This is a genomic window from Nodosilinea sp. FACHB-131 (assembly GCF_014695395.1).
Classification (GTDB): Bacteria; Cyanobacteriota; Cyanobacteriia; order Phormidesmidales; family Phormidesmidaceae; genus Nodosilinea.
The window spans coordinates 228336-286006 of the sequence record NZ_JACJOF010000016.1 but is presented as its reverse complement, the minus strand read 5'-3'; the positions used below and the strand labels follow the sequence as shown (position 1 = coordinate 286006).

Annotated in this window: 43 protein-coding genes (2 of these 43 cut by a window edge); 20 read left to right on the top strand and 23 right to left on the bottom strand. The window is 57.0% G+C overall.

Annotation, left to right across the window (positions count from 1 at the left end):
• A protein-coding gene (locus tag H6F75_RS11370) for an aspartate kinase (protein WP_190752216.1) crosses the window boundary here: on the bottom strand, positions 1 to 1174 show its 5' portion. 635 nt of this gene lie to the left of the window's left edge; 1174 of the gene's 1809 nt are visible here — the first part of the coding sequence; it begins with the start codon at positions 1172 to 1174; its stop codon lies beyond the left edge, outside the window.
• A 315-nt stretch (positions 1175 to 1489) separates the two neighbouring features.
• Between H6F75_RS11370 and H6F75_RS11365 the strand changes: the two genes are divergently transcribed.
• The 4 genes from H6F75_RS11365 to H6F75_RS11350 all read left to right on the top strand — a co-directional run bounded on the left by H6F75_RS11365 (position 1490) and on the right by H6F75_RS11350 (position 6682).
• A complete protein-coding gene (locus tag H6F75_RS11365; protein ID WP_190752215.1) occupies positions 1490 to 2890 on the top strand; it encodes an NAD(P)/FAD-dependent oxidoreductase in 1401 nt (466 codons plus the stop codon).
• A gap of 193 nt (positions 2891 to 3083) precedes the next feature.
• The gene (locus H6F75_RS11360) at positions 3084 to 3389 is read left to right on the top strand and encodes a hypothetical protein (protein ID WP_190752213.1); all 306 of its coding nucleotides are present in this window, start codon (positions 3084 to 3086) and stop codon (positions 3387 to 3389) included.
• Positions 3390 to 3548: 159 nt separating this feature from the next.
• Entirely contained in the window at positions 3549 to 4616 is a 1068-nt protein-coding gene (locus H6F75_RS11355; RefSeq protein WP_190752211.1) for a hypothetical protein, read from the top strand.
• A 113-nt stretch (positions 4617 to 4729) separates the two neighbouring features.
• On the top strand, positions 4730 to 6682 hold the full coding sequence (locus H6F75_RS11350; RefSeq protein ID WP_190752209.1) for an adenylate/guanylate cyclase domain-containing protein: 1953 nt from the start codon (positions 4730 to 4732) through the stop codon (positions 6680 to 6682).
• 308 nt (positions 6683 to 6990) lie between these two features.
• Here the strand turns inward: H6F75_RS11350 and rpe are convergent, their stop codons facing one another.
• Both rpe and H6F75_RS11340 read right to left on the bottom strand, forming a co-directional pair.
• The gene (gene rpe, locus H6F75_RS11345) at positions 6991 to 7698 is read right to left on the bottom strand and encodes a ribulose-phosphate 3-epimerase (protein WP_190752207.1); all 708 of its coding nucleotides are present in this window, start codon (positions 7696 to 7698) and stop codon (positions 6991 to 6993) included.
• A gap of 216 nt (positions 7699 to 7914) precedes the next feature.
• Entirely contained in the window at positions 7915 to 9096 is a 1182-nt protein-coding gene (locus H6F75_RS11340) for an aldo/keto reductase (RefSeq protein WP_190752302.1), read from the bottom strand.
• A 348-nt stretch (positions 9097 to 9444) separates the two neighbouring features.
• On the opposite strand from H6F75_RS11340, the gene H6F75_RS11335 reads away from it, so the two are divergent.
• The gene (locus H6F75_RS11335; RefSeq protein ID WP_190752300.1) at positions 9445 to 10317 is read left to right on the top strand and encodes a manganese catalase family protein; all 873 of its coding nucleotides are present in this window, start codon (positions 9445 to 9447) and stop codon (positions 10315 to 10317) included.
• 893 nt (positions 10318 to 11210) lie between these two features.
• Here the strand turns inward: H6F75_RS11335 and H6F75_RS11330 are convergent.
• The 3 genes from H6F75_RS11330 to rpiA form a co-directional block, all read right to left on the bottom strand.
• On the bottom strand, positions 11211 to 12842 hold the full coding sequence (locus tag H6F75_RS11330) for an MFS transporter (protein ID WP_190752205.1): 1632 nt from the start codon (positions 12840 to 12842) through the stop codon (positions 11211 to 11213).
• A 68-nt stretch (positions 12843 to 12910) separates the two neighbouring features.
• On the bottom strand, positions 12911 to 14728 hold the full coding sequence (locus H6F75_RS11325) for a mechanosensitive ion channel family protein (RefSeq protein ID WP_242019881.1): 1818 nt from the start codon (positions 14726 to 14728) through the stop codon (positions 12911 to 12913).
• A 235-nt stretch (positions 14729 to 14963) separates the two neighbouring features.
• Positions 14964 to 15671 carry a ribose-5-phosphate isomerase RpiA gene (rpiA, locus tag H6F75_RS11320; RefSeq protein WP_073606954.1) on the bottom strand — a complete coding sequence of 236 codons (708 nt, stop codon included), beginning with the start codon at positions 15669 to 15671 and terminating at the stop codon, positions 14964 to 14966.
• Positions 15672 to 15834: 163 nt separating this feature from the next.
• Here rpiA and H6F75_RS11315 point away from each other — a divergent pair, with 163 nt between their 5' ends.
• Positions 15835 to 16776, top strand: coding sequence for an alpha/beta fold hydrolase (locus tag H6F75_RS11315; RefSeq protein ID WP_347710638.1), 942 nt, complete (start codon positions 15835 to 15837; stop codon positions 16774 to 16776).
• A gap of 7 nt (positions 16777 to 16783) precedes the next feature.
• Here the strand turns inward: H6F75_RS11315 and H6F75_RS11310 are convergent, their stop codons facing one another.
• The 3 genes from H6F75_RS11310 to H6F75_RS11300 form a co-directional block, all read right to left on the bottom strand.
• A complete protein-coding gene (locus tag H6F75_RS11310) occupies positions 16784 to 17863 on the bottom strand; it encodes a serine/threonine-protein kinase (protein ID WP_190752203.1) in 1080 nt (359 codons plus the stop codon).
• 468 nt (positions 17864 to 18331) lie between these two features.
• Positions 18332 to 20053, bottom strand: coding sequence for a DUF87 domain-containing protein (locus tag H6F75_RS11305; RefSeq protein ID WP_190752201.1), 1722 nt, complete (start codon positions 20051 to 20053; stop codon positions 18332 to 18334).
• Positions 20054 to 20348: 295 nt separating this feature from the next.
• Entirely contained in the window at positions 20349 to 20891 is a 543-nt protein-coding gene (locus H6F75_RS11300; RefSeq protein WP_242019879.1) for a hypothetical protein, read from the bottom strand.
• 237 nt (positions 20892 to 21128) lie between these two features.
• Between H6F75_RS11300 and H6F75_RS11295 the strand changes: the two genes are divergently transcribed.
• From H6F75_RS11295 to H6F75_RS11285, 3 genes are all read left to right on the top strand, one after another.
• A complete protein-coding gene (locus H6F75_RS11295) occupies positions 21129 to 21464 on the top strand; it encodes a nucleotidyltransferase domain-containing protein (protein WP_190752292.1) in 336 nt (111 codons plus the stop codon).
• Between the two features lie 89 nt (positions 21465 to 21553).
• Positions 21554 to 22294 carry a hypothetical protein gene (locus H6F75_RS11290; RefSeq protein ID WP_190752192.1) on the top strand — a complete coding sequence of 247 codons (741 nt, stop codon included), beginning with the start codon at positions 21554 to 21556 and terminating at the stop codon, positions 22292 to 22294.
• Positions 22284 to 22853 carry a hypothetical protein gene (locus H6F75_RS11285; protein ID WP_190752190.1) on the top strand — a complete coding sequence of 190 codons (570 nt, stop codon included), beginning with the start codon at positions 22284 to 22286 and terminating at the stop codon, positions 22851 to 22853. Before H6F75_RS11290 ends, H6F75_RS11285 begins: the two co-directional genes overlap by 11 nt.
• Positions 22854 to 22866: 13 nt before the next feature.
• Here H6F75_RS11285 and ppc read toward each other — a convergent pair whose 3' ends face one another.
• Positions 22867 to 25980, bottom strand: a complete 3114-nt coding sequence (gene ppc, locus H6F75_RS11280; protein ID WP_190752188.1) for a phosphoenolpyruvate carboxylase — start codon at positions 25978 to 25980, stop codon at positions 22867 to 22869.
• Between the two features lie 179 nt (positions 25981 to 26159).
• On the bottom strand, positions 26160 to 26393 hold the full coding sequence (locus H6F75_RS11275) for a hypothetical protein (RefSeq protein ID WP_199303871.1): 234 nt from the start codon (positions 26391 to 26393) through the stop codon (positions 26160 to 26162).
• Between the two features lie 391 nt (positions 26394 to 26784).
• On the opposite strand from H6F75_RS11275, the gene H6F75_RS11270 reads away from it, so the two are divergent.
• The 3 genes from H6F75_RS11270 (at position 26785) to H6F75_RS11260 (ending at position 32121) form a co-directional block, all read left to right on the top strand.
• Entirely contained in the window at positions 26785 to 29970 is a 3186-nt protein-coding gene (locus H6F75_RS11270; RefSeq protein ID WP_190752186.1) for a DUF1574 domain-containing protein, read from the top strand.
• Positions 29967 to 31448, top strand: a complete 1482-nt coding sequence (locus H6F75_RS11265; protein WP_190752184.1) for an MBOAT family protein — start codon at positions 29967 to 29969, stop codon at positions 31446 to 31448. Before H6F75_RS11270 ends, H6F75_RS11265 begins: the two co-directional genes overlap by 4 nt.
• Before the next feature lie 85 nt (positions 31449 to 31533).
• The gene (locus tag H6F75_RS11260; protein ID WP_199303870.1) at positions 31534 to 32121 is read left to right on the top strand and encodes a GNAT family protein; all 588 of its coding nucleotides are present in this window, start codon (positions 31534 to 31536) and stop codon (positions 32119 to 32121) included.
• A gap of 109 nt (positions 32122 to 32230) precedes the next feature.
• Here H6F75_RS11260 and H6F75_RS11255 read toward each other — a convergent pair whose 3' ends face one another.
• The 4 genes from H6F75_RS11255 to H6F75_RS11240 form a co-directional block, all read right to left on the bottom strand.
• Positions 32231 to 32704 (bottom strand): hypothetical protein, encoded by a 474-nt coding sequence (locus H6F75_RS11255; RefSeq protein ID WP_190752182.1) that lies wholly within the window; start codon positions 32702 to 32704, stop codon positions 32231 to 32233.
• 361 nt (positions 32705 to 33065) lie between these two features.
• Positions 33066 to 36143 (bottom strand): tetratricopeptide repeat protein, encoded by a 3078-nt coding sequence (locus H6F75_RS11250; RefSeq protein WP_242019878.1) that lies wholly within the window; start codon positions 36141 to 36143, stop codon positions 33066 to 33068.
• Between the two features lie 56 nt (positions 36144 to 36199).
• Positions 36200 to 36652, bottom strand: coding sequence for a hypothetical protein (locus tag H6F75_RS11245; RefSeq protein WP_190752180.1), 453 nt, complete (start codon positions 36650 to 36652; stop codon positions 36200 to 36202).
• 268 nt (positions 36653 to 36920) lie between these two features.
• A complete protein-coding gene (locus tag H6F75_RS11240; RefSeq protein WP_190752179.1) occupies positions 36921 to 37163 on the bottom strand; it encodes a helix-turn-helix transcriptional regulator in 243 nt (80 codons plus the stop codon).
• Positions 37164 to 37446: 283 nt separating this feature from the next.
• Between H6F75_RS11240 and H6F75_RS11235 the strand changes: the two genes are divergently transcribed.
• Positions 37447 to 37728 carry a hypothetical protein gene (locus tag H6F75_RS11235; protein ID WP_190752177.1) on the top strand — a complete coding sequence of 94 codons (282 nt, stop codon included), beginning with the start codon at positions 37447 to 37449 and terminating at the stop codon, positions 37726 to 37728.
• Positions 37729 to 37907: 179 nt separating this feature from the next.
• Here the strand turns inward: H6F75_RS11235 and H6F75_RS11230 are convergent, their stop codons facing one another.
• Complete coding sequence (locus tag H6F75_RS11230; RefSeq protein WP_347710637.1) at positions 37908 to 39614, bottom strand: pseudouridine synthase; 1707 nt, start codon at positions 39612 to 39614, stop codon at positions 37908 to 37910.
• 185 nt (positions 39615 to 39799) lie between these two features.
• On the opposite strand from H6F75_RS11230, the gene treZ reads away from it, so the two are divergent.
• The 5 genes from treZ (at position 39800) to H6F75_RS11205 (ending at position 47906) form a co-directional block, all read left to right on the top strand.
• A complete protein-coding gene (gene treZ / locus H6F75_RS11225; RefSeq protein ID WP_190752172.1) occupies positions 39800 to 41635 on the top strand; it encodes a malto-oligosyltrehalose trehalohydrolase in 1836 nt (611 codons plus the stop codon).
• 119 nt (positions 41636 to 41754) lie between these two features.
• Complete coding sequence (gene treY / locus H6F75_RS11220; protein WP_190752170.1) at positions 41755 to 44532, top strand: malto-oligosyltrehalose synthase; 2778 nt, start codon at positions 41755 to 41757, stop codon at positions 44530 to 44532.
• Positions 44533 to 44633: 101 nt separating this feature from the next.
• Positions 44634 to 46157: a trehalase family glycosidase gene (locus tag H6F75_RS11215; protein WP_190752168.1), complete on the top strand. Its 1524-nt coding sequence runs from the start codon at positions 44634 to 44636 to the stop codon at positions 46155 to 46157.
• An 86-nt stretch (positions 46158 to 46243) separates the two neighbouring features.
• Positions 46244 to 47380, top strand: coding sequence for a nuclease-related domain-containing protein (locus H6F75_RS11210; protein WP_190752165.1), 1137 nt, complete (start codon positions 46244 to 46246; stop codon positions 47378 to 47380).
• A 142-nt stretch (positions 47381 to 47522) separates the two neighbouring features.
• Entirely contained in the window at positions 47523 to 47906 is a 384-nt protein-coding gene (locus tag H6F75_RS11205) for a hypothetical protein (RefSeq protein ID WP_190752163.1), read from the top strand.
• A gap of 47 nt (positions 47907 to 47953) precedes the next feature.
• Here the strand turns inward: H6F75_RS11205 and H6F75_RS11200 are convergent, their stop codons facing one another.
• A complete protein-coding gene (locus H6F75_RS11200; protein ID WP_190752161.1) occupies positions 47954 to 48868 on the bottom strand; it encodes a diacylglycerol kinase family protein in 915 nt (304 codons plus the stop codon).
• A gap of 115 nt (positions 48869 to 48983) precedes the next feature.
• Here H6F75_RS11200 and surE point away from each other — a divergent pair, with 115 nt between their 5' ends.
• Positions 48984 to 49718, top strand: a complete 735-nt coding sequence (gene surE, locus H6F75_RS11195; RefSeq protein ID WP_190752159.1) for a 5'/3'-nucleotidase SurE — start codon at positions 48984 to 48986, stop codon at positions 49716 to 49718.
• 179 nt (positions 49719 to 49897) lie between these two features.
• Here surE and hpsU read toward each other — a convergent pair whose 3' ends face one another.
• The 6 genes from hpsU to H6F75_RS11165 form a co-directional block, all read right to left on the bottom strand.
• Positions 49898 to 50509 carry a hormogonium polysaccharide biosynthesis acetyltransferase HpsU gene (hpsU, locus tag H6F75_RS11190; RefSeq protein ID WP_190752150.1) on the bottom strand — a complete coding sequence of 204 codons (612 nt, stop codon included), beginning with the start codon at positions 50507 to 50509 and terminating at the stop codon, positions 49898 to 49900.
• A 22-nt stretch (positions 50510 to 50531) separates the two neighbouring features.
• Positions 50532 to 51494, bottom strand: coding sequence for a glycosyltransferase family 2 protein (locus tag H6F75_RS11185; RefSeq protein ID WP_190752148.1), 963 nt, complete (start codon positions 51492 to 51494; stop codon positions 50532 to 50534).
• 49 nt (positions 51495 to 51543) lie between these two features.
• A complete protein-coding gene (locus H6F75_RS11180) occupies positions 51544 to 52482 on the bottom strand; it encodes a glycosyltransferase family 2 protein (protein WP_190752146.1) in 939 nt (312 codons plus the stop codon).
• A 158-nt stretch (positions 52483 to 52640) separates the two neighbouring features.
• Positions 52641 to 53723, bottom strand: a complete 1083-nt coding sequence (locus H6F75_RS11175; RefSeq protein WP_190752144.1) for a fatty acid desaturase — start codon at positions 53721 to 53723, stop codon at positions 52641 to 52643.
• A gap of 295 nt (positions 53724 to 54018) precedes the next feature.
• Positions 54019 to 55659: an alpha-amylase gene (locus tag H6F75_RS11170; protein ID WP_190752143.1), complete on the bottom strand. Its 1641-nt coding sequence runs from the start codon at positions 55657 to 55659 to the stop codon at positions 54019 to 54021.
• A 175-nt stretch (positions 55660 to 55834) separates the two neighbouring features.
• The gene (locus H6F75_RS11165) at positions 55835 to 56872 is read right to left on the bottom strand and encodes an AEC family transporter (protein WP_190752141.1); all 1038 of its coding nucleotides are present in this window, start codon (positions 56870 to 56872) and stop codon (positions 55835 to 55837) included.
• A gap of 647 nt (positions 56873 to 57519) precedes the next feature.
• Between H6F75_RS11165 and H6F75_RS11160 the strand changes: the two genes are divergently transcribed.
• Positions 57520 to 57671 carry the 5' portion of an Npun_R1517 family heterocyst differentiation transcriptional regulator gene (locus H6F75_RS11160; RefSeq protein ID WP_190752139.1) on the top strand. It continues 121 nt past the right edge of the window, so the window shows 152 of its 273 coding nt (coding positions 1–152); its start codon is at positions 57520 to 57522; the stop codon falls past the right edge of the window.

The window sequence follows — 57671 nt, the reverse complement described above, 5'->3', positions numbered from 1 at the left end:
AGGTTGAAATTAGCTGAATGTTGATCCCCGCTGCGGCTAGGGAGGAGAACATCTTAGCGGCCACCCCAGGGCGACCAATCATGCCCGCCCCGGCGATGCTAATTTTGGCCATACGCTGGTCAATCATCACCTCCGCCTGGGTGGTGTCGGTGGGGTTGCTACGCAGCGCTGGAGCAATAGCCTCGGCCACCGCCTCCGCCCGGTTCAAGTTCGCCCTGACCATGGTGAAGGCAATGTCGTTGGTATTGCCCTCGTGGATAGACTGAATGATCAAATCTACATTCAGCGACTGGGTGGCCAGTTCGCCAAACAGTCGAGCGGCAATGCCGGGGCGATCGGGAATGCGCAGCAGCGCCACCTTGGCCTGGTCGGTGTCAAACTCCACAGCATCCACCGGCTGGGCTAGCTCTAGCCCCTCTAGGGGTCGGGGTTGAGGTCGCGGAGAAATTACGCGGGTGCCTGGCTCATCGGTCCAGCTCGATCGCACCACCAGGGTGACGCCGTAGTTGCGGGCAATTTCTACCGCTCGGGGGTGCAGCACCTTGGCCCCCAGACTGGCCAGCTCCAGCATTTCATCGCTGGTAATCTCATCCATCAGCTGGGCCTCGGGCACCAGGCGCGGGTCGGTGGTGAGAATGCCCGGCACATCGGTATAGATTTCGCACTTTTCGGCCTGAAGCGCCGCCGCCAGGGCCACTGCCGAGGTGTCAGACCCGCCCCGTCCTAGGGTGGTGATCTCTAGATCTGAGGTTTGACTAATGCCCTGAAACCCAGCCACTACGACCACCTTGCCTTCGTCAATGTGGCGCTTGAGGCGATCGGTTTTGATTTTTAGAATGCGGGCACGGGTGTGCTCGGCCTCGGTGACAATGCCCACTTGGGCTCCGGTGAGGGAAATGGCCTCTTGACCCAGAGCGTGCAGAGCCATGGTCAGCAAGGCAATAGTCACCTGCTCACCAGTGGAGAGCAGCATATCCATTTCGCGGCGGCTGGGCTGATCGGTAATCTCGCTGGCGAGCTTCACCAGATCGTCGGTGGTTTTGCCCATGGCCGAGACCACCACCACCACTGAGTGTCCTGCCTCTACCGTGGCTCTGACCCGTTGGGCCACCGCCTGAATGCGCTCCACGGTGCCAACAGAGGTGCCGCCATATTTCTGTACGATCAGCGTCATAGCCGTATGTCTTGTCTCCCTGCGATCGCGAGGTCGGCCTCTCTTGCCCCATCGTCGAGGTGCAGAAAAGCTCCCCAAATTTTAGCCCTCTTACCGCAGTCCAAACGCGATATTGTCCAGATTGATCGAGTAGGGCCAACAAAAATCAGATCTTTTAATTTATCAGCCCGGCCCCTGCGATCGAAACCCCTCAGCCTCAACTTGTCACAATCTTGGACAGGCTACATGAAGCTGCACGGATATAGCACAGCGCACAGTATTTAACGGTATCCTGCTTTATAACGAAAAGTAACAACCTGCTTCCCTGGTATTGTCATGCAGACTGTCTCACGCTCCGATCAAGCCGCTAGGGCCCAAGACACAGCCCGCGAAGACGCTTCTCCCACCGTTGAGGTGCCGCCCGTCACCCCCGGCAAGCATCAGGTGGTGATTATTGGCGGCGGCTTTGGTGGTCTCTACGCCGCCCAGCAGCTCGGTCGCGCCGACGTGGAAGTCACCCTAATCGATAAGCGCAACTTCCACCTGTTTCAGCCGCTGCTGTACCAGGTGGCCACCGGTGGCCTCTCCCCTGGAGACATTGCCTCCCCCCTGCGCGGCATCCTCAGCGCCCAAAAGAATACGCGGGTGCTGATGGGGGAGGTCACCAATGTCGACCCTGGCGCGCAGGTGGTCAGCCTCGCCGATGGCCGCATTGTGCCCTACGACAGCCTGATTGTGGCCACAGGGATGAGCCACTTTTACTTTGGCCGCGACGACTGGGCTGAGGTAGCCCCCGGTCTCAAAACCGTAGAAGATGCTTTAGAAATGCGGCGACGCATCTTTGCTGCCTTTGAGAAAGCCGAGAACACCGCTGACCCCGAGCTTAGACAAACCCTGCTCACCTTTGTGATTGTGGGCGGCGGCCCTACTGGGGTAGAGCTAGCCGGAGCGCTCGCTGAGCTGGCTTTTCACACCCTGCCCAACGACTTTCGCCACATTGACACCACCGATAGCCGCATTCTCTTGATCGAGGGCATGGATCGGGTGCTGCCGCCCTTCCCGCCTGAGCTGTCGACCCGCGCCAACACCGACCTCGAGAAAATGGGTGTCGAGGTGCTGACCCAGTCTTTAGTAACCGATATTTCAGGTCACCAGATCACCCTCAAGCAGGGGGATGAGGTTACCACTCTCCAAGCGGGCACCGTGCTCTGGGCAGCTGGTGTGCGCGACCCCGGTATGGGCGGTATTTTGGCTGCGAGCACTGGGGCAGAGCGCGATCGCTCAGGCCGAGTCATCGTCAACAACGACCTCAGCCTGCCTACCTACCCCAACATCTTTGTGGTGGGCGATCTGGCCCACTTCGCCCACCAGGGCGATCGCCCCCTGCCGGGAGTAGCCCCCGTCGCCATGCAGGAAGGCAAATACGTAGCCAAACTCATTCAGAAGCAGCTCAGAAACGACACCCTGCCTCCCTTTGAGTACAAAGACACCGGCAGCCTGGCAGTGATTGGTCGTCATGCCGCCGTCGTCAACCTACCCTGGGCCAAGCTCACCGGCTTCTTTGCCTGGTTTGTGTGGCTGTTTGTGCACATTTTTTACTTAATTGAGTTTGACAACAAGCTCGTGGTGATGACCCAGTGGGTAGCCAACTACCTCACCCGCAAGCAGGGGTCACGCCTAATTACCGAGAAGGTGTTTGAAAAAGGCGAGGCTCGGGCCCCAGCCACCCCTGGCTAAGGGTTCAAGGCTGGCGAGTTATACAAAAAAGCACCAGACAGCTTGTCTGGTGCTTTTTTGTATAACTCTAATTTGAAGAACCAAGTGGCAACGAGGCGATCGCCGTCTAGACCGCCTTACAGGTAAACGGGTAGTATCGAAGGCCAACACCGACCCTCAGCGGTTGTCTTAGGCCAATCTTATTTGCATCAATATGCCCATCGATCCCCAAACTCTGCCCGACTATGAGCGCGATTTGCTGACGGCCCTAGCCTTCTTTTTGGGGCGCGATTCAGAGGCCCAGGCGCGGGCCTGCCTCTGCATGTATCTACGCCAGGCCGAACCGCGCATTATGGCCCAGTTGCGCTACTACGCCCATCGACTATCGGCACAAACCGGCAAGCCCATGGATGCCTACGACTTATTGACGATGATTGCCGAGTCACCCGATGATGTCAGCGCTCTGCTGCCCGACCTGGGCCAGGTGCATGACCCCGATCGGCCCGATGTGTTCAGCTAGCTTTTTGGCGAGTTAAGTTTCGCAATCTGTGCTGAATTTGGGATGTTGCCTGTGTATAGATCCTATCTAGGCAACTCAGTGGAATTTATGATGGCGTCTTTTAGGTTATCGGGGCTCAGACTACAGTCCAGCACAAGCTGGGGACGTTTTGCACGACTTATGGGGGCGGCGCTAGTGGGCAGTAGCCTGCTAGCCATACCGGGGCAGCGGGCCCATGGCCAGTCGATTTCTGCTGCTACCGTGACCGAAATTTTAGACAGCAACCAGGTCTACATTCAAAACCGTGCAGCCCAGGTCAACAGCGTGGCCCAGCAGCGCCAGCAGGTCAGGACTAGGGATGCCCGAGCATCGCTGCGGTTCAACACTGGGGCTGTAGCGCGCTTGGCCCACAACTCTAGTTTGGTGGTGGGGCAATGTGCCCAGCTCACCCGAGGCACGCTGCTGGTTAACGGCAACCTCAACGGCTGCTCAACCTCAGTCGTTGCCGGAGTGCGAGGCACAATTTATACCATCGAAGTCACCGAAACGGGGGAAACCATCGTTCAGGTATTTGAGGGAGAAGTGGTGGTAGAGCGTAACCCCGAGCCCATTGAGCCGATGGCCGACGACTTTGATCCGCTCGATCCATCCCTAGATCCGAAGGTGCCTTCTACCGACCCGGTAGTACCCTTCGTTAATCCTATGGAACCATCTACGCCTCCGATCGAGCCGTCGCCAGTAGAGCCACCCCCCGTAGACCCACCTAATCCCGTACCACCTGACCCAACCGGGCCTACTACACCAACTGGGCCAACTACACCAATCGGACCAACTACGCCGACCGGACCAACTACACCAACTGGGCCGCTCACTGGACCTCTCGGTTTTCTCACCGCACCTAAGCAAAACAGCTCTTCATCAGTTGATGGCGAAGACTCTAAACCAGTACTAACTGACGAGACCCAGGCAGAAACCGTAGACTTTGCGCCAGCGGATTCGATTACCCTGGCGGAGGGGCAGCAGGTCGTCGTTGATGCCGAAGATGACGAGGCGGTGATTACACCCCTAAGCCCAGAGGATTTTATTGACCTTTTAGAAGGTCCGCTGATTGACGGTTTTGCGGTAGAAATACCTGGCATGGCTAACCTGCGCCGCTCCTTCGAGCAACTGTTCCCAGGGATACCATTGCCCTACTATTGGGTGCCCGCCATTCCCACCCCGCCAATCCGATTTCCCTTTCCGTTCTAGAGGTAAGCTTCCAGCATGGGAAGCTTGCAGACAGTGAGGAATAGGGGTGCTGCCAGGCTCTGGCACATCCCAGAGCCACTCGTTCAGCGTTGGCGTCTTAGGGAGCGGTTGCCATGGTTAAATCCTATCGACGTATCTTTCAGATTGGGCATGGGCTGATGGTGAGCTGGGCGGTGTTTGGGGCGATCGCCCTCACCTCCCAGCACCCGTGGATTGTGTTAATTGAGGGACAGGCTCAGTCGTTTTTGCTGCGGCTGCGGGGGCCAGTGCCCCCACCCGAGGAAATTGTGATTGTGGGTATTGACGAATATTCGCTGACCCAGGGCGATCTGTACCAGGCCGATCCAGAACGCTATCCGTTTTTGGAACCCCTGGCAATCTGGCCCTGGCAGCGCCAAGCCTATGCCCAGGCGATCGAGCAGCTGATGGCTGCTGGGGCTAAGGCCGTAGCCCTTGATGTGCTGCTGGTTGACCCCAGCGGCTACGGCCCCGACGATGATGCGGCTTTAGATGCAACCTTGGCTCGGTGGGGCGATCGCGTGGCCCTAGCTGCCGCCTACGACGTGTCGAGCAGCGACTTTGGTCTATTTACCAACCTGTTAGAGCCCGTCTATAGCAGCCAGACCCAGGTGGGCCTCATTAACCTAGAGGTCGATGCCGACGGCAAGCATCGCGCCTTTCCCGATCGCGGCATTGAAACCCTGCGGCAGGCCCACCAATTCTCAGATGATTTACCGTCTCTGGCAGCAGCCACTCTGGCAGCAGCCAACTACCCTAGCCCAGAGCGCCAGAGCCAACAGCTCTTCTTTTACGGCCCGGCGGGCAGTTTCCCGGTGGTGTCGTTTGTGCAGTTGCTTGACCCCACCAACTGGCCCCTAATCGCCGATCAGTTCGAGGGCAAAATTGTGCTGATTGGCCCCATGGCCACGTCATTTCAGGATCGCAAGCGCACCCCCAGCGATGAGGCCATGCCAGGGGTTGAAATCCATGCCCACGCCCTGGCCGCCCTGATGGAGGATCGGGTGGTCAACGCGGCGATCGCCAACCCTTTAGCCCAGGGTTTGCTGACGGCGATCGCCATTGGCGCCATTGGCCTAGGGCTTGGCTACCGCTTTACGCAGCCCGTGCCCAGGCTGGTAGGCTTTTTAGGCGCGATCGCCACCTGGGGAGCGCTGGCCTATCTGCTGATGGTGCATGGCGATCGCCTCATGCCCGTCGCCATCCCCGTCGCCTGTCTGGGCATGGGTGGTGTCACCTACATCGCCACCGGGGCCGTCAGCAACCGACTCGAAGAACAGCGCCTGCGCCGCACCCTAGAGCGCTACGTGGCCCCGTCGGTGGCCCAAGAAATTCTCAACCAGCCCGAAGACTTTACTAGCCTCACCGTGGGGCAAAAGTTTCAGGCGGCGGTGCTGTTTTCAGATATTCGCGGGTTCAGCCGCATTTCATATCAGCTGGGGGCAGTTGAAACCGTCAGCTTGCTCAACTCCTACCTAGATGTGATGGTGGACGCCATTCTGGAGCACCGGGGCACCATCGACAAATTCATTGGCGACGCGGTGATGGCCGAGTTCGGCGCACCCAAATCCCTCGGGCCAGAGCAAGATGCCTTGGGGGCTATCTCTGCCGCCCTGGCCATGCGAAAGGCGCTCGCCAGCCTGCGCATTATTCTCAAAGAAAAAGGACTGCCGCCGCTCTACAACGGCATTGGCATCAGCTATGGCGAGCTAGTGGTGGGCAATGTGGGGTCGGTGCAGCGGCTAGAATATACCGCCATTGGCGACACCGTGAACGTGGCCAGCCGCATTGAGGGACTCACCAAAATGGTTGGCACCGATCTGCTGATTACTCAGACCTGCTACGACCTGGTGAAAGACCACATCATCACCGTCGATCACGGCACCCACTTCCTGGCCGGGCGCGAGCAAGAATCGGTTCAGGTGTACGGCGTTGTGGCCTTCAAGGGCGAAAGCGATGACCTCTACCAGCAGGTGCAAAAAGACCTCATTCAACACTTGAGCCAGCCGAAGACAATAACCTTGACCAGCAGGGAAAAACCGACCTGATACCCATCCCGCATCACATAACCCCGACTCCCGACAAGCGAAACCGTAAAGGCTTAGGCATAGCCGAGCAGAGGCTCTATGGCATTCGCCCAGTAGAATTGAGGGTTAACCAAGCAGAATTTAGTGTGACGTCGCGAAAGAAAGCAGGGTGAAGAACAGGGAATAGACTTGAATTTTGGCAATTCTGGATAGCCTTGACCAACGCTTCCCCGCAACAAAAAAGGGGGAGTCAGCTTAGATGCTGATCTCACCCCCTAGCGTCTACAACTCAGAGGAGTAGACAGTGTTAAATTTCACTGTTGAGTGAACTAGACAGCGGCCAGCTCAGGAGCAGGACGCTTGCTGTGGCGAATGCCTTCGATCGCCGCCGCATAGTCGGGCGCGTTAAACACCGCTGAACCAGCCACGATCGCATTGGCCCCAGCTTCTAACACCTGCCAGGTATTGTTGGCCTTCAGACCACCATCCACTTCAATCCAGGGATCTAGACCGCGCTCATCACACATGGTGCGCAGGGCGCGAATTTTGTCGACCATGGTGGGGATGAAGCTCTGGCCACCAAAGCCAGGGTTAACGCTCATAATCAGCACCAGATCGCAGAGATCCAGCACGTTCTCGATCAGCGACAGCGGGGTGCCAGGGTTGAGCACAACGCCCGCCTCTTTGCCCAGTTCTTTGATTTGGCCTAGGGTGCGGTGCAGGTGGGGCGAGGCGTTGTGCTCACAATGAACAGTGATGATGTCAGCACCAGCCTTAGCAAAATCGGCGACATACTTTTCAGGCTCAACGATCATCAGGTGCACGTCGAGAGGCTTTTGGGTGACAGGGCGAATCGCCTCGACGATCAGGGGGCCAATAGTAATATTGGGCACAAAGCGACCATCCATCACGTCCACATGAATCCAGTCGGCACCGGCTTCATCAGCGGCCTTGATCTCTTCGCCCAAGCGGCTAAAATCGGCCGAGAGAATGGAGGGAGAGATAACGACGGACTTGTGAGAAGAGGTGTGAGGCATGGGGAATGGTTCTCCTGTGCGTTTGTGTTTATCGTAACAAAGTCTTAAAATCTCTTCTCACAAAAGTTCTGAATTTGAGAGAATTCACCATCAATATATGATGAAGCCCTGGGATCGCCCAAGGGGCAAGTGCTTCATCAAATTAAAAAATTGGCACTCTTTTGGCTGGGTGAAACGCAGTGGTACCCAACCTAAGTATTCAGCTTCGATAAACCATTAGGCATTTGACAGTCGAGCCATCGCTTGACCGGCCAACGCAGCGTGGGTCTCGGCCAGCAGATGCGGAATTTTCTCAGCGTGGGGGCTGCGGCGCAGGCATTCAGAAAGATCCACCTGGCTTAGGTTCTCGGCCTTTTCGCCGGGAAACCAGTGGCCTGCGTTGCCCAACATGTTGTAGCGGGCCTTGGCATAGTCCTCCATATCAAAAGCCAGCAGCAGGTTGCGCAGCCGCAAGATGGCGGGGATATTGATGTTGCCAGGGGTTTCATTGGGGCTGGGCAGACCAATTTTCCAGGTGCGGAGCCAGTCTTTGCCCAGTACGGTTTGAGCATGGTGGTGCAGGCGATCGAGCACGGGTTTGAGGTGCAGGTCAGCGTCTTCCAGCAGAGGCAGGGTCTTGAGGTGCTCGTCAAAATCGGTAGGCCGCGCCGCCCCAACGCTGAGGGTGTGCACCTGAGGGTGGCTGAGGCAAAACAGATCGTTGAACACCATCGGGCTGAGTGGGTCGCATAGTTCCACTAGCCTGGCGGGAGGGCTATAGAGGTGTCCCCCTTTGTCGGACGGGCTGATGATGAAGACGCCGACATCGTGGCGCTGGGCGGTATCGACCGCAGCCCAATTGTCTTGGTTGACGTAGTACCAGTGCAGGTTGACGTAGTCGAACTGGTCAGAGGCGATCGCCTGCTGAATCACCGCCGTTGGCGCATGGGTCGAAAAACCAATAAACCGCACCCGCCCCTGCCGCTGAAACTCGCGGGCCACCTCCATGCAGCCGCCGGGGCGCAGAGTCCAGTCCAAAATTTCGGGGGTGTTGATGCCGTGGAGCCCGAGCAGGTCAACGGTGTCTAACCGAAGGTTGGCTAGCGATTGAGTCAGGTTTTGGCGAAACTCAGCGGGGTCAGCGGTGGGAGAGACTTTGGTTTGCACAATTAGGCTCTCCCGATCTAACCCCGGCAAAATCTGCCCTAGCTGAATTTCAGATGTGCCGTAGCCCCGCGCGGTTTCGATGTGGTTGATGCCCACCGCCAGCGCTCGGTGAATAGTGGCCTCTAGATTCTCCTGATTTTGGCGGGGAATATCGGTCGGCGGCACGTCTTTCCACGAGTGCTGATACCGCATGCCACCGCAAGAAAATACGGGCATTTGAAGCTCAGTGCGACCAAAGCGGCGGTACTGCATAGGAAATGAATTCACAAAAGAGCAAAGGGCTATCCCTCACGGTAGTCAAGGGATTGCTGGTTGTAAAGGTGCGCTTAGGGCAGCGGTGAGATGAGAGTAGGTTGTCGAAATGCTCAGTCCACTGAGCGATAACCTACACACAACAATCAAAATGCTCTACTAACCAAGCCAGAGAGGCAAATTGACCTTTAGCAGGACCCCCTCTACGGCTATGGGGGCAGATTGATCAAAAGCAGGTTTTTATGACCCCTTTGAGAGATAAGAAACCCCTTCCGTTTCGCAACCATGAGGACAGTAGAGGAGCAGATTTCTAATGCTCTTTCCAATGCTGTTCACCAGAAGAAATTTATGTTTTACCACAAGAAGCGCCTGCAATATTTCACCAAGCCTGAGAAGCCCGATCCGGTCTATGCGAAACAGCTACAAGAGTTGATTGGCGGGCCTTTCGGTGAAATGTCTGTGATGATGCAGTACCTATTTCAAGGCTGGAACTGCCGGGGTCCTGCAAAATACAAAGATATGATGCTCGACATTGGCACTGAGGAAATTGGCCACGTGGAGATGTTGGCCAATATGATTGCTCATTTGGTTGACAAAGCCCCTGCAGATGTTCAAGAAAAATCTGCTCTAGACCCCATTGTAGAAGGGGTGATGGGCGGCATGAAAACTGAAGACATTATCATGTCCAGCATGAATCCCAAGCATGCCATTGTGGCTGGCGGTGGTGCGCTGCCTGCCGACAGCACGGGCTATCCGTGGAACGGTAACTATATCGTGGCCTCGGGCAACCTGATGGCCGACTTTTACTCCAACGTGCAGGCCGAGGCCCAGGGCCGTCTACAGGCCGTGCGTCTGTACGAAATGTCTACCGACCCCGGCGTAAAAGACACTCTGAGCTACATGATTGCCCGCGATACTATGCACCAAAATCAGTGGTTGGCGGCGATCGAAGAACTCAAGGCCGATGGGTTAGAAGAGATGCCGGTGCCCAGCCAATTCTCGCGATCGCAGGAGAAACAGGACGTCTCGTACCAGTTCTGGAATTTGTCAGAAGGCACCGATAGCAGTCAGGGTCGTTGGGCAAAAGGCCCCAGCCCTGATGGCAAAGGCGAGTTTGAATATCTGGAAAATCCAGAACCCCAAGGTCCTGAGGGTGAAGCTCCCATTCCCAATCCCAAACTTTACTCCACTCCTAAGCAGCCGCTTAAGGTTAAGCAGTAGAGGGTAAGTCTAGGGGTCAGGTACCCTCAACGCTGCTTAAGGGCTCTGCTATGCACTTAGCAATCACCTGACCTCTTGGCAAATCGGGACTCCTCTTAAAAGGGGACGGGTACCTTTTGTACATCCAATGCCTTCTATGGAGCGCACAGAGGGCACCCGTCCTCGGGGTAGGCGTTTTCTTAAAAGGGGAACCCAAAACTAACTGATGAGGACCCGTTAATAAGTAACGCTTTCGCCTTTCTTGATAACGCGAAAACGTTACTTATGAATGAGTAAGCAATATCAATAAATGGGTTTGCCAATTCAACAAATAGGTACTCATTAATAACAAACACTTTCACGTTTGTTATTAATGCGAAAGCGTTACTTATGAATGGATAGGCAATATCAACAAACGGGTTCACAAAATCAAGTAACGCCTTGGCAAATTCAATGAATGCCTGGATCTCCCTTCAGAACGGCAAGCCATTTTCTATAAATGCCTTGATAAAACCTAACGCGACGGTTACACCATCCTCGGGTGAGATGTACTGAACCATAAGTGCGAAGGTGTATCGCCGCAAGAGAGGGAGTTATAGAAGCTAATAAAGTACCTATCACGGTTTGCAACCGAAGACTCATCGTTCAGGTTTCGGTCAAAACCTGAAGGCATCCGGGATCTATGGCTAAGGTTTGAGGAGAGAAAACAACCTCTGCTTTGCTGGTTACCGCCAAGGTTGTAGATCTCCCATGTCCACCACTGCCCAGCGCTTGCAACAGAGCCAATTCACCTGGCCGACAAGGGCGGCAGCTTTGATTTCTGACAAGACGAGCCGGAGCTTTACACCCTAAACGATGGGGAGCCTGTTGTATGGTCGTAAAAGGCAGCGTTGTTTTAGTTAACTTTGCCCCTTTCACTCAATGGGTGCCTCAATCGTTTTGACCGTCTTGGGCAGCAAGAACGACAGCCCTAGGCACAGCAGACACAGCGCCAAAATTACCAGCAGCGTGCTCTGCATCGCCTCAACCGAAGCTGTTTGCAAAATACCCTTGAGAGCGGGCTGAATCGAATCAGGCAGCTGATTGAATAGATCCCGTCGATCGCTGCGCCGCAGGGTTTGAATGGCGACTTGGAGCGATCGCACTGCCCTGCTCCGCACCTCGGGTTCCACCGATTGCCCCAGCTCGGCTACAATGCCGTCGATAATTTTATAAGAGGCTACACTGACCAGCACCGTGCCCAAGATGCCTCGCCCTAACGAGGCTCCCAGGTTCTGAAACGGGCGATATACCCCGCGCGCCTCAGCCTTGTCATCTCTGTGGGTGTCGGCAAAGGTGAGGGACGTAATGTAGGTCGAGAACAACCCCGTACCAACCCCCATTACTACCAGGGCGGGTAGCAAGCCCAAGGCCGTCACCGGCGGGCGAACCGCCGTCACCAGCATAGCGATGCCAACCGCTTTGGCCACCAGCCCCGACTGAAGCAGATAGCGGGGCGGAAGTTGAGGCCTTCGCTTCACCAGCAGCAGCAGCACCGCTAGCTGAGCCACGTTAAACGGAATTACCGCAATGGAGGTTTGCACTGGGTTGAGCCCCATCACGGCCGGGATGAACTGGAACAGATTAAACTGCACCGCTACCGTAGTCATGGTGTGCAAGGTGCCAATGGCGAGGCCAATGGTGTAGATGCGGCGGCTAAACACCCCCAGACGCAACAGCGACGACTGGCCCTGTTTCACCCTCACCCGTTCCCAAAACACCAATATCCCCAAGCAAATTAACCCCGTCGCTATCAGCACTGGAGCCATAGAGACGCCAAAGGGTGTCAGCACAAAAGCGAGCGTTTGGGGGTCGCCCTTGGGCTGCCACCAGCCCAGCTCTGAGGCCAGGCTGAGCCCCACTAGGGTGAACCCAAACCCCGCTACCGAGAGTAGCCCTCCTAGCCAATCAACCGGCAGGGTCTGGGCGGGGGCGGGAGCTGCAATCGGCCGCACCAGCCGCCAAATGATAGGAATTAACCCCAGCTCAACGACAAAAGCCCAGCGCCAGCTAAAGTCAAAGGCCATCACCCCGCCAGTGATGGAGCCAACCAGGGCACCGAGCACACCTGCGATCGCCAGAGCCACCAGCCCATACTTCTGAGCTGTTTCATCGGGGTAAAGGGAATCCATCAGCGCCACCGGGGTGCTCACTAGCACGGCTCCGGCCACGCCCCCTAGCCCCGCCAGCCCCAGGGTAAAGATGCCAATGTCTAGGCTCGTCATCACCACGAGCAGCCCTAGGGCAAACAGACTGAGCGCGGCGGCCAGCACCGGCTGGCGGCCCAATCGTCGGCTCAGGTTTTCGGCGGTGGGGGTGAACGAGGCCGTCACCAGCGACATCAGCACCAGCGCCGACTGCACATAGCCCACGCTCGAATTAAACTCCTGCACCAGAGGAGGCATAATGGGCTGCACCACTCCAATGGTGTACGACAGCATAAAGAGAATTAGGCACAGCCCTAGGGGCTGGCCCCACTGCTCTTTCAGGGCTCCTGATTTAACCATGGCCGTGACAACAGGCGATGATTTGCCTCCCTAATCGCTCCCTTAATAGAAAGATATATCCATAGGCTTCAGGCACCGTTGCTCTCCTGATTCGACTCCCTAAAGGTAGGATTGCCCACCGGCTCAGCGCCGCTGGTGCTCTGCACCACAAACGAGGGAGCCTGGTAGTCGGGAGGCAGATAATCAGCGGGAATGGTGGAGCGGTTGCCGTCGCGCAGGGCCGAGAAGGTGGGCGACAAAATCTCGATGTCGGCGGCATTGCAATAGTCCTGAATGTTTTGGTGCAGCTGGGAGTAAATATCGGGCATTTTGGTCGGTGAGGCCGTGTAGGCATTTAGCTCATAGCTGACGTTAAAATCATTGAGGGCGGTTTGCAGCACAAAGGGCGCGGGTGCGATCGCAATATCAGCCGTGGCCCTCGCCGCCTCAATCAGCACCTCATGCACCTTGCGCCAGGGCAGGTCGTAGCCCAGGGTAATGGTGGTGTAGAGCACAAGAAACCCCTGCGATTCGCGGCAGATGGCGCTGTAGTTGATTACATTGCTGTTGAGCACCGAGGCATTGGGAATGGTGACCGTCTCCTGCTTAGGGGTGAGCACCCGAGTCACAAACAGCGACTTATCTTGCACCTCGCCCACGATGTCGTCAATGCGAATAAAATCCTTGATTTGGAAGGCGCGGGTGTAGATCAAAATAATCCCCGACAGAGCGTTGGCCACCGCCGAAGATGACCCCAAGGTCAGCAGCGCTCCCAAAAATAGCGAAATGCCCTGAAACGCAGGGGAGCCAAACCCTGGCAGGTACGGCCCGGCAATCACCATGGCGATCGCCACGATCACCAGCATCGCCAGTCGATTCGTCGGCTGCACCCACTCGGGGTAAAACCAGGGGTAAACATCGTGTCGACCCAACTCGATAATCACCTGCCGGGCAAACTCAATCACGTAATAGGTGAGCAGGGCAATGACGCCGATCATCGCCAGTTTGGGCAGGTAGGCCACAAAACCCTGGGCCAGTAGGTTGAGGCGAACAGCAATGTCTTGCAGCAGGCTGTCGCCAAAGGCCGCCGTCGCTGGAAACTGGCTGAGCACAAAGGGCACATATAGGTACAGCGTCAGTAAGATCAGCACCGGCCGCAGCAGCCGCACCAGCCCGCCCAGCAGGTAGCTGGTGGCCCCAGACCCCAACACCCGCACCGATTGAATTTGCAGGGTTAGGGTATCGGCTTCCCGCCGCTGGCGAATGTAGGTCAACAGCTTAGAGCTGCCAAACAAAATGCCCCGCAGCACCAAAAACACCACTATGGTGCTGAGCACCGTCATCGACAGACTGGTGGCAATACGTCGAATGCTGCGGCGATCGCGATAGTCAATCACCCCTCGCTGAATCCGCTTGACCGCATCGGCGGCCAGTTCTGGATGGGACAGTCCGTAAGCCGCCACATCGTCCTGGCGCACGGTGAACAGCACAGTGTCGCCCGCTAGCACCACGCTCTGGATAGCGTTGGGCTCAGCACGGATCTCGCTGGGGTTCAGGTTGGGGTCAGCGGCGATCGCCCCTAGCCGCTGAGTAATAATTGCGGCGCGCTCTTCCGCCGAGGTGACCCCCGCAATTCCCTGCCTAACGTAGAAAAGCGGCTCCCCATCCAGCACCACCGGAAAGCCATCGACCACATTGCCCACTACCGTCTCTGAGGGAACTGGGCCAGCGTTCTCGCCCCCAGCGTTTTTTACCTCTGCACGCTTTACCTCAGCACGTTCTAAAGTGGGGGCTGGGACCCCAGTTGCCAAGGTGGGCGGCACCAGCACCAGCAGCACCATCACCAGGCCCAGCAGCCAGTGTCTAAGCCGTCGCCCCTGAATACGCCAATCTGCTAAAAAAAACATAGCGTTGATTGCTAGCTGGCTGTAGAACACTGAACCTTACCACCCGGCTGGGCTGGGTATAAGCAGTGTATGACGGCTAAACGCTGGGCATACAAAATCATCTATTTCCTTAAAACCGGGCATCGCGCCCAAAGCCTGTTGTGTCTGTCGACGCTGCCACCTCTTAACACAAAAATAGCCGAGGGCTACGACTCCGCTTAGCCCTCGGCTATTCTCAAACTAAGATTTGTAATCTCTACAGCTTGCGAACGCTGGCCTGTCCATCTTTGACTTCGCCCACCAGCACTTCAGTAGCCACGCCCACAAACAGGCCGTTGTCGAGCACGCCGGGGATGTTGTTGATGGTTTTTTCTAACCCAGCAGGGTCGTCGATCGCATCAAATTTCACGTCTAAAATCATGTTGCCCTGGTCGGTGATCACCGGGCCGTCCTTCTTGATGCCCATGCGCAGATCGGGCTTACCGCCGAGGGCTTCTAGAGCTTTAGTGACAGGAGTAACGGCCAGGGGCATAACTTCAACGGGCAGAGCGAAGGTAGTGCCTAGCTTGTCAACGAGTTTGGAACTGTCGACGACAACGATAAATTCTTTAGCGAGGGAATCAACGATTTTCTCGCGGGTGTGGGCGGCACCGCCCCCCTTCACCAAGTTCATTTGAGGGTCAACTTCGTCGGCTCCATCGATAGCCAGGGCAATCTCGTCGCCTTCGTCTAGCGTGGTGAGGGGAATGCCGTACTGCTTAGCCAGCACCGATGCCTGAAAAGAGGTGGGCACGCCCTTGATGTTGCTGATTTCACCGCTCGCCAGCCGTTCGCCAATGAACTGAATAGCATAGGCGGTGGTCGACCCAGTACCTAGGCCCACTACGGTGTTTGACTGCACCCGTGCCGCTGCCTGGCGGCCCACTTCCTGCTTCATCAATTTGACAGGATCCATCTCGGTCATGGCTTTAGGTCCTCTACACATTGCTGCATTTTCGGTCTCTAGCATGACCTAAAGCGGGGCGGCTGCATAGAGAGTAAGGGGGTGAAGAGGTAAGGGGTGCATAGTTAGGAGCGCTAACATTGTAGGGTGGGCACTGCCCACCATCCCTACTCGGCTTTGTGCTGTGCCTCTACCTCCGACGTTACTCAGCAGCCTGTCTTCTGGCCTCAGCGAGGCGGGCTACCAGCGCTTTTGGCACTGGCGGGGCTGGCGCATTCGCTATTGGTTTCACCCCGGGCCCAGGGATGCAGCGGTGCCGCCAGTGCTGCTGATTCATGGGTTTGGGGCCAACCTCAACCAGTGGCGGCACAACTTGCCCACCCTGAGCCAGGTAGCTCCGGTCTATGCCATTGACTTGCTGGGCTTTGGCGATTCTGAGAAGGCGGCAACGCTCTACGGCGCGGAGCTGTGGGCGGCGCAGGTAGCAGATTTTATTCACCAGGTAATTGGTCAGCCAGTGGCGCTGGTGGGCCATTCCCTCGGGGCGCTGGTGGCGCTGACGGCCGCCCACAACCATCCCGACTGGGTAAAGCAGCTAGCGCTAATCACCCTGCCGCTAGAGGCTAACCGTGAGGATCTAGTGGCGGGCTGGGTGGCGGCCTTGGCGCTGCGGGTCGAGAGTTGGGTGGCCAACCCGCTGCTGATGCGATCGCTCTTTGCCCTCGTGCGCCGCCCCAGCATTTTGCGACGAGCGCTGGCGGGCATCTACACGGTGGCCGAACGGGTAGACGATGACTTGGTGAATTTGTTTGCGCTGCCCCCCAATGATCGCGGCGCCGCCCGAACGCTCTGCTATCTAGTGCGATCGCGCACCGATCCCAGTTTTAGCCCCTCGGTCAAAGACATGGTCGCCACGCTGGCGGTGCCCACCCTGCTGCTTTGGGGCGACCAAGACCGCGTCATCCCTGTAGCCCTGGCCGCAGGGTTAACAGCCCTGAACCCCCAGCTTTCCCTAGAGGTAGTGCCCGACGGTGGCCACTGCCTCTACGACGAATCCGACGTCGATTTCAACGCCCGTATACAGGAGTGGCTGCGGGAAGCAAGCCCATCCTTGCAGCCGTCCTAAAACTGACCTAGGGCAGCGACACTGGCCCTGCCGGACGCCCCTGCCCTTGCGGCAGCGATCGCTTTTTGCGCCACTTGCGAATTGCCAGGGCCTCCCGCTGAATGGGTGTCAAATAGGCATCGCTGGGTAGATCAGCAGACTCATCGCCAAATTCGTTGGGCGGTTGCTGACGCGTATTCATGCAGCCAGCCAGCACATCGAGGTGGGGCTCTAGCTCCAGGGCGCGCTCCAGCTCATCAACCGTGGTGTAGCGGTCCTGGGAGTCGGGCAGCAGCATGCGATCGAGCACCATGGTCAGGTGGGGGCTGACGGTGACAGTGTGGTGCCAGCGAATCACGCCGCTGTGGGGGTCTTGGTCAAACTCAATGGGAGTGCGGGCGGTGAGCAGGTACAGACAGGTCATGCCCAGGGCGTAGATGTCGCTGGCGTAGCAGGGGCGTAGAGCCAGCTGCTCGGGCGGAGCAAAGCCAGGGGTGCCGACAAACTGGGTGGCCGGAGCCTGCATTGCGCCTTCATCCACGTCGGAGAGAAACTCGCGCACGGCCCCGAAGTCAATCAACACCAGGCGGCGATCGCGCTCACTGCGAATAATATTGGGAGGCTTGATGTCGCGGTGAATAATACGATTGCGGTGAATGAACCGCACCACGGGAATAATTTCACGCAGAAAATATTTGACCTGAGCCTCGGTCAGCCGCCCCTGGCGACGCACTTCCTGGGCCAGAGTTTCGCCATGCACATACTCCTGCACCAGGTAAAACTCGCCCCCGGTGGTGAAGTAGTCGAGCAGCTGCGGAATCTGCGAATGGCTGCCTAGGTTGGCCAAAGCCCGAGCCTCACGGCGAAACCGCACCTTGGCTCGCTCCAGGGATAGCTCACTGCCCGCCTTGGGGCAGAGCTGCTTAATCACGCAGTAGGGTTCCCCTGGCAGGGTGGCGTTTTGGGCTAGATAGGTGACGCCAAAGCCGCCCTGACCCAGCTTTTTCAGCACGCGGTAGCGATCGCGAAACAGCCGGTGCGACTGGTAGTAGTGGCGAATTTCAGAATTGGCCGCCCGGTCGAGGGGTTGGCCCGGTGAATTGACCATAGGTGCTTGTCCTGGCCTCAAAAGAGGGGAAGATGCCTGTTTCCCAGGTTAATAATGAGCCAACCGAGCCGTAGCTCAATGGCAGCTAGAAATGCGCAGGAACACAAAACGCTGATACATCCAAAGCCAATCGCAGTGCAGGGTTATCCACTACCTTAGCAATTCTCCCAACAATACTTAGAAACTTAAGATTGAAGTGGCGGCAGTACTACATCAGTAGCAACGATTAGCCATAGGGTATCACGCCAGGTAAGCTCTACTCAGCCATAGATCTCATCTCTATCCAGAGGCAGATTTTCCCTCCGGAAGGATTTGGGTTCTTGTAATAATATGGCGGTGCCGAGACAGATTCTACATGCATCACCCCTTAGCTAGTGTGCCCCAAAGTGGTCTCGCTGCAACAGTTAGAGCGCTTCCAGAGGCTTGCCAACAACGGCGCCACTCTCCTACCTGGCCGCCAAAGTTTGCTTAAAATCCCAGATCGGCGCGGGCCATTTCTGAAGCCTTAAACACCACCTCGTCGGGCAGCTCTTCCCAGGCGGTGGCTCCCACTTGAGTATAAAAAGTACTGTCGTAGGGGCGGGTGCGCACGACCACGGGCATGGGCACCGCGTGGCCCAGCACCAGCGCCTGCTGCTTGGAGTCGAGCTTGGCCAGCACCGATCGCAGGCTCTGCCCCCCCGACACGCCGGTAAAGATGGCGTCGATATCTTTCTCGTCGTTGAGCAGAGCGGTGATACGGGTGCCAATCTGCGACATTACCTCGTTGTCAATGCCCGAGGGCCGCTGATCGACCACCAGCAGGGTGACAAAATATTTGCGCATTTCCCGGGCGATGGTGCCAAAAATGGTCTGCCGGGCCGTAGCTGGGTCGAGAAAGCGGTGGGCCTCTTCGATGGTGATCATCAGCTGGCGGGGGCGATCGACCACATTCTTGGTCTGTAAGAAGCGATCGGCTTTTTTGACGTAGCTAGCGTGAATGCGCCGGGCAATCACGTTGGTAGCCAGCATGTAGGCCAGCATGTTCGACTGGGAGCCAAACTCCACCACCACATGCCGGCCCTCATCGATGGCGGCGAGAATCTGGGTGATGTAGTTGGTGCCGCTGGCCGCCTTCATATATTTGATGTCGGCCAGCCTCGTCAGCTTGCGCTGCAGCGCCATGATCGACGACTTGCTGCCCATCTTGGTCTCGCAGAATTCTTGGATCTCCTCGTTGGTCATGGTGAGCAGACGGTTGATCCAGGCCTTACCAAACTCGTTGCGTAGAATGATCGCATTCTCTAGGCTGGCCTCCGACAGATTCAGCTCGCCCCGCACTAAGTTCAGGTCTTCCACATCGATCTGGTCGAAGCTGATGTAGAGCTCTTGGGCGTCGCGCACCCCCCGCCGCTGGGTGGCCTCGGGGTCGAGGGTAAACATCTGCACCTGACCGGGGAAGAGCTGCCTCAGTCCTTTGACGGTGCTGAACTGCTTGCCCTCGCTAACCGCCTCCCAGCCATACTCAGAGTGCATGTCGAAAATTAAGTTGACCGCCGCCTGACGCTGGATGATGCCCGCCAGCAGCAGCCGGGTGAGGAACGATTTGCCCGTGCCCGACTTACCAAAAATGCCGTTGCTGCGCTCTACAAAGCGATCGAGATCCAGACAGACCGGCACTTCCATATCGATGGGTTGACCGATCGCAAAGTTGCGCCGATGGGGGTCATCTTCCCAGCCAAAAATGATGCGAAAGTCGCGATCGCTGGCGTCATACACCTGACTAAAGTGGGCCGGAATCGTCTTTACCGGCAGCAGTTCCACGTCAGCGCTACTCTGCACCTCCATCGACCCGTAGCTGCTGTCAGCCCCTTTTTTCTTTGCTTTCCCCTTACTCCCTACTCCTTCACCCTCCTGCTGCGTAAACATCAGCATCGGTGTCAGGTTGATCGTGCCGTAAGTGCCCGTCCCGGCCAGCACCTCCTGCAAAAACAGGTTTGACGGCTCCGGCGGGTGGGCCAGAATGCGCTGGCTACCGGTGCCTAGGGTAACGTCGGTGAGCATACAGAAAAACTGCGATCGCTGCCCCTGCACCACCAGAAACTTGCCCACCCGCATGTCTTCTACCGAAATATCGGGGTGCAGGCGCACCTCTAGCCCCTGGCTTAGCGAACCCTGGATGACCGACCCCAGCGGCTGACTCATCCCCATCAGGCAATCCTCGTACGTTTTATGTTGAACCCCAGGGGCCTAGAGTGAAGCGCCAGCAGCACCCGACATGCCCTGGAGTTGGGTTTCACTTTGCTTCACCCAACCTACACAGCTCTTCACTGCCGATTTGACGGCACTCTAGCCTCGTCAACTCCGCCAATTCTAATACACTTGTCCTGATTAGCTCAACTTTGATCAAAAATGCCCTGAGCTACCCAGTTTGATAGCTCAGGACAACATCGTTAGCCAAGACATTGGCAAGTTCAAAGAGTAGAGTCAAATCTTAGATAAACCGCTAAAACTGGATGCCGACACCACCCTGCACCGAGATGGCCATATTGTTACCTTGGCGGTAGGCGTCGAAGGCAAAAATAGCGTTGCCGAAGGCGACTAAGTTGCTGTTGGGAAACAGATGGTCAATGCCCGGCTGAATGACAAACGCTGTCTTGTCACCCACGATCGAGGGGTCGTCGCCGCCGCCACCGACAAACGAGGCCCCGGCTCCCACATAGACATCAGTATTCCAGCTCAGCGGCACATCGTAGGAAACGGTTGGCACAAACGCAAAATCGCCGCCAAAGATAAAGCCTTGAGCCCGCAGCGAAACCGGATACTGCAACAGGCGATAGCGGCCTGAGATCACGCCCTGCACACCGCCGCCCTGACCGGTGGCCGCATCGCTGGTGAGGCCAAGACCGGCCCCAATGCCGACATAGCTACCGTAGGCTACCTGGGCCTCGGCGGCCTCTGGGGCGATCGCCGCACCCGTCGCGGTGGCCGCCACTGCTAGCAGAGCAGCCCCTGCCGTACGCCCCATCCAACGCCCTAAGCTTTTCATGGAGTTACTCCTCAACCCTTCAAACGATTTTGTGTTGGCTGACTGTGCGGGCTTACCGATGCCGACCTGAACCTATCGCTGTAGGGCGATTTTGGCCCTGATACCCTTAGTCTGCCGATAAGCTTACTGCATGGCTCAGATTTCGACACACTGAATTTCTTCAGTCAGTAAGATTGTTAGGAAAAATCTGAGGTGAGGATGGGGGCTGGTTGGGAAGGGCGATCGCAACGCAAAGTAATGAGCTACGGATTATCGGATCAGCAGCTTGAGGAAATTGTCGAGTTCATCGCTGCCTACCCGCAGGTGGAAGAGGCAATTTTGTTTGGCTCCCGCGCGATCGGTACTCACAAACCCGCCTTAGATGTGGATATCGCGATCAAGGGTAATGGGGTTAACTCAGCGCTGGCAGCCCGGCTCAAGTTTGATATCGAAGAAGACACCTACTTGCCCTATTTCTTTGACTTCGTAGCCTACGGCACCATCACCCGCGAGGCTCTGAAGCAGCACATCGACGAAAAGGGTATATCCATTTACCGCAGCGGATTGTCTGACAATCAAGTCTATATAGCTTAAGTAAAGGAACCAACGGAAAGCCCTAGACTCAGCGGCAGACGGGTATTCTGAGGCTAAATCAGCCGACAACCAACGCCGCGATCGCCGTGATGAACGATTCCAAAGCCCTCTTCGACTACTGGCATAGCAAGGTACGCCTTAAAAACCTGAGCATCGTCTCTTCCCCTGGCCACATCGAAACTCCTCGCTTGCGCCACGATTGCACCAACTACGACACCCTCCGCGCCAGCCGCGAAGTTGAGCTGCTAGACGAGCTAGAACGTAGTCGGGTCATTGCCGTCATTAAGTACCAGTGCACAGCCCAGGTGCTTCAACGGCGGGCAGGCTTTCTCAACAGCCACATTGCAGAGCTCCAGAGCGAAGTTCAAGATCTCGCCCACACCAAGGGCAAGTTTCAAAAAATCATCCAAGCGCTACAGGAAATTATCTTCGGCAAGGATCAGGATATTCAGGCGCTGCAAAATCGCATCTCCATTCTGGAGACAGAAAACGAGACCTTGAGAGCCGAGACTGAGCAGGCAAAAGCCTACAGCGATCTTCTTCAAGAGTTTGAGACCCTCAAGAAAGAATTTGAGAAAGTTGCTAAGCGTAAGCAGGAACTTGCCAAAAACAATCAGAGTCTTGGCGGCCGAGTAAGCCACACTAACCGCTTCCGGAACGAGCGCGATGCAGCACGGGCAGCGGCAGAAGAGCTGCGCCAAAAGCTGGCCCAGGTTACAGACCATAACCAGCAACTCCGCAGCGAAAATGAGGCGCTAACGTCAGAACTATCTCAGCTCCGCAAGCAGACCAAGCTAGGCATTGTAGAAGTTCGCCGCAATGGGAATTAACGACTTAAAGGCTAGAGCCTATGAGTTAGCCGGTGTCACTACCACCCAGCAGCTCAAAGCTAAATACGCGGCGATTGATCAACTCAACCTTCGCCTCAAAGCCTCTTGGCAAAAGGCGATCGCCGTTCTAGAAACGAACCAACCCAGCGATGGCACCCCAGCTAGAACCATCGCCAATCTCAAGGCCGAAGTTTACACCCTGGCCCAAGTCTCTACGACTCAGCAGCTCAAAACTAAGTACGAATCTCTAAAGGCGCTCAACTTCAGCTTCAAAACATCTTGGGAACAGGCTCTCACCCTCTTAACTGCCAACCGACAAGACTTTCAAGCCTGGCTGGTCAACCCACCCGAAGAGTACAAAGCCCTCTTTGCTGAAATTGAAACCGTTTCCGATAGCTTTAGTTCCCAGCTAGAGAAGGCCAAACAGTTGGGGCAAGAGGCTCGGGCAATGGCCGTCAGCCTCGAACAGCTAGCCCAGGAAGCCCAAGAGGATGCAGAGCAGCTACAGCAGGAGGCCGAGGTCGCCCAGCAGGTCGCCCAGCAGGCCAATCTCAACTAACCGAGACTCAAAATCAGCCCGTATTGCGCATCCCTGCTGCAATGCCGTTGATGGTGAGGAGTGCGCCCCGCAGCAGCTCGCCCTGGCTGTAGCGCGATCGAATCACCCCTGTCGCCGCCTGGTCTTTGTACTGGCGCAGGCGCTTGAGCAGGGCCACCTGCAAAAAGCCTAGGGGCACAATGGTGCCGTTGCGCAAGTAGACCGATCGCTGCAAATCGGGGTCGCCATCGAGCAGGCGCTCGCAGTCAGTAATCCGCAGCACCATGTCGCGGGTCAGGTAAAACTCCTGGGAAATCGTGCTGAACAGGTCCAAAAACCGCTCTTTGTCTTCGGGGGTGGTGAGTTCGCGCACGTAGTGCTCAGCAATTTGCAGATCGACCTTGGCCAGAGTCATCTCAACCTTTGAGATCACCATCTTGAAGAAAGGCCACTTGCTGTAGAAGTAGCGCAGCACCTTGAGGTGTTCCTCCGGTGCCTCGTCCACAAACTCTTGCAGGGCCGTGCCCACCCCGTACCAGGAGGGCAGCAAGAACCGGGCCTGAGTCCAGCTAAACACCCAGGGAATCGCTCGCAGGCTACCGAGGTCTTTTTTGCCCCCCCGCCGCGAGGGGCGCGAGCTGATCTGGAGCTGGCTAATCTCTTGAATGGGGGTGACCTGGTGGAAGAAGTTGACCAGGTCAGGCTGTTCGTAGATCAGCTGGCGGTAGTGGCTGCGGGAGCGGGTGGCCAGATCCTCCATGGTCTCATTCCAGGGCTGAATGTCATCGACGCTGTTGCTCAGCAGGCTGGCCTGAATGACGGCAGTGGTCACCGTCTCCAGGTTGTAGAGGGCCAGGTCCGAAAGGTTGTACTTGGAGGCCAGCACCTCCCCCTGCTCGGTGATTTTGATCCGGCCTTTGATGCTGCGGCCCGGCTGGGCCAAAATCGCCTCGTAGGCGGGGCCGCCGCCGCGCCCCACTGAGCCACCGCGCCCGTGGAAGATGCGCAGGGAGACGCCGTAGCGATCGGCGGTGGTCTGGAGCGCCTGCTGAGCCTTATGAATTTCCCAGTTGCTGCTGAGGAAACCGGAGTCTTTGTTGCTGTCGGAATAGCCCAGCATCACCTCTTGCAGGGGCACCGCCCGCGGCGTGGCCACGCTGCCAGGACCTTGGTCAGCAGGCTGGTTGGCCTGCCCTTCTAGCAGATTGCGGTACAGCGGCAGCTGAAATAGCTCTTCCATCACCGCCGGGGCACGCTGGAGGTCTTCGACGGTTTCAAACAGGGGCACCGGCTGCAGGCTGCTGAGCTCGGCGCTGGGGTCGTAGAGGCCCGCCTCTTTGGCCAGCAGCAGCACCTCGAGCAGGTCACTGACGGTGTGGCTCATGCTGATCACATAGCTGCCGCAGATGTCGGGGCCAAACTCCTGGTGGAGCTGGCGCACCATGTGCAGGGTAGCGATGGTCTCGCGGGTTTTGTCGGAGAAGGGCAGCTCGCGGGGGGTGAGGGGGCGGCGGGTAGTGAGTTCGCTGACCAGCCAGGCAATTTTGTCGGCCTCGGGCAGCTCACTGTAGGGCTGGGGCAAAACTTGCAGGTACTCGGCGATCTCGTCGAGGGCGTCGGAGTGACGGGTGCTCTCTTGCCGCAGGTCGAGCTGGGCCAGGTTGAAGCCAAAGATTTCGACCTGGCAGATCAGGGTGTTGAGGTCTTGGCAGTTGAGGCCTGTGGCTTCTAAGTTGCGCTGAATCAGCCGCAGCTCAGCCAGAAATTCGTGGCCGTAGCGGTAGATGGGCAAGCCGCTGGGGTCGTTGGAGTGGTCGGCGAAGGGGTCGCTTTGGTAGAGGCGCTGGCTGCGATCGCAGGTGTTCTTGAGCCGCTGCTTGATGTAGGCCAGCTTGAGGCGGTAGGGCTCTTGACGGTAGCGAATCGCCAGTTCGTCATAGATGTCGGCCATTTTGACCTGGTCTTGCTCCAGGGATTCGAGCAGCTCGGGCAGCACCTCGCTCCAGTGCAGCGAGAGGCTGAGCAGCTCGACCAGGCGATCGACGGACGCCATGTACTTGGTGAGCACCAGGTTGCGCTGGTAGCAGGCGGTCTTCCAGGTGACCTCGGGGGTGACGGAGGGGTTGCCGTCGCGATCGGCCCCCACCCAGGAGCCAAACCGGCAAAAGCGGTGGCGGGGCGGGTCGAGCTCGGGAAAGGTGGTGGCGATCGCCCGCTCAAACCGCTGGTAGAGCTGGGGCAGCGCGTCAAACAGCACCACGTTGAAGTAGTGCAGGGTGTAGTCGACCTCGTCAAGCACCGAGGGCTTAAACTGGTGCAGCTCGTCGGTGCGCCACCAGAGGCGAATTTCTTCGGTGAGCTGTTCTTTGAGTTCTTCAATTTCCCAGGAGGAGGCCAGGCCCAGGGTTTGGGCACTTTCTTCAGCCTGATCCATCTGGCGCAAAATGCTGGCGATCCGCCGCTGCTTGTCGCGGATGGTGTGGCGCACAATCTCGGTGGGGTGGGCGGTAAACACCAGCCGCACGTCCAGCTGATCGATCAAGTTTTGGATCACCTGGGGCGGCACGTTCAGCCGCTTGAGGGTGGGGAACAGCCAATGGAAGGTGCCCGCCTCTTTGCGGCTGCTGGGAGGGTCGGCGATGCTGCGAGTCAGCAGGTCAGCCTGGAAAAGGTTGCTCGACTCGCTGTCGCTGACGTTGTTTCCAAAAATTGACTGGCCAATGCGCTGGGCCAGTTCTGAGGTTTCGTAGGCCGCCCGATACTGCTGCTGCTGATCGCGCTGCTCGTAGTGCTGCTCGACGATGTTAATCAGCTGAAAGTAGAGGGCGAAGGCCCGCGAAGCCCGAATGGCATCTTCGAGGTCGAGGGCTTCGACTACGTCGACTACGGCTTTGACCCGAGCCTCGGCGGCAGTGGGAGCCTGCCCCTCGGGGGAGCACATGCGCCGCAGCTGCTGGAGCAGCTTTAAGAGTTCAGGGCCACAGGCATGCTCCAAAACGTTCTCCCACAGGTCTTCGACCACTCGCAGCCGGTGGCGCAGCAGCAAATCTTGCCAGGAAGACTGATCATCCACCGCTGCGGGCAGGCTAGCCGGGTCAGTCTGAGCTGCGGGCCGGGCATCCCCGGAGGAGTGGAGCGTTGAACTCATGGGTATGACAGCAAAGAGAACGGGGATATCGCAAAGATTCTATAGGATTACCCTGGCCGGAAGAAGTTTATCCAGATCAACAAATTGAAATCGTTACAGCGTTATCAGCGCTGACCGAAGCTGTCAAACCCTTCTCCAGCAAGGGTTTTTGAGAAATCAAAAACCCTGTCAAAACGGACCTAACCCTCCGGCGCAGAGGTGGCGCTATCGGGCGCGATCGGCGGCATTTTCAGGTTGGGCAGGCGATCGCCTGAGAAAAGCTGCTCGCTGACCAACCCCAGCTGGGTCAGCCCATCGGCCAGGGCACGGGTGACCAAAATGCCAAGCAGCACCGGGGGCACCAGCAGACCCACCGCCACCTCGGCAGACTGACGGTTAACCGGGGCGGAATCAGAACGGTGCGACGAGGTCATAGGACAATCACAAGTTGGGGCACAAAGGGGGAAAATCTAGGGTCAGGGCCGACTCTGGAAGCGCCGCTGGAGGGGTCTCGGGGAGCGATCGCCCGAGCGTACCGTCAGCGCAATTGATCACTAATATATTAGACAAGGGGCCTCATGCCTGACCAGGTGGCCTTGGCCAGGGCACTCCTATCATTTCTAAGTTGTTGAGCAGGTAGGATGGGGCATGTAGGATGGGGTCGATGGCTGTGCCCCCTCGGGCTGACCCAGTTTTGAAATTGCCCCAAAAGAAATCGGCTGATTGGCGCTGGAGTTGGTATAAATTAAACCGACTGCGCCACGGCCAGGCGCTGTCTCACAATTCGGGAGTGTGGCCCTAGCCTAGCCGTTACCCTGACCCCCTATGCCTGTGTCTTTATCCAACCCCACCCTTAGCCCCAACTCGCCAGCAGCCACCGTGCTGGGCTGGCTAAAGCAGGCCATGGGGTTGCCCACGGCGGAGCTGCACATCAAGCTGCGGGGCAACATTCTCCACGTGCTCTGCGAGACTCCGGCAGCGCTGGATCAGTCGGCGGTGCTGCTGAAGCTGGTGCGATCGCTGATTGAGGGCGGCGACGACTTGGTGCGCCAGCACTACCCCCAGGTGTATCAGCTCTACGTCTACAGCCGGCTAGAGGGCAACCCCACCCCTGAATGGACGGCCCCGATCTATCTCAATCGACTGGAGCGCCACCTGGCCCAGCTGGTGCTCGAAAACCAGGATGAGGCCGATATCAAGGCCACCCACTCGCTGCTGGAGAAATATAACCAGGGCCAGTCGGCGCGGGGGGTCGAGGGCGGCAGCGGGGCGATCGTGCTGTCGAACCTGAGCCTGGCCCGCAAGGGCGACCCCGAGGCGATCGCCTGGTACCTGAGCGAGACCCTCAGCAGCCTCGACGTCGGTGTGTGGGTCAGCATTAAGGCCATTCCCGGCACCGCCCACCTGCACCGGATGGCGATTCCTGTCGGGCTGGCGTCACGCATCGCTGGTGACGATGGCGAAACTGCGGCCGACGACCCAGCGGGCACCGATACAACCATCTCTCGGCTGTGGATTCTCTGCGAGGCCACCTACAGCCCCGACCCCTCGCTGATTGCCCGCCCCACGGCAGAACGGCTGCGGCAGCTTCAGCTCACCCAGTTTAAGGATGCGGTGCTGCTGCTCCAGGTGCGGGGCGAAACTAAGCCCGACTGGAGCCTGCGCATTGACCTCACCCCGCCCGAGGAAATGCTGCGGGAGTGGGGCCGCTGGGGCGATACCGATGCGATCGCCCGCTTACTCTCAGCGGCGGTGGCCAGCTGGCACCTGGGCGTCACCTCCGAACTCACCAACGGCACCCTGCACCTGATCTGCTCACCCCAGAGCGGCGACCACGACACCCAGCAAGCCGAGGGGCTCGCCGCCCAGGAGGCCGTGCTCGAAGCCCTGACGACGCCCCTCAACGACCTCGCCCCCCAGGGCATTCCCCGAGCCGTGATCTATGGCCAGGCTGGGGCCAACGCCACCCCTGCCTGGGTGCACTACCTCGACCTGCCCGCCGCCGAGCACAGCGCCCTGGCCGACACCCCCGAGTATCTGGGCCAGACCGGCGACCTGCCCGCGATCGCCTTCCTGCTCACCCGGCTGCTCAACCCCAGCCTCGACGACCGCCTGGCCACGGGCGGCCAGCGGGTGCAGCTGCTGCGCCGCGACGGGCTGCTGCACGTCATGGTCGACGGCCCGGTCGCTCCCCGCCGCCGCCTGGTGGCCCCGCCCATCAACGACTATTTGCTGTCCCTTAGCCCCATGGGCATCGAGGGGGTGCGGATTTATGGGCGGCGATCGGGGCAGTCGCAGCCCGCCTGGACCTTTGGCCAGGACTTTTTGACCCGCCGTCGCCTGGTACCCGAGGCGACCCCAGAGTTCACCGCCTCCGACTCCTACGTCAACGAGCTGCTGGTGCGGCCCGACGGCCCCGTCACCACCGCTGAACTGGAAGCCGAGCTAGAGGAGGACGTTGCCCTCAGCCAGTGGGTGCAAGACGTGCTCACCCGTGGACGCCATTTGCTGCTGCGATCGCAGCTGCTGACCAGCGCCACCCCCGAGAACCTGGGCGACGGTGTCGAGAGCCTCGACAATCTGGGCCGCTCCGACGGGTTCAAAATTGCTGTGGTGTGGGCAGCAGTCGGCGTTCTCGTCGCCCTTCAGGTGGACTGGCTGCTGGGGCAGATCATCACCCCGCCGAGCCAGCAGGCCAAGGCCGAAGACATCGCTCCCCCCCTGACTGAACCCCCTGAGCCTAGCGACCCCCTGGCGGAAGATCTGGCCGAGCTTGACTGGCCCGGTTCTCAAAGCAGCGACAACGGCTGGGGTGAGGGCGGCTTTACCAGCGATTCCAATGGCGACACCGCCGGGGCAGAATCCCTCGACACCAGCCCCAGCCAGCCCATCGTCGCCATCAATGACCTGGTTGAGCAGGCGTCGTTCTCTAGCTTCAACAGCGACCAGATGAACGAAAAGCTGGCTCTCTACTACCAGCGCCTAGAGCAGTCTGGCCCCCCGGACGTGATGATTGTGGGTAGCTCTCGCGCCCTACGGGGGGTTGACCCCGTGGCCCTGCGCCAAGAGCTAGCCACCATCGGCTACGACAATGTCAGCATCTTCAACTTCGGCATTAACGGGGCCACCGCCCAGGTGGTGGATCTGGTGATTCGCCAGGTACTAGAGCCTGACCAGCTGCCCCAGCTGATTATCTGGGCCGACGGGGCGCGGGCCTTTAACAGCGGCCGGGTCGATGCCACCTATAACGCCATTGCGGCCTCCCCCGGCTATCGCGAAGTGGCCGACCGCCGTGCCGAGGAAGTTGAGGCCGCTGCAACCCCTGGCGACCCCACAGCCCCGGGTAGCCCCGAAACCTCCACCGGGTCGCTGCCCAAGAGCTACGCCGCGATGGATGAGTGGCTTAGCGGTCGGCTGGCCACTGTCTCGGCGGTGTATAGCGATCGCGATCGGCTCAAGGGCTGGTTTCAGCAGCGGCTGATGGTCGCCACCCCCACCCCCACCGGCTCTAGCGAAGAAGGCCTCGATGCCGCCATGCCCGAGGGCAGCACCATCGACTTCGACGGTTTTTTGGCCCTCTCGGTGCGGTTTAACCCCGCCACCTACTACCAAGACTTTGCCCGAGTTTCGGGCCGCTACGACGGTGACTACGACAGCTTTCGCCTCGAGGGCCAGCAGGTCGATGCCTTTGCCAATCTGCTCAGCTTTACCCAGGAGCAGGACATTCCCATCGTGTTCATCAACACTCCCCTCACCGATGAATACCTCGACGACTACCGGCGCGATGCTGAGGCCGAGTTCTTGCAGCACATGCTCAAGCTCTCCACCACCGAGACCGGCTTTCTCTTCCGCGACTTTGCCCAGCTCTGGCCCGATCGCTACGACTATTTCTCAGACCCCAGCCACCTGAACCGCTATGGCGCTTACCAGGTCTCTAGCCAGCTGGGCCAAGACCCGCTAATTGCCTGGCCCCGACCCGCCGCTCCCCCTGCTCCCCCCGCTCTGCCATGACCCTGCCCTCCCTGGTCTACGCCCTGTTTTTGCTCAGCGTTGTCGGCGTGTTTTGGACGCTGGAGTCGTTGCAGGCGCGGCTGTGGCTGCTGGTGGTGGCTAGCCTAATCTTCTACGCCTCGATTCAGGTGCAGTATCTGCTGCTGATGGTGGCGCTGCTGATCGTGACCTTTTTTGTTGGCAATGCGATCGCTGCTCCCCTCGACTGGCGCATCCCCAACCCTCGCTGGCAGCTGGCTGAACGGGGCTGGAACCAGCGCCGCACCCAGCTACTGTGGCTGGGCGTGGGCATCAACGTGGCGCTGCTGCTGGGGTTTAAGTATGCCGAAGGACTGTTTCGCTGGCTGGGGATCGAGCTGGGCACCGCCCCCGACGACACCTTGACGCGCATCATCATGCCCCTGGGGCTGAGCTTCTTTGTCTTTGAGTGCATCGCTTACCTGGTGGATGTGTATCGGGGGTCGCCAGCGGCGCTCAACTTCTCTGACTTTGCCGCCTATAAGCTCTACTTCCCGAAGCTGATCTCTGGCCCTATCACTCGGTTTCACCCGTTTATTGACCAGGTCGAGCAGCAAAAGCCGCCGGGGCTCAACACCGCCGTCGAGGGGCTGTGGCTAATCGCCTACGGGGCGATGAAAAAGCTGCTGATTGCTGACCACATCGCCATTTTGGTCAACCTCAGCTTTGACAACTTGGAGCGGGCGGGCAGTGCCGATATCTGGCTGGCAACCTTTGCCTACGGCCTTCAGCTCTACCTCGACTTCAGCGCCTACGTCAACATTGCCCGAGGCAGCGCCCTGCTGATGGGCATTAACCTGCCCCAAAACTTCGACGCTCCCTACTTCACCACCAGCCTGGCCGACTTTTGGCGACGCTGGCACATCACCCTGGGCGACTGGCTGCGTAACTACCTCTACTTTCCGCTGGGGGGGTCGCGGCGAGGGGTGGTGCGCACTTGCATCAACCTGATGGCGGTGATGCTGATTGCGGGGGTCTGGCACGGCAACAACTGGGGCTTTTTAATCTGGGGTGCCATTCACGGGGCGGGGCTGGTGGTGCATCGCCTCACCCAGTCGTGGGGCAAAGCGGTGCCTAAACTGAAGGCATTTTGGGGCACGCTGCCAGGGACCGGGCTGGGCTGGCTGCTCACCCAGGGGCTAGTGTTCTTTAGCTGGCTCTTCTTTCGGCTGCCCGAGCCCGATCGCTACACCCTGGCCCTACAGCGGCTCTGGGGCACCCCGTCAGATGCCCAGTTTAGCCAGCTGGTCTATTTAGAATCGCTGGGCTTTACGTTTACGCAACTGCTGCTGCTGCTCTGCGGAGTGGTGGGGCTGATGGCGGGGGCCTATGTGATCAAGCGGGGGCTCAAGCTAGAGCTGAGCTGGCCGGTGAAACTGCTGCTGGTGCCGTTGTTTAGCGTGCTGGCCTGGCTGCTGGCTCCGGCGGAGACGTTGCCGTATATTTATTTCGACTTCTAGGCTGGTGGGGAGTAGGGAGTTGGAGGGTGGGAGAGTTGGAGGGTGGGAGAGTGGAGTGTATGCCACTCGCTAAGGTTGAGAGGAGTTGAGACTGTCCTACCCAGAGTTGATGGAGTTACCGGCTGAGCAGCCAATTTTGTGTACGTCGCGGTTGGTGCTGCGGCCGTTTGCGCTGGCGGATGTGGCGGCGGTGGTGGCGCTGGCGGGCGATCGCGCCGTTGCTGAATACACGCTCTCGATTCCCCACCCCTACAGCGAGGCCGATGCGGAGGAGTGGATTAACCAACGGCCAGCGGCTTGGACTGAGAAGAAAGCGATTAACTACGCCATTACGCTGCCTGACGGCGATCTCTGCGGTTCGGTGGGGTTGGGCTTATACCCGACTTACAACATGGCAGAGCTGGGCTATTGGATAGGAAAGCCCTACTGGGGTCAGGGCTATGCAACGGAAGCTGGGGCGGCTGTTGTGGATTTTGGGTTTAGCACGCTGGGGCTGAACCGCATTAATGCTATACGTTTTGGCGACAACCTTGCCTCTGGCCGGGTGCTGGAAAAGCTGGGCATGGCGCAGGAGGGCTATCGGCGGCGGCAAACGCCGAAGTGGGGGGTATATCGCGATGTGGCTCTCTACGGTCTGCTACGCGAGGATTGGGAGAAAGGTAGGGATGGTTGATGCCAACGTAGGGGCGAATGGCATTCGCCCTGCGGGGTATCTGGTTGGGTGGGGCAAACGCCGTTTGCCCCTACGGGGTGGCGGTTGGTGAATTCAGGTGGATTTGCCATTACATCGTGGCTTCGGCGGGGGCTTTTTTGCGGGGCTGGCGCTCGAAGCGCTGGCCGAGGTCTTCGACCAGGGCGTCGAGGCCGCTGCCGTCGCCGTGGGCTTTGGCGTGGCGGTAAACCTGAAGGGCGGCGGTAAAGGCGTCGCTGCCGACGGCGGCGAGGGTGTCGTCGAGGTCGGCCTGGAGCTGGGCGATCGCCATGGCCAGAGGGTAGATGGTCTCAAACAGGTGGACGTCGCGCTGGAGTTCGGCGATGTCAAAGGAGCGGGGCAAAAAGTCGGGGTGCTGGATGGCGACATCGAGGGCTTTTTGCACAAAGGCGCGGCTTTTGTCGCCCATTTTGGGCATGGAGCGTTTGACCTTGGGGGCGACGTCGAGAATGAAGGGGAGATTGTCGCGGATAAGGGCGATCGCGCCCATGATTTCGTCGCGGGCTTGGGGGGAAAGGGTGGCGCTGATGTAGTTGCTGGCCATAGGGCAGGTGCCTCTCAAGATGGTTTTCTCAAGATTCCCAACTGCAAATACAAGATCTTTGTTAAGGATGAAATTTTTCTCCAGTGCATACCCACATTGCACTGCTGCGCGTCGGCAACGCCTCGCCTTAGCGTTATGCACCAAGTGCTAGTGCAGCGTCAACAATAGAAATTAGGATTCTCGTAGGTTGGGTGAAACGAAGTGAAACCCAACGCCAGAGATAGTTCTGTTGGGTTCTGCTATCGCGCCACCCAACCTACAATTTTAAGCTTGCTACCCACCAGAGTGACTTCGTAGAGTGGCTCCCAAAGACAGCGATCTCTAAATTCCTAGTTTGCCCCGTAGAAGCCGCAACAGCATCCTACTGCTGGTCTGATTGAATCTGTTGGAGCAGGGCTTGGGTGATGGGTTGGTCGGAGAGGCTATCGGTTTGGTCGGCGGCAACCACGGCTTGCAGGAGGCCGACAAAATTTCTCCAGACAGTTTGTGTATTGGGATGATCTTCTCCCAATCGTTGATGAGCAATGGAAAGCGCTTGAATATACAGCGGCTCTGCTTTGCTATAGCGCTCTTGCGACTCATATAGATACGCGAGATTATTCAGACTCTGGGCAACATCGGGATGTTCGCTGCCTAAGAACTGTTGGCGCAACGTCAGTGCGTCGCGGTGCAGCGGTTCTGCCTCGCTGTAACGCCCTTGCAACCGATATAACTCCGCGAGATTATTCAAGCTGGCAGCGACTTTGGGATGCTCGTCGCCTAAAAGTCGTTGGCGCAGCGTCAGCACGTCGCAGTACAGCGGTTCCGCCTCGCTATAACGCCCTTGTGAATAATATAGACCGGCGAGATCCTCCAGGCTGGTGGCGACATCAGGATGCTCGTTGCCCAGCAGCCGTTGGCGCAGCGCCAGTGCCTCGCGGTACAGCGGTTCCGCCTCGCTGTACCGTCCCTGCGACTGATATAACAGCGCGATATTATGAGTGCTTTGAGCAACGGCAGGGTGCGTGTTGCCTAACAATTGTTTCCTTAGCGTCAGGGCCTCCTGGTAAAGCGGTTCTGCTTCACTAAAGCGCCCTGATGAATAATAAAGATACGCGAGATTATTGAGGCTAGTTGCGATGTGGGGATGGGCCTCACCTAGCAGTTGCTTCGCTATCGATAGAGCCTTTCGGAAAAGTGGTTCTGCTTCTCTATACCGACCTTGAATCCGATATAGTTCCGCTAAATTATCGAAGGTGGTAGCGGTATAGGGATGATCATCTCCCCATAGCTTTTGAAGCAGTGCCAGAGCCTCTTGAAAAAGTGGTTCTGCCTCACTGTAGCGCCCCTGTAAATTATATAGCAATGCGAGATTGTTAAGTATGGAAGCGACAAGAGAATCAGCAGCATCAGGCAGCTGTCTTCTTAATGCCAAAGCCTCTTGATAGAGCGCTTCTGCCTCGTTGTAACGCCCTTGTGCTCGATATAGTTCCGCAAGATTGTTCAAACTTCTAGCTAAATTGGGATGCTCCTTACCAAATAGCTTTTCCTCCAGCAATATTCCCTCTTTGTAGAGCGGTTCTGCCTCACTGTAACGCCCTTGTGACTCATATACCAATGCGAGATTGTTGAGACTTGCGGCAAATAAAGACACAAAATCATGACGGTTGGAGATAATATCGGGATGATTACTACTCAACAGCTGCTTAAGAAGCGACAATGCATCTGTATGGAGTGATTCCGCTTCACTGTAGCGCCCCAACAGCTCATATAGACTTGCAAGCTCATTAAGGCTAACGACAACCGCGCGAGGGTTATTGCCCAAGCGATCAAGTGTCACTGTTAAGCAGTCTCGCAACCATTTTTCTGCTTGTTCGTAAGCTCCCTGACTTCGGTAAAATGAACCTAATCCCCTTAAAGGCCACACCAAAGCCCCAGCCTCAAACCACTGCTGCCAGGCGTTAGCGGTTTCGGCCAAGTGAGGTATGGCTGGCGTCACTGCTAAAATTTGGTCGCGGGTTAGGAAATGAGCTTGGGGCATTTGCTGGGCCACTTTTACCATTCTTTTGCAATAGGCTCGCTTGAGCCTCTCGGCATCTGGCCACTGCTCTAGTTTAGTACGAAAAAATTCTCGAATTAGCTGGTGCAACTGCACCTTCACCGGAGCGGCAGGGCTGCTCACCACAGTTAGCAAGCTACGATCTACTAATCCCTCATCGCGCCAGTGCTCAAGCCTGTCTAAATCATCAGTTTTGTTCTGATTATTGATAGGCAGCCAAATAAGACTTATAGGCTGCTGCATCAAAGATGGGTTATGGCTTTTGTAATGGTTTTCAATCCATTCCCAAGGGATAGGCGCTAAGGCATAGAAGCAAAGATGATAAGTAAGTTCTTTAATAGGATCATCCAGGTCTTGCCAACTCAGCTCAAAAGCAGCAGCTACGCTTTCATGGGTGGCAGTCATGTCGGGCTGAGCCTGGCACAGGGCTCTGGCAGCCAGGCGTTTTTCGTTGAGTTGCTGCTGCATTTTAGCCAGAGTCCACCCTGGCTTGCGGGCTAAAAAGCGGCCTACCAACTCTAGGCCCAGGGGCAGGTAGCCCAGCCACTCGCAGAGGGCTTTAGCGGTGTCGAGTTCCTGGTTTACCCGATTGCCCCCAATCAGCGACTTCAGCAGCTTTAAAGAGGCCGCCTCACTCAGCACATCGATCTGAACTGTCTGTATGGAAGTGCCTAACTGCAAACGGGTGGTAAGCAGCACCCGAAAGCGGGTTTCTTGGGGTGGCAGGTAGGTTTTGATAGCGGCGTAGGCGGCATTCTCGTTGGGGCCGCTAACGTCATCAATAACAACTAGAACATCGCCTCCGGTAGGCCAGTTATCCCAGCAGAACTGCACCTGACGAGGCAAATCGCTATCAGTTCGCACGGTCAACCGCAACTTGTCTGTGGCAAAGTTGACGACTTGGGTGCCAATATCTTGCTCTTTGGCCTGAAGCCAGCAGATGCCACTAGGGTAGGTGCCCAAGCCGCGATGATGCAGCGCATATTGCAGGGCTAGCTCAGTTTTGCCAATGCCCCCCATGCCACGCAGGGCGGTAATTGCTAGGCGATCGACCTGATGTAGTTGGGTATGTAGGTCGGTCAGATCCGTTTCGCGTCCGACAAACTCCACCGCGCCGCTGCGGGGTAGGTTGTTGGGGATGCCGCTGATTTGGGGCTGTTGCCGCTCGGCGATCAGCTTGTTGAGCACCGCCTCTAGCGTTGCTGCATCCACATTGAGCTGGTCGCCAATATAGGCGGTGCCGCCCTGCACCATGACCTGATATCCCTTGGCCTGCCCTAGGTTGAGCTGAGTAGTGGCAGCGGTGGACGGTGCCCCCTGCAATGCGGCCAGCAATTCTTGCAAAGCAGCATCGGGCAGGTCGTTCAGAATGGTCTGGATTTGATCTTTGGGGTTGGGCATGAGCGGGGGCAGTGGGGGCCTCTCGTTGCCAAAAGTGGTGGTGGACAGTGCCCACCCTACGGGGTGGTGGGTGGGGTGTTGTGGATGTTGATGTCGCCGATGTAGGCGGTGCCGCCTTCGACGTTGGTTTGCCAGCCTTTAGCGTTGTCGTAGTTGTTTTGGGTCATGGTGCTCTGGTCGATCAGCTTGCCTGCGTTAATCTCTTGAGCCAGCACTTGCACGTCGCGGGCAAAGCTGGGATCTTCATCCATCGCTACTTGCAGGTAGGCAGCGATTTGGTTCACTTGCTCTGGGGTAATTTTGGCGGTTTTGTCGAGAGTGGCTTTGACCTCCTCAATGCGTGGCTTGCCGCTGAGCTTTGACCAAATGCGCTTCAGCAAAATATCCATTTTGGCGATTGCCTCGGTCGAAAACTTTTTGGCCAGCTCCCCAGCCGCCGAGTCGATAAACTTTTGAAAGGCCAGAGATGCGATCGCACTGGCGGTAATGGTCGTAACGGGGTCAGTCATACCAGGTTCCTGCCAGTTCTGTACTTTGTCTTCAATCCCGGAAGTTGAGATTCCGAGGAATTTACCCCAAGTGTCGAGTAATTTTCTCGAAACGTCGAGTTGTTTACTCCAGATGCCGAGTTGTTTTCTTGAAGCACCGAGTTATTTTCTCGAAGCACCGAGCGATCTGCTCCACCTTCCGAGTAACTTTCTCGGAATGCCGAGTAATTTTCTCGAAGCGCCGAGTCTTTTTGCTGAAACACCTTAAAGGCGGGGGCGATCGCCCCAATCAACCTGCCGCAAAGCTATCGGGCAAGTCCTTCAATGCCTTACCGTGCTCTAGCAATAGTGCATCTAGCGCCTTCATTTGGGCAATGGTAAACGACGGCACGCTATCGCCAGTCTCCCATCGGCTAATGGTGCGGGCTGAGGTACCAATTCTGCGGGCAAAGTCTTCCTGAGACATGCCCATCTCTTCCCGCAATTTCCTAAGTGGCGATTCTTCCATTTCAGCCGCAGTTTGCCTTGTCATCCAGTGAGAGAACAAGACAAGCTGTCTAGACAGCTTGACAAATAGACGAGTTGTCTAGACAATGTGTCTAGTTGCTAATCAGCAGCGAACCCGGCATCCATCGAGCGCTGAGGTGCGTGAGTTCCTGCTGTCGTGCCCCATTCTACCGTTACCCATCCTGTTCTTTTGCCATCTGCGATCGCGGGGGCCTAGTTTTTGCTGCCCGTGAGGTCGCTGAAACGCTGTGGCTGGGTGGTGGGCAGTGCCCACCCTACGCTTTGTTCTGCTGTTGAGGACTTTCTAAATGTTGCAAGCTCAATCTTTTTTGCCGCCCTACATCCAGGGGGCGGCACAGACTCCGCTGCCTACAATTCCTTTAGCTGTGGTGTCGCACCGCCGACTGCGGCACTACCTGGTTGGCTCCCCCGACGACACCCAGCACGCCATCGATCGCCTACACCTGCTCGGCTACCTCGAGCGCGTCAGCTGGAGCCATGCGATCGACATTCCCGAAAACGGCCTGATCATTCGCCCCGACGTCGGCGATGTGCTGCGCTACAGCCAGCGCGATCGGGTGATGGGGTAAGGGGGTGATGGGATAAAGGTTGGAAAGAGGTAGGTTGGGTTAAACGCAGTGAAAACCCAACACCAGGGCTAGTTTTGTTGGGTTTTGCTTCGCGCCACCCAACCTACTCTGCTCTGCGGCCAGAGGTAGGGTGGGCAGTGCCCACCACTGAGGAAACTGCTTCCTAAAAGCTGCCTTAGCTAAAACGGCACGGTGGAGTCCAGAAGAATAGCATCCATTCTGTGCGGATGCGTAAATTGCAGCGATTGAGCGTGCAGGTGTAGCCGCTGCCCCGGTTCGCTCTGGCCGTAGAGGCGATCGCCCCAAATTGGCGCATTCAGCCCATGAGCCGCATGCACCCGCAGCTGGTGAGTGCGCCCCGTCAGTGGGTAAAAAGCAATTCGCGTCAGCCCTCCCTCGCGGCTCAGCATCTCAAACTTGGTTTGGCTGGGCTTGCCGTGCTGCCAATTTACCTGTTGCCGAGGCCGCTGCGTCGGGTCGCCCCACAGCGGCAGGTCAATGATCCCCGACGATTCGGCAACATTCCCTACCACGATCGCCTGGTAGGTCTTCTGCACCCGGCGCTGCTCAAACTGCTGGCCGAGCTGGCGGTGAGTGTCGGCATCGAGCGCCAGCACCAGCACCCCAGAGGTGTCTTGGTCGAGCCGATGCACAGGTTGCAAAAACGCTCCCTCGGGCAGGGCTGATCGCAAGCGGGTGAGCACACTGTCTTGGCGATCGCGGTAGCGCCCCGGCACCGACAGCAGCCCCGCCGGTTTATCCACCGCGATCATCCACAGGTCTTGATATAGAACAGTAATCTCAAACCCTGGTTGAACGTCCCCAGCTTGCGGGGGTTGTAGGGGCGCAGCATGCTGCGCCCCTACGGGGATGTCTGCCATCTGCAAAACCTGAGCCGACAATCCCGACAGCAAAAACCCCATGATTGGCTGGCAGCGATCGGCGCAGGCCCCATAAAATTCGCCCGGCTGCTTGTCGCCCTGAGCCGATCCCCACCAAAACTCAGCCATCGCCAGGGGCACCAGACCGTGCTGAGCCGCCGCGTGCAGCAGCTTGGGCGCACAACAATCGCCGGTGCCCGTGGGCAGATTTCCTTGCCCCGCTAAATTTTGGATGGCTAAGGATTCGCCTGCAAAGTTGGTGAGGGTATAGGCCGCGTGCATCTCGGCCTGAAGCTGGCGGGATAGGGCGCGGCGCTGTCGCCTAAGGTCAGCGATTTCGGCATCGGCAGATTGGATAGTGGCTTCTAGAGGGGCAAGGCGATCGCCCCACCGCTGCTTAAACTGCCGCAGCTCGGCCTTATCGCCCCGGCTCTCTTGCTCCAGTGCCGTCAGAGCGTCCGTAAGCACATCTCCAGTAAGGATGCTAGCTAAGGTTTGGCGCTGGAGATCGCGGGCCTGTTTGCGATCGCGGTGCCGCTGGTTCAACACCTGGCGAGCCTCGGCCAACTCCTCTTGCAACTGAGCGTAAGCCTCCCGCTCTGGCAACCGCTGCAACACCAGCAGGCGGTCTTTGATCACCTCCAGCGCATTGAGGGTGCGGGCCTCTTGCAGCGCTACCTCATGCCTTCCCGGTATCGGCGGCACCCAACCAGGCACCCGCTCTTGCCCCTGCCACAGCCCCGAAAACGCCTTGAGCACCCCGGTTTGCCCATCGGGCGATTGCACCACCAGCACCCCAAACATCTTGCCCTCGGTTGCGTGGGCGTCGCCGAGCTGGGCCATGAGGGCTTGGGCGATCGCCCGAGCCAGCGCCGTGCGGGGCAGTTGGTAGTGCTGCCCCGTGCGGGGGCAGTAGCCCTGGTAATAGTAGTCAGCCGCCTCTAGCTCAGGCAGCTGCACCCCGTCTAAAAAAGCGTTGAGGGCATGAAAGGGTAAGTCAGGCACAGCTAGAGAAGCCTCTAATCCTTTTGACTGTAGGGTTCCTGCTGGGCGCCATGATTTCTGTCGAAGTGAAGAGCAAGATCTATCTAAGAGGAGATTGGGAATCAAATTGGCGCTGATAAAGTTACGGAGCGTGATGCTTCGCTTGAGCATCGCCCCCTACCTTCGCCTACAAAAGATTATTCCCCATGAGATCAGACCTCAAAGTTGGAGCCATTCTCCAAGACAATGGACAGTGCCATTTTACACTTTGGGGGCCTGAGCTAGACTCCGTCGAGCTGCGGCTTCTCTCGCCTAAAAAAGCCTCCTTTCCTATGCAGAAAAGTGAGGAAGGCTATTGGACAATTTCGGTTGATGACGTGGCCGAAGGCACACAATATCAGTACTGTCTAAACGAGGCCGATGTGCGGCCCGATCCAGCTTCGTTTTATCAGCCCGAGGGGGTACATGGCCCCTCGGCGGTGGTCGACCTCAACACTTACAAATGGGGCGACGAAGCCTGGAAAAATATTCCCTGGTCAGACTACGTTATCTACGAAATGCACGTCGGCACCTTTACCGCCGAAGGCACCTTTGACTCAGCGATCGCCCAGCTAGCCGACCTCAAAGCCTTGGGCATCACTGCCGTCGAAATTTTGCCGGTGGCGCAGTTCCCCGGCGAGCGTAACTGGGGCTATGACGGTGTGTTTCCCTACGCCACCCAAAACTCCTACGGCGGCCCCAACGGGCTCAAGCGCCTGGTCGATGCCTGCCACCGCGAAGGGCTGGCGGTGATTTTAGACGTGGTCTACAACCACCTGGGGCCAGAGGGCAACTACACCGGCAGCTACGGCCCCTACACCACCAACAAATACAACACCCCCTGGGGCAACGCGATCAACTTTGACGACACCTGGTCGGACGGGGTGCGGCACTACTGCATTCAAAATGCGCTCTACTGGCTGCGCGAGTTTCACATCGACGGGCTGCGGCTCGACGCCATTCACGCCATCTACGACTTTAGCGCCAAGCACCTGCTGGCCGAGATGGCCGAGGCCGTAGCGGAGCTGTCTGAGCAGGTGGGCAAGCCGCTCTATGTCACCGCCGAAAGCGACCTCAACGACACCCGCATTATTCGCCCCGCCGAGCAGGGGGGCTTTGCCCTACGCGCCCAGTGGAGCGACGATTTTCACCACGCGCTGCACACGATGATTACCGGCGAACGCTACGGCTACTACCAAGACTTTGGCACCTGCGAGGCCCTGGCGACGGCAATTCGCGATCGCTTTGTCTATAGCGGCACCTATTCACCCTTCCGGCATCGACGACACGGCAACTCTGCCACCGATTTGCCCTCCGATCAATTCATTGTCTGCGCTCAAAACCACGACCAAATTGGCAATGCGAAGGGCTGCGATCGCCTCACTAAACTGGTGCCCTTTGATGCCCTCAAACTGACGGCGGGAGTACTGCTGACCTCGCCCTATATTCCCCTGATTTTCATGGGTGAAGAATATGGTGAAGAAGCCCCCTTTAACTACTTCATTGACCACAGCGATCCCGACTTAATTGAGGCTGTTTACGAGGGGCGCAAACGCGAGTTTAAAGAGGCCCATGGCTTTGGTGAACCCGCCCCCGCCCACGAGGTGGCCACCTACGAAGCGTCAAAATTAAACTGGCATCTGCGCGGCGAAGGCAAGCACAAAACGATGTTGAGCTACTACCAACGTCTGCTGGAGCTGCGGCGACAGCTCAAGCTCAATGCGCCGTCCTATTCCAAAGATATGGAGATCAGCAGCGACGAAGACACGAAAGTGATTGTCTATCGCCGGGCGATCGCCGATGGGCATCTGCTGTGCCTGATGAACTTCAACCAGAGCGCCAGCGTTATCGACCTGGCAGCGCCCCAGCAGCCCTGGATGTTGACCTTTGACTCCGCCGCCGCCGAGTGGGCTGGGCCAGGCTCATCCCTTCCCGAAAAAATCACCGAGGCCCAGTCTATAGAAGTGCCCCCGCTTGGGTTTGCCCTCTACACAACGATGTAGGAGCGGTTGACTCTCTAGACACTCTGGGTTATACCAAGGCCAGCTTGAGAGCTATCGGCCCCAGCGGCAATTCCGGCCTGGCACAGGTTATCTAATCGTTCATCCTTTCTGAGTTCGCCATGCGTATCCCTCTCGCAACCTACCGGCTTCAGTTCAACCCAGATTTTGGGTTTGCTGCGGCCCAAGATATTGTGGAATATCTCAAAAACCTTGGGGTTTCAGATATCTACGCCTCGCCGATTTTCAAAGCGCGAAAGGGCAGTACCCACGGCTACGATGTGGTTGACCCCACCCAGCTCAACCCCGAGCTAGGCGGCGAAGCGGCGTTTCAGCCGCTGATTGATACGGTGCACCACCACGGCTTGGGTTGGCTGCAAGACATTGTGCCCAACCATATGGCCTACGACGGCCAAAACCCGTACCTCATGGACATCATGGAGTACGGCCCCGACTCAGAATATTTCAACTTCTTCGACATTGAGTGGGAAGGGCCAGAGGAGCTGGGGGGCCGCGTCTTAGCCCCCATGCTGGGCGATTTTTACGATCGCTGCCTCGAGCGGGGCGAGATTCAGCTCAGCTACGACGAGACTGGGCTGAGCGTCAACTACTACGGCCTGCGGTTTCCGGTGCGCATCGAGTCCTACGGGCGGTTTTTGAGCTATCAGTCGGGGCGGCTGGCGCAGCAGCTCGACACCAGCGATCGCACCTTCGTCAAGATCTCGGGCATTCTCTACCTGGTTAAAAATGCGATCGTTGATCTCAAGGGCCGTGAATATCGCGACCAGGCTCAGTTTGCCAAAGGGCTGCTGTGGGATGTCTACCAGGAAAGCGACGCCGTTCGCGAATTCATTGACCAGAACCTGGTGATCTTTAACGGCACTCCTGACCAGCCCAGCAGCTTTGATCTGCTCGACGAACTGCTCTCAGAACAGTTCTACCGCCTGTCGTTTTGGAAGGTAGGGGCTGAGGAACTCAACTACCGGCGGTTCTTCACCGTCAACGAGCTGATCTGCCTCAAGATCGACAACGAAGAGGTCTTTGACCAAACCCACGACCTGATCTGCAAGCTGGTCAAAACCGGCGATTTCACCGGCGTCAGAATCGACCACATCGACGGGCTCTACGACCCCACCCGCTATCTAGAGCGGCTGCGCCAGCGGCTGGGCGACACCTACATCGTCATCGAGAAAATTCTTGAAGATGAAGAAACCCTGCCCCCTGAATGGCCAATTCAGGGCACCTCTGGCTACGACTCGCTGATTCAGCTCAACGGCGTTTTTTGCCAGCAGGACAACCAAGACGCTTTTACCCACATCTACCAACAGCTGACCGGCGAAAACACCCCCTACCCCGAGCTGGTAGCCGCCAAAAAACGGCTGATTGCTGAGACCAACCTGGTTGGCGACATCAACAACCTGGCGCGGTTTCTCAAGCGTGTCTGTCAGCAATATCGCTACGGGCGCGACCTCACCCTCTACGGCCTCCGCACCGCCATCGAAGAAGTGCTAATTGCCTTCCCGATCTACTGCACCTACGTCAACCAGGAGAAGATCTCTGAGCGCGACTTGGCTTACGTGCAGGAGTCCATTGAGGCCGCCCGCAAGCGCATTCCCCAGCTAATCAACGAGCTCAATTTAATCGAACGATTCCTATCGCTCAACTTTGAAGGCTCGCTGCCCGAGGAAGAAAAGGCCCAGTGGCTGCACTTCGTCATGCGCCTGCAGCAGTTCACCGGCCCGCTGATGGCCAAAGGCTTAGAAGACACCCTCTTCTACGGCTACAACCGCTTTATCAGCCTGAATGAGGTGGGTGGCACACCGGGGCATTTTGGCCTGTCCATGCGGCAGTTTCACCAGCGGCAGCAGCAGCGGCAGCAGCAGTGGCCCCACGCCATGAACGCTAGCTCGACCCACGACACCAAGCGCAGCGAAGACGTGCGCGCTCGGCTCAATGTGCTGTCTGAGATTCCTAGCGAATGGGAAACGGCCGTCAACCTCTGGCGCAGCCTCAACGGCAGCCACAAGACGGTGGTGCGCGACCAGGTGGTGCCTGACGCCAACGACGAATATTTTCTCTATCAAACCTTAGTGGGGGCGTTTCCGTTTGAGGATAGCGAGCTGGCGAGCTTTAGCGATCGCGTTGCCGACTACGTGGTCAAAGCCGTGCGCGAAGCCAAGGTGCACACCGCCTGGCTGCGCCCCGACGCCGACTACGAAGACGGCTATGTGGCCTTTGCCCGCGCCATTTTGACCCCCGGCGAAAAGAACAATTTTCTGCCAGAGTTTCGCAAGTTTCAGCAGCGGATTGCCGAATACGGCATCTACAACTCGCTCTCCCAGGTGGTGCTCAAGCTGATGCTGCCGGGGGTGCCCGACCTCTACCAGGGCCAGGAACTGTGGGATTTTAGCCTGGTCGACCCCGACAACCGCCGCCCCGTCGACTACAATCTGCGTCGTCACTGGCTCCAGGAACTGCAGCAGTGGGGCGATCGCGCTGCCCTGCTCAAAAACCTGCTGGAGTATCGCCAAGACGGACGCATTAAGCTGTGGATTACCCACTGTGGGCTGGCGGCGCGGCAGGCCTACCCCCAGCTGTTTGAGCAGGGCGACTACCAGCCGCTGTTTGCGCGCGGTGATGCGGAAGAGCACATTTTGGCCTTTGCCCGCCAGTGGGACGACCAGTGGGTGGTGGCGATCGCCCCCCGCTTTCTCACCAGCCTTGCCGAGCCGGGAGAGTATCCCATTGGCCAGGTGTGGGGCGAGACCACCCTGGCCCTGCCGGGGAACGCCTCCCAGTGGAAGAACTGGATCACCGGCGATACCTTTACCGCTGCTGAGGACGCCAAGTTGTCAGAGCTGTTGGCCACTTTTCCGGTCGCCATCTTGATAGCTGAGTAGCCCAGCGACGGCGGTCTCCGCCACGACTCTGCCCCGGCAGCCCCTAGTCCTCCCGGGGCTGCTTGGGCTTGACGCTGTTTAACCCAACCCAAGCACTGCCTATGCTCTTGCAGACTTCATCGATTCTCGAATCTCCCACTATCGCCGCGATTAAAACCTACATTCGAGATCAGTGGCAGGTGTTGACTCGTTCCCACGACCAGCTGCTCGCCGCCGCCTACGACGAAAAAATTGAGCATGAGAAAGATGGCCCCTGGCTGCTCTACATTTCTGGCCAGGAGGATCTTGAGCAGGTGGTAGAGCGGCTAAAACAGTCGGTGCCGCCGGAGGATTTAGCGCAAGTTTCGGTCAGAAACCTGCCCCTGGAGTGCGAGCAGATCGACAACCACGGGCTACTCTATCTGCCGGGCGACTACGTGGTACCGGGCGGACGGTTCAACGAACTCTACGGCTGGGATAGCTACTTTATTTTGCTCGGTCTGCTGCACGACCAGAAGTACGCCTTAGCCCAAAGCCTGATTGAGCAGTTGCTCTACGAGGTCAAGCACTACGGCACTGTGCTCAACGCCAACCGCACCTACTACCTCAACCGATCGCAGCCGCCGCTGCTGTCGCCTATGGTGCTGGCCTGGTACGAGCACTGCCAAGATACTGGCTGGCTACTCAGCACCCTGCCCCAGCTCGAAAGCTACTACTACTACTGGGTGGTGCCGCCCCACCTCAATCAGGCCACCGGGCTATCGCGATACTTTTCTGTAGTCAGTGGCCCCGCCCCCGAGGTTTTGTACTCCGAGCTTGATGAGCAGGGTCGCAGCCACTTTGACCGGGTGAAAGCCTACTACCGCGACCATGACGTCACCGACTACGATGCCTCGCTCTACTACGACTCTGAGGCCGACGAGCTGACCGATCTGTTTTACAGGGGCGATCGCGCCATGCGCGAGTCGGGTCTCGACCCCACCAATCGCTTTGGCCCCTTCAGCGTCGATGTGATCCACTACGCGCCGGTCTGTCTCAACGTGCTGCTGCACCAGATGGAGCAAGATCTGGCCCAGATTCACGATATTTTAGGGCACTCTGCCCTGGCCCAGCAGTGGTGCGATCGCGCCGACTACCGCAGAGAGCTCATTGACCGCTACCTGTGGAGCGAAAACACCGGCTTTTACCTCGACTACAACTTTCGAGAACGCTGCCACTGCCGTTACGAATACGCCACCGCCTTCTATCCGCTGTGGAGCGGTGCGGCTTCCCCAGAGCAAGCCCAGCGTTTAGTGGACAATCTGCCTGACTTCGAAGCCGCTGGGGGATTTAAAACCAGCAATGTTGTCTCCGGCAACCAGTGGGATGCTCCCTTTGGCTGGGCACCCTTCCAATACTTTGTGGTGAAAGGCCTGCTGCGCTACGGCTACAAAGCCGAGGCCCTACGTCTGGCCGAAAAATTTGTTTCCATGCTGGTCAAAGACTTTGAGCGCTGCGGCGTGCTGCTCGAAAAGTACAACATCGAAACCTGCACAGGCGAAGTATCTAACGACATTAAGTTTGGCTACAGCACCAACGAAGTCGGCTTTGGCTGGACCAACGGCGTCTTCTTAGAACTGCTGGCCGTTTTGGAAGAGCAGCACTGACGTAGCAAAGCCATTCCCGTTGCTCACGCAACTAAAGACTAGAAACTGGGCACTGTATTAAGGCTAAAGTCCTAGGCCTACTCGTCATGATTGCTAAAGAGCTGGATCCTATTGCCCCCAATGCCAGTAAGCAGGTGCAGGCGGGGCACAGGGCAGAAGAACAAATGGCGTTTTACCTGCGCCGGGCATTCGGCGAGGATCCTAACATCAAGGTAATAAATGGATTGCGGCTAGAGCGCCGAGGAGAGGTGGCCCAAATCGACCACCTGCTAATAAGCACCCACGGCTTTATTTTGATCGAGAGTAAGAGCGTCACCACGCAAATTCGGGTCAATGAGCAGGGGGAATGGTCGCGCCAGGTAGGGTCAGTTTGGCAGGGCATGCCGTCTCCCCTGCTGCAAGTTGAGCGCCAGGCAGAGTTGCTCAAGGCCCTACTGAACGACCACGTTGATCAGTTTTTCCGCAAAGTACTCACGCTCCAATTCACCTTTGCCTCAGTTCCCTTTGATGGGCTAGTCGCTATTTCTGACATCGGGGTGATTCAGCGTCCTCCCGGTTTTGCCACTCAGCAGGTACTCAAGGCCGATCAAATTACTAAACGAATTCAGGAAATGCATGCCGCCTATCGTCGGGCCAGCAGTTTATTCTCCCTCAACGTGAGGGATGCCGGGGCCGAATTTAGCGACAGGAAAGTAACCAACCTAGCGGAATTTTTGCTGCAACAGCACAGTCCTCAACCTCAGCTACCCCCTCTAGAGGCTCCTACAGCTCTGCCCAATTCTGTAGAACCACCCTCTATTTCGAGACCTAAGCAGGTTGTTCTTCCCGTCGCCAAATCGCAGTCTGATCAATCACCCTTACCCCGACCTCAAACGGCACCAGCTCCAATTACCCTCAAGGATTCTGCCTCAACTACCGTCAAACCCCAGACGCAACCAGCCCCTTCACCTCAACCACAGACAACCCCAGCACGAGCTGTTCCATCATCCGCCGAGACCGCTTTAGTTCCCGCCTGTCGCGCCTGCGGCAGCAGCCACTTAGCCGTTGTCTACGGCAAATATGGCTACTATTTCAAGTGTGCCGATTGTGAGGGCAACACCCCGATTAAAGTGAACTGCGCCAATGGCGAAAAGGCCAAAATTTCCAAGCGAGGGCGAGAGTTTTATCTAGTGTGCCAAGACGCACCACACCCCCAGCTCTTTCACGTCAATCCCGAAACTTAAGCGGTGCATAACCAATACGCAGCGCAATGCTACTTGAGACTAGCTACTCAGCGCCTAGCGACGGCTACATAGGTGTCTCCCCGCAGAAGGATGGCAAAGCTAGGCCCCTTACCTAAGCTAAAGGCATTGTATGGGAGGCATTATGGGCGTTCGCAAGCGGATATTTATACTGAGTTCTGCGATTGGCGCTGGTATTGTCACTATCGCCATTGGGTTAATTCTTTGGAGCACTACCCTATCCCCAGCCAGCCAGGCCAAGGTTATCGAGCCTAAGCCAGCACCCATTCAGCTCGAACAGGCCGCTAACCAAGCAGAGGACCTCTCAAAAGATGTCTACAGCGGGCTTGACACTACTAAGAAGATTATTGGTAAGACTGAACCTCGTAACGAGGCTATCGAGCGTGGCCGAGACGCCGCTAGTCAAAAAATGAAGGAACTGAGCGATCGCGCCCGTCAAGCAGAGGAATCTGGGGAAGACGTGCTGTCTGCTACTGACAAGCGCGTGCTCAAGCACATCTCGGAGTAAGTTGGCCAACCCTTGCTATCAGACCCTGCCTCCTAATCGACCACTCATTAGGATTCAGGCAAAAGAAATTCAAGCGATTGGGGTGCAACACTTACATCAATCACGATGGAGCCATCTGGCGACGCTAAATCACCCTTAGACAAAATTTTGTCATCAGCGTGGATATCAAATTCTTCTCCCCGAATCTGTAAGTGCTGACCCTGATACTGTGTGAACGGAGCTAGATCGCATTTGCCAGCTAAGCAGTCTGTCAGATAGTTAGTAATTTTATTTTGTTGGCCTTCTCGCACCAGCACAACAGTCAACAGCCCGTCATTAAGGCTTGTAGTCGGGGCAAGGTGGAGGTTGGGTCCAACATATTGAATGTTCATAACCTCCAGCAAGACATATTCACCTGAAATATCTTTGCCATCCAAGGAAAGGGTTAAGGCTCGGGCAGGACATCGAGAAACGCGCTGTTTCAACAGGTTTAAAACAGTCGTCAATTCGTCTTCAGCGCTTTCTGTATGCTTTAGATGCCCGCTGTTCTCAACCTTAGACATGGTGTGAGCAAATAGTCCCATACCTAAACTTTCAATTAACTGAGTTGTGCCCCAGGCTCCGCTGGCGATCGCACTATCAGACTTAATGCGTTGCGCAGTGGCCCATCCTTCAACAAGCTGCTCTAGAGGGATGTCCATCAAGCCCAACGTTTTGGCAATATTATTGGCTGTCCCTAGGGGCAAAACAGTCATTGGAATATTTTGCCCAACCAGTCGTTGGGCCACCTGACCCACAGTGCCATCCCCCCCAGCAGCGACTACCAAATCGCCAGGGTTTTCCAAGGCGGCAACCCAGTTGTCGTGTTTGGCCGACTGGTAGTTAACGTCATAACCAGCCTGCTCAATTAAAGATAAAAGTACATCTTTGGAAGGTTGATTATCATCACCAGCCTTGGAATTATGGATCAGCGTAACTTCCATAAAAATTCTCTAAAAAGCCCAAAAACAGGATTTGACCAGTCTAGAGCCTGTGGCCCTGCCATCCCTCAACACAGAGGCAGATGGTGGTAACACTAAAGGAGGAAAAGAGGTTTAGATGCGAATACTTATTGCTAACGACGACGGAATTTACAGCCCTGGTATTGCAGCCTTAGCAGAGGTAGCCGCAACCTTTGGTCAAGTGCGTATTGTTGCGCCCGATGTAGAAATGTCCTCGGCAGGGCACTCCATTACGGCTTCGCGCCCCCTCTCCTACAAGCGCACACCACTGCAAGATTTTGAGGCCTACCGCGTCAACGGTACCCCCGCCGACTGCGTAGCACTGGGCGCTTACAACTGGGACAAAGTAGACGTAGTGCTGTCAGGTATCAATTTAGGCAGCAACCTAGGCAATGCGATGTGGCATTCGGGTACCCTCGCGGCAGCCAAGCAGGCCGTTCTGCTGGGGCTGCGCGGCATTGCCCTCAGTGCGCCCGCGATCGAGAGCGAGCCCGATTTTGACCTGCTAAAACCTCATCTAGCCAAGGTTTTAGAGCTACTCTTGCCAGATCCAGATCTAGCTTTAGTCAACGTCAACTTTCCCGACCATGCCCCTCAGGGCCTGCGCTGGACTCGTCAGTCAGTGCGGCAATACGATGGCCAGGTCATGCCTAGTAAGGATCCGATGGGCCGGCAGCACTTCTGGTTCACCGTGGTACCGATGGAGGCCCCTGAAGCGGGGACCGATCGCTGGGCTGTAGACCAAGGCTATGTCTCGATGACGCCCCTGCGCCTCGACTTAACTAACGAAGAAGCCCTATCCCAAGCACAGTTAAAACATCCCTGTGATTGAGTTCTATCCCCAATTGCAAAACTCTGGTCCACTTACCAAGACCGCCCAAAAGGGTAACAAGACATCCCTTTAAGCTGTCAGAATTTAGGCGAATAACCCCGCTCCTGCCTACGTTCACCGACAATTATTTAGACTCAATTCGACAGCAGAGGTGGACGACAACAGAGCAAATTTTAGCCCTAGTCGTTCACCATCTGTCGCGGTGCTACAGCACGGCAGGGGTTACCGTAGCAGATTTGCCCCGACGGCAGTGACTTCAACACGCTGCTGCGGGCCCCTACCACGCTATTGGCCCCCACCGTCACCCCAGGGGCCACAAAGCAGTCGGTCGCTACCCAAGCACCGTTCTCAACGGTCACTGGCGCAACTATCAAGCCAAAGCGAGGGTCGTGAATATCGTGGCTGCCGGTGCACAGGTAGCTTTTTTGCGAAATTACGCAGTGTTGACCAATGGTGATCTGGGCCAAGCTATAGAGCACCACGTCATCCCCAATCCAGCTGTGGTCGCCGATGCTCACATTCCAAGGGTAGGTGAACCGAGCCGTAGGGCGAATCACCACGCCCCGGCCAATGGTGGCTCCAAACCGGCGCAGCAGCCAGCGCCTTGGCCCATGGGAGGCGTGGGGCGTGAGGGGAAATAGCACCGCCTGCAACAGCCACCACAGCAGAATGACGACCTTCGATCGCCCCGGTTTGTACCACGACTGGTCGTAGGCATCGAGCCGCACCCAGGGGCGAGAGTCAACAGCGGCCTCTAAAGGGCTGGAATTAACATCAGGGGGAACCGTCATAATCAGCCGCCGCTAGAAGGTCTTAAGGGGCTGATTCTACCGAAATAATTGAGGGCTTAACTGCTGGCTGAGGCAAAGTCGCATTCTCTTTGGGGGTGACATTGAGTTGCCCACCAAACCGCCGCAGCTCGAACAGTTTTACCCCAATCTGGTACTCATACTGGCTCAGCAATCGCCCATAGATATAGCCAGCCCGCCCGTCTAAAAACCCTAGCCGCAGCACATAAAACAGCACAAACCGCAGCAGCGGTTTAAAGGGCAGTCGCACCCAAATCTTCTTAAGAAACCGCTTGCGCTGCACCGCATCACCAAACAGATTTGCGCCGATGGTGCCGCCGTCACCCATGCCGGTGAGCAGATTGTAGTAGACCTGGGCCTCCCAGTTGGAGTAGCGGTTGTGGCGGGCCAACCAGTGGTACAGATCACGAAAGTCTTCGTGGAGCATGTCGTGCTTGAGATAGCCCACGGCCCCCTCGATCATCACGTGCTCGTGCACTTCGTTATCGCCCGTGTTGGGGATATCGGCGGTTTGCAAATTTTCGTAGCGGCCCTTTTGGTGGCGAAACAGGCGCAGGTTCCAGTCGGGATATTTGCCACCGTGGCGAATCCAGGTGCCGAGAAAGAATACCCGGCGGTTGAGGTAGTAGCCGTCAAACTCGTGCCGCTGAATAGCGGTCTCAATCTCGTCCCACAGCTCTGAGGTAATGCGCTCGTCGCAGTCGACAATCAGCACCCACTCGTGGCTAAAGGGCAAGTTGTCTAAGGCCCAGTTTTTCTTTTTGGGCCAGTGGCCGTTGAAATCAAACTGCACCACCTTGGCTCTAGCAGCGGTGGCGATCTCGATGCTGCGATCGCTGCTCTGCGAATCCACCACAAAAATCTCCGCGGCCCGCTCCAGGCTGGCCAGACAAGCGGGCAGATTTTGCTCCTCATCCTTAGCCGGAATCAGCACAGAGATGGGGACTTTGGGGGTCGTCTTAGCCATGGTGAATTCCATTACACGAGGGGTTTACTCAACAAACACAGGGCGGTGCTCAGGGGCAGACCTTCGCCCCAGGGCGAGGCAACAGGTGGCGTAAACCGCCCACCACGTAGCCCAACTGCCCGTAGGCGTAGACCAAATTTTCGAACCGCAGCGCTGGATCAGACCAGTAGCGCCCGGCCTTGACCACCCCCCGCAGCAGACACAGGCTCCGCACCCGCACCCGCTCCAGCGTTAGGGTGTGGCTCAGCTGCTCGCGGTAGCATTCGCTGATGCCCTGCCACCAGCTACGGCGCAAAAACCAGCTCCGACGCAGCCGTTCGGGAGCCACGTTGTGGGCCACCTGCGCCTGGGGCACAAACAAAACCTCATGTCCAGCGGCCAGGGCTAGCTGAGTCAGGTGCAGTTCTTCATTTGAGAGCAGGTTTTTGCCCACTCGACCAAGCTGCGGGTCAAAGCCACCCACAGCCTCTAGAAAACTTTTTTTGACGCCGTAGTTGAGCCCTCGCGGGGTTTGACCTGGGTTGGTAATCAGTCGCGTCGTTGTCCCCAAATCGTAGGCCCCTAGGCTCTCAGACAGCGTGGATGACAGCCAGCGAGGCGGGGTCATATCCTGCGGCCAGATCAGGCTGACGTAGCCGCCCGCGATCGCCGCCTTGGGGTACTGCTCAAAGGCCGCCGCTAGGGCTGTCAGCCAGTGGGGGGAGGCTTCGGCATCGTCGTCGAGGTAGGCGAGAATGGTGCCCTTAGCGATCGCCGCACCCCGATTGCGCGCCGCCGACAGCCCCAGAGTGCTCTCGTAGACATAGGTCAACGCTGGATGGGGCAAGTAGGTTTCTACCACAGCCCTGGTGTCATCCGTCGAGGCGTTGTCCACCACAATAATTTCGTAGACGGCATAGGTTTGCGCCATTAGGCTGGCGATCGCCGCCCCTAGGTAGCGAGCCCGGTTGTGGGTGCAAATAATGGCTGAAATCAGGGGCTGAGTCATCGTCAACACTATTACCGTGGGGTTGCTAAATCAATTTCTCCCGCCCTGTCCAAACACCACAATGGGCAGCCTAGAACCGCGCTGATTCTAAACTGCCCATTTCAGTCTATAGACTACCGAAGCCCCCCGTCTGTGATGCAACGGACATCGCCAACCGGTTACTGGCGGTAGCTAGGGTGGGGTTGGTAGTAGACCTTCGCCCCTTGGTCCGCCACATAATGGCAGGCCCAAAACGATCGGGCAAAGCTTTTCCACACCGGCTCCTCAGAGCGACGGTAATAATCGCCCAAAATTGGCTTAATGGCCTCTGTTGCCGTCTTCAGGTGATAGTGAGGAATACCCAAGAAAATGTGGTGGGCCACATGGGTGCCAATGTTGTGGTGAATGGGGTTGATGAACCCATAGTCACGATCAATGGTCGACAGCGCCCCTTTAAGAAAGTACCACTCATCCCCTCGATACCAGGGAATATCTGGCTCGGTGTGGTGCAAGAACGTCACCAAATCAAGCCACACGATAAATACTAGGTAGGGAGCTATGTAGTAGGTCGCCAAAAACAAGAGCCCCTGGGTTAACCCGACCCAAGCCAGAAACACAACCATGGCCGACCAGCAGAAAGTGCTCACCAGCACATCACGCCGCTCAGAGGGGCGAAACAGCGGACTGCTGGGCATGAAGTGAGAGCCACTACGCCCCGACGACCGAAAGAACAGGTAGAACGGATAGGCAAACAACGCTCCGTAGAAACGCACCATCTTTTGCGCCCAGGGCATCGCTTGATAGGTTGACTCATCTATTGGGTACCAGCTTTCGTCAGTATCGAGGTTGCCTGTGTTGGCGTGATGGGTGCGGTGGCTAATTCGCCAGCCGTGGTAAGGCACCAGAATGGGCGTGTGGGACAGGTGACCGATCAGGTTGTTGAGCCACTTGTAGCGAGAAAACGACCCGTGGCCGCAGTCGTGGCCAACTACGAAAAGAGCCCAGAACATGGTGCCCTGAGCCAACCAAAAAACTGGGAAAAACAGCCAAGAATTGACCGCGTGGGCAACGGCATATAGCGCCGCGATAATCCCTAAATCTAAGAAGAAATAGGCCAGCGATTTAAGCACGGAAGGCTGAAAACAACGGGCCGGAATCGCCGCCTTGAGATCTTGAAGGGTAAAGTCTAGCTCCTGGGCTGAGCGAACGTAGGCCGAAAATTCTGCGTCTGTAGCTCCTGGAGGAACACGATCTACTTGCACGAAAGTACCAATTTAACCATAGAGACGAACGCCCAGCTGCTTCTAAAAAAATTGAGCGGGCGTTACACAGCTTAACTTTTCGCGGCATAAAATTCTATCCCGCCATGGAGGACCGTAGTCAGTAAGTTAAAGCAATCTTTTTGGTCAACGGGAGAAGCAATGGGTGGTTGAGGGCTCTGAGTCTGTCTGTTGGGACTACAGATAGATGAGCTTTATCAACACGATCGCAAAGCGAGCGCTGTGGTCTTAGGGTTTCTAGGAGGGGCGATCGCCGCTCTTGCCCTGGCAGCAGTCCTTAGTAAGAACTTAGGTTGGGGTGCTCCTCTACCCACACCGACACCGACCCACCATTGCAGCGAAACTCAGCCCAGCCGTCGCCATTGGTAGTAATAGTTTGAGAAACATGCCCAGTCAAGTCGTAGAACGTGGTGTTGGGCTTCCCCACCTCCATCCATTTGGTGCCCTCTGACCCGTTGCTCAGCAGCACCGCCATAGCGTGGGGATGGCTCTCAGAGCCAAGGCGAGTCCAGCCCACCACGTTCGGATGGTCAAAATAATCATACTGAGGGCCGTAGGCAAAGTGCTTGCGGCCAATCAGCAGCCGATCCAAAATTTCCCGATGAGAGTCCATCCAGATCTCGTACTCGTTGCCGTCGCGGCCCTTATCTACATAGTGGGCCCCATAATAGTCGCAGTAGAAAATACAGGGATAGCCTTCGCTTCGCAGCAAAATCAGCGCGTAGGCCAGGGGCTTGAACCAGGCCTCTACCACCGACTCTAGTGCTTGCAGTGGTTGGGTATCGTGATTTTCGACCAGGGTGACAGCCAGCAGCGGCATCTCTTTAACCACGGTGTTGTCAAAGATGGTGCGTAGGTCGTAGCTGTTGCCGGCCCTACTGGCCTTATAAAAGTTGTGGTGTAGCGGCGCGTCGAATAGGTCGAGCTGCCCGCCAGAGTTGCCGGCATACCAACTCAGCGCTCCGAGGTCGTAGGTCCAGTATTCGCCCACACAAAATAGATCGCGCTGGGCATAGTTTTCCAAGTGGGCCAACCAATCCACAAAGAAGTCACCACAGATGTGTTTGATAGCGTCTACGCGAAACCCATCTACTCCAACGTGGTCGAGCATCCACTCGCCCCAGTACTTCAATTCGCCGCTCACCTCAGGATGATCAATATCCAGATCACAGCCCATCAGATAGTCAAAGCTGCCCAGTTCCCAACTTACTTTGTCTTCAAAAGACTTGCCCTCAACCAGCCACACGGCTTTGTAGTTAGGTTCATAGCTGTTGTAGTCAACGCCGTCAAAGTGATACCAATGCCACTTCATGCTCGAGTATTTATCGCCCCGCCCCGGAAAGGTAAACCCTGTCCACGATTTGATCTTGCGCATATCTCCTAGAGCACGGTGGCGATTACCCGGATCCATTGGAGTCGCATTAAATTCCTCTTCACTATCGGCTGCCATTTTGTGGTTAAACACCACATCGGCGTAGATGTTAATCCCTAAGTCGCGACAGGCTTTGACCGCCGCAACATACTCATTCTTAGTGCCGTACTTCGTCCGCACTGTGCCCTGTTGGTCAAATTCCCCTAGGTCAAACAGGTCATAAACTCCATAGCCGACATCGTAACCCCCACCAATGCCTTTGTAAGCAGGTGGCAACCATAGAGCAGTAATGCCAGCATTGGCGAGGGCCTCGGCCTCCTCCTTGACCCGATTCCAGTGGCTACCGTCGGCGGCAGTATACCAGTGAAAGTACTGCATCATGGTGCCGTTAACCTCACCCTGCCTGCGCCGACTCCGCAATGCGTCGGCGTTAGCCTCCAGCCATTCCTGTAGAGACGCTTTAGCGGTTGCCGACCCTTCGGGAGTAGTGGGTTTAGAGCCGATCGCCTTAAACGTATCCTTGAGCTGCCGAAAGGGATTAGACATAGCGCCCTCAGGGGAATGTTTTTCCACCAGAATAGGGGTAAAGTCTAAAACTTAGGTAAAGCTAAGCTAAACTCCAGAAAACTCGGCTTCCCTAACCAAATTACTAAGATCTCGCCCCACTGGTTCTAACCTTCACGCGAATTAAGGCGTATGAGTTTTGGAGGTCACGGCATCCCTAGCCAAAAACCAAAAGCCACAGCGGAATAGTGAGCAGCAAACCTCCTGTAGACAGGGCAATGCTGGCTGCCGCCAGTTCTTGGTCAAGATCGTACTCCTCAGCCAAAATCAGTCCGGCAAACGCGCAGGGCATCCCCGACATCAGCACCAGCACTAGCACTGCATCCCTGGGCAGCCCTGCGCCCAAGGTCACAGCTCCTACTATCGCAGGCAGCACCAGCACCTTAAGCATCGCTGGCGCTAGCGCTGGCTGTAGACTGCTCCATCCCTGTAGCTGGCTTAGCCGCAGCCCCATCAGCACCAGCGCCACGGGAATTACCAGCCACATCGACTGGTGCAATGCATCGTCAACCAAGGATGGCCAGTCCCAAACTTGGGAAACTGAGCCTAACCCAAAGGCCCACAGCGACGGCACGGTCACCACGTCACGCAACTGCTGCCAACGCGACTGAGCGTGGGCACCACGTCCAAACCAGCTGGCTATAAATACTCCTAGTCCATAGGTGCCAACCACGTTTTGGGTCACGCTGTAGAACACAGCCCAGCCTAGGTAAGGGCCGCTGACTAGAGTAGGCACAATGGCTAGCCCGACAAACCCCGTATTGCCCAACATGGAAGCCAGCACGAAGCTACCTTGGCGGGGTTTATCGATCCAGGTCATCGTTGCGGTGTCAGACCACAGCGACAAGTCCTCCACCTGACTTGGGGACAGCAACTCTGGCCCTGGGGCAACCCCCAATTCGGCGGCGGCCTCAACTGGGATGGGAGCGGTCAGCGATCGCACCACCGTCAGCCCCGCTAGCCCCAGGCCCAGCCCTAGCCCTAGCGAAACAACGGTATACATTGGTGCTAGCCCTGTATCTTCCGCAAAGTGAGTTTGACGCGCTAGGGCAAAAATTTCGAGGGGAATGCCAACCCAGTACAATCCTCGTCCCAGCAATCGAGGTAACTCCGCCGGCAAAAATCGGCCTAGCCCAGCCCCTAGCCCCACCCAAATGACCAGCGGCAGATAGGCTTGAATCAGAGAATCACGCATTTTGGCAGTTCGCTATGGCACTTACCTTACTCAGTAGTTTACGGAGCTTTGGTCATGTTGATGTTATTTAGTGCGATCGCAGCTCGAGCCATAGATACGACTTCACCGCTAATCATCAAACGTCCAATGTGTTTTTAAACAGCATTGTCAATCCATCGGTTCTTAGTTTATTGCCCTTCTTCAAAAAGCTGAAGTGACCATAAGACAGTCACTTAGACAAAAACTTAGTTCAAAGAAGACCATTAAAATGCAACCAATTACAACATCAAGACGGGCTTAACGTATAAAAAAATGAGCCTCTTCTGAAAATGTACGGATGAGTTTCAATACTATTAATCTTGGCCTCACAAAACTGTATCAATCCTGTAAAAACAGGCTAGAAAACCCAGCGGTAGCTAGTTTTTTTGGTTTGATGATATCAGGTGGTTCAATCTGCGCGATCGCTGTCTAGCAACAGGCAACATCGCTTTGGCTCAAAGCTACCTCATCGTCATCAATAGGGATTGCATCACCGCTACCAACTGTGAAATTCTCCACAGCCTACAACGCTTCGATGCCCCTGCCAGCCCTCAGCAGGACAAACACCCTAGCCCCCGGTCTCCTTTGATGACTCCTTTCATGCTTAGTTAGGGAGTACATATTTGACTATGGCTACGTCTGCACCCCGTCCGTCGGTTGAGCCTCAGGTTGGCGTTTATGAGTGTGCCATCACTCTCAAGTTTCGTATTTTGGAAGAAAGCCACGTCATGGCCGATCGTGAGCACCTGCTAGACCAGCTAATCGACGCCTTTTCCTACGG

Bases quoted from the DNA above. Each gene is read 5' to 3' on its own strand.
- H6F75_RS11365 (WP_190752215.1), top strand. From the start codon at position 1,490: ATGCAGACTGTCTCACGCTCCGATCAAGCCGCTAGGGCCCAAGACACA.
- H6F75_RS11360 (WP_190752213.1), top strand. From the start codon at position 3,084: ATGCCCATCGATCCCCAAACTCTGCCCGACTATGAGCGCGATTTGCTG.
- H6F75_RS11355 (WP_190752211.1), top strand. From the start codon at position 3,549: ATGGGGGCGGCGCTAGTGGGCAGTAGCCTGCTAGCCATACCGGGGCAG.
- H6F75_RS11350 (WP_190752209.1), top strand. From the start codon at position 4,730: ATGGTTAAATCCTATCGACGTATCTTTCAGATTGGGCATGGGCTGATG.
- rpe (WP_190752207.1), bottom strand. From the start codon at position 7,698: ATGCCTCACACCTCTTCTCACAAGTCCGTCGTTATCTCTCCCTCCATT.
- H6F75_RS11340 (WP_190752302.1), bottom strand. From the start codon at position 9,096: ATGCAGTACCGCCGCTTTGGTCGCACTGAGCTTCAAATGCCCGTATTT.
- H6F75_RS11335 (WP_190752300.1), top strand. From the start codon at position 9,445: ATGTTTTACCACAAGAAGCGCCTGCAATATTTCACCAAGCCTGAGAAG.
- H6F75_RS11330 (WP_190752205.1), bottom strand. From the start codon at position 12,842: ATGGTTAAATCAGGAGCCCTGAAAGAGCAGTGGGGCCAGCCCCTAGGG.
- H6F75_RS11325 (WP_242019881.1), bottom strand. From the start codon at position 14,728: ATGTTTTTTTTAGCAGATTGGCGTATTCAGGGGCGACGGCTTAGACAC.
- rpiA (WP_073606954.1), bottom strand. From the start codon at position 15,671: ATGACCGAGATGGATCCTGTCAAATTGATGAAGCAGGAAGTGGGCCGC.
- H6F75_RS11310 (WP_190752203.1), bottom strand. From the start codon at position 17,863: ATGGTCAATTCACCGGGCCAACCCCTCGACCGGGCGGCCAATTCTGAA.
- H6F75_RS11305 (WP_190752201.1), bottom strand. From the start codon at position 20,053: ATGGGGATGAGTCAGCCGCTGGGGTCGGTCATCCAGGGTTCGCTAAGC.
- H6F75_RS11300 (WP_242019879.1), bottom strand. From the start codon at position 20,891: ATGAAAAGCTTAGGGCGTTGGATGGGGCGTACGGCAGGGGCTGCTCTG.
- H6F75_RS11295 (WP_190752292.1), top strand. From the start codon at position 21,129: ATGAGCTACGGATTATCGGATCAGCAGCTTGAGGAAATTGTCGAGTTC.
- H6F75_RS11290 (WP_190752192.1), top strand. From the start codon at position 21,554: ATGAACGATTCCAAAGCCCTCTTCGACTACTGGCATAGCAAGGTACGC.
- H6F75_RS11285 (WP_190752190.1), top strand. From the start codon at position 22,284: ATGGGAATTAACGACTTAAAGGCTAGAGCCTATGAGTTAGCCGGTGTC.
- ppc (WP_190752188.1), bottom strand. From the start codon at position 25,980: ATGAGTTCAACGCTCCACTCCTCCGGGGATGCCCGGCCCGCAGCTCAG.
- H6F75_RS11275 (WP_199303871.1), bottom strand. From the start codon at position 26,393: ATGACCTCGTCGCACCGTTCTGATTCCGCCCCGGTTAACCGTCAGTCT.
- H6F75_RS11270 (WP_190752186.1), top strand. From the start codon at position 26,785: ATGCCTGTGTCTTTATCCAACCCCACCCTTAGCCCCAACTCGCCAGCA.
- H6F75_RS11265 (WP_190752184.1), top strand. From the start codon at position 29,967: ATGACCCTGCCCTCCCTGGTCTACGCCCTGTTTTTGCTCAGCGTTGTC.
- H6F75_RS11255 (WP_190752182.1), bottom strand. From the start codon at position 32,704: ATGGCCAGCAACTACATCAGCGCCACCCTTTCCCCCCAAGCCCGCGAC.
- H6F75_RS11250 (WP_242019878.1), bottom strand. From the start codon at position 36,143: ATGCCCAACCCCAAAGATCAAATCCAGACCATTCTGAACGACCTGCCC.
- H6F75_RS11245 (WP_190752180.1), bottom strand. From the start codon at position 36,652: ATGACTGACCCCGTTACGACCATTACCGCCAGTGCGATCGCATCTCTG.
- H6F75_RS11240 (WP_190752179.1), bottom strand. From the start codon at position 37,163: ATGACAAGGCAAACTGCGGCTGAAATGGAAGAATCGCCACTTAGGAAA.
- H6F75_RS11235 (WP_190752177.1), top strand. From the start codon at position 37,447: ATGTTGCAAGCTCAATCTTTTTTGCCGCCCTACATCCAGGGGGCGGCA.
- treZ (WP_190752172.1), top strand. From the start codon at position 39,800: ATGAGATCAGACCTCAAAGTTGGAGCCATTCTCCAAGACAATGGACAG.
- treY (WP_190752170.1), top strand. From the start codon at position 41,755: ATGCGTATCCCTCTCGCAACCTACCGGCTTCAGTTCAACCCAGATTTT.
- H6F75_RS11215 (WP_190752168.1), top strand. From the start codon at position 44,634: ATGCTCTTGCAGACTTCATCGATTCTCGAATCTCCCACTATCGCCGCG.
- H6F75_RS11210 (WP_190752165.1), top strand. From the start codon at position 46,244: ATGATTGCTAAAGAGCTGGATCCTATTGCCCCCAATGCCAGTAAGCAG.
- H6F75_RS11205 (WP_190752163.1), top strand. From the start codon at position 47,523: ATGGGCGTTCGCAAGCGGATATTTATACTGAGTTCTGCGATTGGCGCT.
- H6F75_RS11200 (WP_190752161.1), bottom strand. From the start codon at position 48,868: ATGGAAGTTACGCTGATCCATAATTCCAAGGCTGGTGATGATAATCAA.
- surE (WP_190752159.1), top strand. From the start codon at position 48,984: ATGCGAATACTTATTGCTAACGACGACGGAATTTACAGCCCTGGTATT.
- hpsU (WP_190752150.1), bottom strand. From the start codon at position 50,509: ATGACGGTTCCCCCTGATGTTAATTCCAGCCCTTTAGAGGCCGCTGTT.
- H6F75_RS11185 (WP_190752148.1), bottom strand. From the start codon at position 51,494: ATGGCTAAGACGACCCCCAAAGTCCCCATCTCTGTGCTGATTCCGGCT.
- H6F75_RS11180 (WP_190752146.1), bottom strand. From the start codon at position 52,482: ATGACTCAGCCCCTGATTTCAGCCATTATTTGCACCCACAACCGGGCT.
- H6F75_RS11170 (WP_190752143.1), bottom strand. From the start codon at position 55,659: ATGTCTAATCCCTTTCGGCAGCTCAAGGATACGTTTAAGGCGATCGGC.
- H6F75_RS11165 (WP_190752141.1), bottom strand. From the start codon at position 56,872: ATGCGTGATTCTCTGATTCAAGCCTATCTGCCGCTGGTCATTTGGGTG.